Annotated in this window: 42 protein-coding genes, 2 tRNA genes and 2 pseudogenes (1 of these 46 only partly in view); 16 read left to right on the top strand and 30 right to left on the bottom strand. The window is 36.8% G+C overall.

What is annotated here, in order from left to right:
* Together BKP57_RS17685 and BKP57_RS17680 are read right to left on the bottom strand one after the other, a co-directional pair.
* Window positions 1-1,028, bottom strand: partial view of a lipoteichoic acid synthase gene (locus BKP57_RS17685; protein ID WP_050352287.1) — the 5' portion only. Its footprint begins 934 nt before the window's first position; the window shows 1,028 of its 1,962 coding nt (coding positions 1-1,028); the start codon lies at window positions 1,026-1,028; its stop codon lies off the left edge, out of view.
* Window positions 1,029-2,113: 1,085 nt separating this feature from the next.
* Complete coding sequence (locus tag BKP57_RS17680; RefSeq protein WP_072742086.1) at window positions 2,114-3,808, bottom strand: methyl-accepting chemotaxis protein; 1,695 nt, start codon at window positions 3,806-3,808, stop codon at window positions 2,114-2,116.
* 718 nt (window positions 3,809-4,526) lie between these two features.
* Here BKP57_RS17680 and BKP57_RS23240 point away from each other — a divergent pair.
* The 3 genes from BKP57_RS23240 to BKP57_RS17665 all read left to right on the top strand — a co-directional run bounded on the left by BKP57_RS23240 (window position 4,527) and on the right by BKP57_RS17665 (window position 7,513).
* A complete protein-coding gene (locus BKP57_RS23240) occupies window positions 4,527-5,390 on the top strand; it encodes a methyl-accepting chemotaxis protein (protein WP_050352285.1) in 864 nt (287 codons plus the stop codon).
* Window positions 5,391-5,410: 20 nt separating this feature from the next.
* A complete protein-coding gene (locus tag BKP57_RS17670) occupies window positions 5,411-6,868 on the top strand; it encodes an aldehyde dehydrogenase family protein (RefSeq protein WP_050352284.1) in 1,458 nt (485 codons plus the stop codon).
* Between the two features lie 324 nt (window positions 6,869-7,192).
* Window positions 7,193-7,513, top strand: coding sequence for a hypothetical protein (locus tag BKP57_RS17665; protein WP_050352283.1), 321 nt, complete (start codon window positions 7,193-7,195; stop codon window positions 7,511-7,513).
* A 650-nt stretch (window positions 7,514-8,163) separates the two neighbouring features.
* On the opposite strand, the gene BKP57_RS17655 is transcribed toward BKP57_RS17665, so the two are convergent.
* From BKP57_RS17655 to BKP57_RS17635, 5 genes are all read right to left on the bottom strand, one after another.
* Window positions 8,164-9,465, bottom strand: coding sequence for a TIGR02679 family protein (locus tag BKP57_RS17655; protein ID WP_050352281.1), 1,302 nt, complete (start codon window positions 9,463-9,465; stop codon window positions 8,164-8,166).
* 160 nt (window positions 9,466-9,625) lie between these two features.
* Window positions 9,626-13,777 carry a TIGR02680 family protein gene (locus tag BKP57_RS17650; RefSeq protein ID WP_072742085.1) on the bottom strand — a complete coding sequence of 1,384 codons (4,152 nt, stop codon included), beginning with the start codon at window positions 13,775-13,777 and terminating at the stop codon, window positions 9,626-9,628.
* Window positions 13,764-14,939, bottom strand: coding sequence for a TIGR02678 family protein (locus tag BKP57_RS17645; protein WP_050352278.1), 1,176 nt, complete (start codon window positions 14,937-14,939; stop codon window positions 13,764-13,766). The genes BKP57_RS17650 and BKP57_RS17645 overlap by 14 nt, the downstream gene beginning before the upstream one ends.
* The gene (locus BKP57_RS17640) at window positions 14,929-16,428 is read right to left on the bottom strand and encodes a TIGR02677 family protein (protein ID WP_050352277.1); all 1,500 of its coding nucleotides are present in this window, start codon (window positions 16,426-16,428) and stop codon (window positions 14,929-14,931) included. Before BKP57_RS17640 ends, BKP57_RS17645 begins: the two co-directional genes overlap by 11 nt.
* A gap of 645 nt (window positions 16,429-17,073) precedes the next feature.
* Window positions 17,074-17,295, bottom strand: coding sequence for a hypothetical protein (locus BKP57_RS17635; RefSeq protein ID WP_050352276.1), 222 nt, complete (start codon window positions 17,293-17,295; stop codon window positions 17,074-17,076).
* Between the two features lie 275 nt (window positions 17,296-17,570).
* On the opposite strand from BKP57_RS17635, the gene BKP57_RS17630 reads away from it, so the two are divergent.
* Window positions 17,571-18,626, top strand: a complete 1,056-nt coding sequence (locus BKP57_RS17630; protein WP_050352275.1) for a dipeptidase — start codon at window positions 17,571-17,573, stop codon at window positions 18,624-18,626.
* A 998-nt stretch (window positions 18,627-19,624) separates the two neighbouring features.
* On the opposite strand, the gene BKP57_RS17625 is transcribed toward BKP57_RS17630, so the two are convergent.
* The 4 genes from BKP57_RS17625 to nagZ form a co-directional block, all read right to left on the bottom strand.
* A complete protein-coding gene (locus tag BKP57_RS17625; protein ID WP_050352274.1) occupies window positions 19,625-20,449 on the bottom strand; it encodes a carbohydrate ABC transporter permease in 825 nt (274 codons plus the stop codon).
* A gap of 12 nt (window positions 20,450-20,461) precedes the next feature.
* Window positions 20,462-21,328 carry a carbohydrate ABC transporter permease gene (locus tag BKP57_RS17620; protein WP_050352273.1) on the bottom strand — a complete coding sequence of 289 codons (867 nt, stop codon included), beginning with the start codon at window positions 21,326-21,328 and terminating at the stop codon, window positions 20,462-20,464.
* A gap of 80 nt (window positions 21,329-21,408) precedes the next feature.
* Window positions 21,409-22,716: an ABC transporter substrate-binding protein gene (locus BKP57_RS17615; protein WP_072742084.1), complete on the bottom strand. Its 1,308-nt coding sequence runs from the start codon at window positions 22,714-22,716 to the stop codon at window positions 21,409-21,411.
* A gap of 270 nt (window positions 22,717-22,986) precedes the next feature.
* Window positions 22,987-24,534 (bottom strand): beta-N-acetylhexosaminidase, encoded by a 1,548-nt coding sequence (gene nagZ / locus BKP57_RS17610; protein WP_072742083.1) that lies wholly within the window; start codon window positions 24,532-24,534, stop codon window positions 22,987-22,989.
* A gap of 628 nt (window positions 24,535-25,162) precedes the next feature.
* Here nagZ and BKP57_RS21780 point away from each other — a divergent pair.
* A pseudogene (locus BKP57_RS21780) lies at window positions 25,163-25,397 on the top strand (transposase); the annotation flags it as partial.
* A 152-nt stretch (window positions 25,398-25,549) separates the two neighbouring features.
* Here BKP57_RS21780 and BKP57_RS17600 read toward each other — a convergent pair.
* From BKP57_RS17600 to BKP57_RS17585, 4 genes are all read right to left on the bottom strand, one after another.
* Window positions 25,550-26,518 carry an N-acetylglucosamine kinase gene (locus BKP57_RS17600; protein WP_050352270.1) on the bottom strand — a complete coding sequence of 323 codons (969 nt, stop codon included), beginning with the start codon at window positions 26,516-26,518 and terminating at the stop codon, window positions 25,550-25,552.
* Window positions 26,519-26,525: 7 nt separating this feature from the next.
* Window positions 26,526-27,389 (bottom strand): N-acetylmuramic acid 6-phosphate etherase, encoded by an 864-nt coding sequence (gene murQ, locus BKP57_RS17595; RefSeq protein ID WP_050352269.1) that lies wholly within the window; start codon window positions 27,387-27,389, stop codon window positions 26,526-26,528.
* 166 nt (window positions 27,390-27,555) lie between these two features.
* Window positions 27,556-28,638 carry a DUF871 domain-containing protein gene (locus BKP57_RS17590; protein WP_050352268.1) on the bottom strand — a complete coding sequence of 361 codons (1,083 nt, stop codon included), beginning with the start codon at window positions 28,636-28,638 and terminating at the stop codon, window positions 27,556-27,558.
* A 15-nt stretch (window positions 28,639-28,653) separates the two neighbouring features.
* A complete protein-coding gene (locus BKP57_RS17585) occupies window positions 28,654-28,977 on the bottom strand; it encodes a PTS lactose/cellobiose transporter subunit IIA (RefSeq protein ID WP_050352267.1) in 324 nt (107 codons plus the stop codon).
* Between the two features lie 169 nt (window positions 28,978-29,146).
* Between BKP57_RS17585 and BKP57_RS17580 the strand changes: the two genes are divergently transcribed.
* The 4 genes from BKP57_RS17580 (at window position 29,147) to BKP57_RS17565 (ending at window position 32,585) form a co-directional block, all read left to right on the top strand.
* Window positions 29,147-29,452: a PTS sugar transporter subunit IIB gene (locus BKP57_RS17580; protein WP_050352266.1), complete on the top strand. Its 306-nt coding sequence runs from the start codon at window positions 29,147-29,149 to the stop codon at window positions 29,450-29,452.
* A 20-nt stretch (window positions 29,453-29,472) separates the two neighbouring features.
* On the top strand, window positions 29,473-30,738 hold the full coding sequence (locus BKP57_RS17575; protein WP_050352265.1) for a PTS sugar transporter subunit IIC: 1,266 nt from the start codon (window positions 29,473-29,475) through the stop codon (window positions 30,736-30,738).
* Between the two features lie 220 nt (window positions 30,739-30,958).
* Window positions 30,959-31,270, top strand: coding sequence for a hypothetical protein (locus tag BKP57_RS17570; RefSeq protein ID WP_050352264.1), 312 nt, complete (start codon window positions 30,959-30,961; stop codon window positions 31,268-31,270).
* Window positions 31,260-32,585: a 6-phospho-beta-glucosidase gene (locus BKP57_RS17565; RefSeq protein ID WP_050352263.1), complete on the top strand. Its 1,326-nt coding sequence runs from the start codon at window positions 31,260-31,262 to the stop codon at window positions 32,583-32,585. Before BKP57_RS17570 ends, BKP57_RS17565 begins: the two co-directional genes overlap by 11 nt.
* A 64-nt stretch (window positions 32,586-32,649) precedes the next feature.
* Here BKP57_RS17565 and BKP57_RS17560 read toward each other — a convergent pair whose 3' ends face one another.
* From BKP57_RS17560 to BKP57_RS17540, 5 genes are all read right to left on the bottom strand, one after another.
* Window positions 32,650-33,666: a LacI family DNA-binding transcriptional regulator gene (locus BKP57_RS17560; protein WP_050353501.1), complete on the bottom strand. Its 1,017-nt coding sequence runs from the start codon at window positions 33,664-33,666 to the stop codon at window positions 32,650-32,652.
* A gap of 61 nt (window positions 33,667-33,727) precedes the next feature.
* Window positions 33,728-36,076 (bottom strand): glycoside hydrolase family 31 protein, encoded by a 2,349-nt coding sequence (locus tag BKP57_RS17555; RefSeq protein WP_050352262.1) that lies wholly within the window; start codon window positions 36,074-36,076, stop codon window positions 33,728-33,730.
* Window positions 36,077-36,121: 45 nt separating this feature from the next.
* On the bottom strand, window positions 36,122-36,964 hold the full coding sequence (locus tag BKP57_RS17550) for a sugar ABC transporter permease (protein ID WP_050353500.1): 843 nt from the start codon (window positions 36,962-36,964) through the stop codon (window positions 36,122-36,124).
* A gap of 5 nt (window positions 36,965-36,969) precedes the next feature.
* The gene (locus tag BKP57_RS17545; RefSeq protein ID WP_050352261.1) at window positions 36,970-38,268 is read right to left on the bottom strand and encodes a carbohydrate ABC transporter permease; all 1,299 of its coding nucleotides are present in this window, start codon (window positions 38,266-38,268) and stop codon (window positions 36,970-36,972) included.
* A 116-nt stretch (window positions 38,269-38,384) separates the two neighbouring features.
* Entirely contained in the window at window positions 38,385-39,659 is a 1,275-nt protein-coding gene (locus tag BKP57_RS17540; protein WP_050352260.1) for a sugar ABC transporter substrate-binding protein, read from the bottom strand.
* A gap of 273 nt (window positions 39,660-39,932) precedes the next feature.
* Between BKP57_RS17540 and BKP57_RS17535 the strand changes: the two genes are divergently transcribed.
* Window positions 39,933-41,717, top strand: coding sequence for a glycoside hydrolase family 13 protein (locus BKP57_RS17535; protein WP_050352259.1), 1,785 nt, complete (start codon window positions 39,933-39,935; stop codon window positions 41,715-41,717).
* 94 nt (window positions 41,718-41,811) lie between these two features.
* Here the strand turns inward: BKP57_RS17535 and BKP57_RS17530 are convergent, their stop codons facing one another.
* Entirely contained in the window at window positions 41,812-42,306 is a 495-nt protein-coding gene (locus tag BKP57_RS17530) for a DinB family protein (protein WP_050352258.1), read from the bottom strand.
* Window positions 42,307-42,436: 130 nt separating this feature from the next.
* Between BKP57_RS17530 and BKP57_RS17525 the strand changes: the two genes are divergently transcribed.
* Window positions 42,437-42,509, top strand: a tRNA-Thr gene (locus tag BKP57_RS17525).
* Window positions 42,510-43,638: 1,129 nt separating this feature from the next.
* Here the strand turns inward: BKP57_RS17525 and BKP57_RS17520 are convergent.
* Window positions 43,639-44,627, bottom strand: a pseudogene (locus tag BKP57_RS17520) (IS4 family transposase); the annotation flags it as partial.
* Window positions 44,628-45,639: 1,012 nt separating this feature from the next.
* Here BKP57_RS17520 and BKP57_RS17510 point away from each other — a divergent pair.
* Window positions 45,640-46,206, top strand: coding sequence for a Uma2 family endonuclease (locus BKP57_RS17510; RefSeq protein WP_050352257.1), 567 nt, complete (start codon window positions 45,640-45,642; stop codon window positions 46,204-46,206).
* Between the two features lie 801 nt (window positions 46,207-47,007).
* On the opposite strand, the gene BKP57_RS22300 is transcribed toward BKP57_RS17510, so the two are convergent.
* On the bottom strand, window positions 47,008-47,169 hold the full coding sequence (locus BKP57_RS22300) for a hypothetical protein (RefSeq protein WP_156875370.1): 162 nt from the start codon (window positions 47,167-47,169) through the stop codon (window positions 47,008-47,010).
* A gap of 232 nt (window positions 47,170-47,401) precedes the next feature.
* Between BKP57_RS22300 and BKP57_RS17500 the strand changes: the two genes are divergently transcribed.
* Complete coding sequence (locus BKP57_RS17500) at window positions 47,402-47,581, top strand: hypothetical protein (protein WP_050352255.1); 180 nt, start codon at window positions 47,402-47,404, stop codon at window positions 47,579-47,581.
* A gap of 724 nt (window positions 47,582-48,305) precedes the next feature.
* Here the strand turns inward: BKP57_RS17500 and BKP57_RS17495 are convergent.
* On the bottom strand, window positions 48,306-49,625 hold the full coding sequence (locus BKP57_RS17495) for a YeeE/YedE family protein (RefSeq protein ID WP_050352254.1): 1,320 nt from the start codon (window positions 49,623-49,625) through the stop codon (window positions 48,306-48,308).
* Between the two features lie 469 nt (window positions 49,626-50,094).
* Between BKP57_RS17495 and BKP57_RS17490 the strand changes: the two genes are divergently transcribed.
* Window positions 50,095-50,787: a hypothetical protein gene (locus tag BKP57_RS17490; protein ID WP_050352253.1), complete on the top strand. Its 693-nt coding sequence runs from the start codon at window positions 50,095-50,097 to the stop codon at window positions 50,785-50,787.
* 52 nt (window positions 50,788-50,839) lie between these two features.
* Here BKP57_RS17490 and purU read toward each other — a convergent pair whose 3' ends face one another.
* A complete protein-coding gene (gene purU / locus BKP57_RS17485) occupies window positions 50,840-51,739 on the bottom strand; it encodes a formyltetrahydrofolate deformylase (RefSeq protein WP_050352252.1) in 900 nt (299 codons plus the stop codon).
* Window positions 51,740-51,888: 149 nt separating this feature from the next.
* On the opposite strand from purU, the gene BKP57_RS17480 reads away from it, so the two are divergent.
* Window positions 51,889-51,978 (top strand) — tRNA-Ser (locus tag BKP57_RS17480).
* A gap of 123 nt (window positions 51,979-52,101) precedes the next feature.
* Here BKP57_RS17480 and BKP57_RS17475 read toward each other — a convergent pair.
* The 5 genes from BKP57_RS17475 to BKP57_RS17455 form a co-directional block, all read right to left on the bottom strand.
* On the bottom strand, window positions 52,102-52,827 hold the full coding sequence (locus BKP57_RS17475) for a gamma-glutamyl-gamma-aminobutyrate hydrolase family protein (protein WP_072742081.1): 726 nt from the start codon (window positions 52,825-52,827) through the stop codon (window positions 52,102-52,104).
* Window positions 52,828-53,133: 306 nt separating this feature from the next.
* A complete protein-coding gene (phnE, locus tag BKP57_RS17470; protein WP_050352250.1) occupies window positions 53,134-53,901 on the bottom strand; it encodes a phosphonate ABC transporter, permease protein PhnE in 768 nt (255 codons plus the stop codon).
* On the bottom strand, window positions 53,898-54,698 hold the full coding sequence (phnE, locus tag BKP57_RS17465; protein ID WP_050352249.1) for a phosphonate ABC transporter, permease protein PhnE: 801 nt from the start codon (window positions 54,696-54,698) through the stop codon (window positions 53,898-53,900). The genes phnE (BKP57_RS17470) and phnE (BKP57_RS17465) overlap by 4 nt, the downstream gene beginning before the upstream one ends.
* Window positions 54,695-55,471 carry a phosphonate ABC transporter ATP-binding protein gene (gene phnC, locus BKP57_RS17460; protein WP_072742080.1) on the bottom strand — a complete coding sequence of 259 codons (777 nt, stop codon included), beginning with the start codon at window positions 55,469-55,471 and terminating at the stop codon, window positions 54,695-54,697. The genes phnE (BKP57_RS17465) and phnC overlap by 4 nt, the downstream gene beginning before the upstream one ends.
* A gap of 119 nt (window positions 55,472-55,590) precedes the next feature.
* Window positions 55,591-56,523, bottom strand: coding sequence for a phosphate/phosphite/phosphonate ABC transporter substrate-binding protein (locus tag BKP57_RS17455; RefSeq protein ID WP_198035007.1), 933 nt, complete (start codon window positions 56,521-56,523; stop codon window positions 55,591-55,593).
* 321 nt (window positions 56,524-56,844) lie between these two features.
* Here BKP57_RS17455 and BKP57_RS17450 point away from each other — a divergent pair, with 321 nt between their 5' ends.
* Window positions 56,845-57,378 carry a hypothetical protein gene (locus BKP57_RS17450; RefSeq protein WP_072742079.1) on the top strand — a complete coding sequence of 178 codons (534 nt, stop codon included), beginning with the start codon at window positions 56,845-56,847 and terminating at the stop codon, window positions 57,376-57,378.
* Window positions 57,379-57,671: the final 293 nt, after the last annotated feature.

Raw genomic sequence — 57,671 nt, 5'->3', positions numbered from 1 at the left:
GAGCTCGTATAGTTCTGTTCTTGATCAAGGATAGCTGGCAACGCTTGATACGTATTATTGCCTTTCGTTACAAAAGCCGCCCCTTGTGGAAGGCCGTACAAAGATGTGTCAAGTATCAATTCTGCATCTGCTGTTTTTCCTTGCTCTGTTTGATGGAAAAAGTTATTAAAATAAGTGAAGCCTTTTTCCTGATCATTAACTAGAGAATTAAGAAACGGCGTTACTTCTTCCCCGTGGAGCTTGTAATCAATCAAGAAAGATTGAAACGACTCTAAATGAATTTTAATAATATTTTTTCCTTTTCCTTTACCAAAATACTTCTCATTTGGTTTTGCATATTTGGACTTTGTATAATTCTCAACTTTTGTAATATCGCTACTATCAGCTAAAACACGTCTTGTTGATGTTTTAGCACTTTGAACTGCATCATAAATTGTAAAATTAAATGCGCCTAAATATTTTACTAGGTAATTTCTGTCAAATGTCCGTTCTAGTAATTGTGGACGATCAGCCTCTGCTAAACCAAGATTAATAGTGAATGCTAACACACCAGCAGCAATAACTAAAAAAGGTTTACGAAGTTGAATTCGTTGTACGGACCAGTTTTTCCTTATAAAGACAAATAAACCAATCAGGAAAATGATGTCAATCGCATAAAGTAAGTCGCTCCATTTTGCTAAATCTGCGATACTTCCACCAATGCTTCCGAAATTATCTGTTTGAAGCATGGTTGGAATGGTAATAAAATCACTATTAAAGCGATAAAAAACAACGTTAGCATATAAAACAAACGAAAGAATCGTATCAATAATGATTATCCAGATTCCCGCTTTTCTTCCTTTCGCAAACAACGCTAGTCCTAGAAAAATCAACCCAGAGTTTAGCGGATTGAAGAATAATAGAAATTCTTGCATCACCCCACTTACACCCAAGCTAAATTCATATTTATATATTAAATACGTTTTCACCCAAAAAAGTACCAGTGCTACCGCGAAGAATCCTAATTTACTGGATATTAATTTCTTCACTTTTTTCACCTCAAATTATTTAAAATCAAATTTTGCTTTTTTAATTTCATTTAAATTAAATATTAATTTTTCTTAATACGATTGTTAATTATAGCGCATTATCCCCTGTGGGTCAATTATTTTCTAAGAGTGATAGTTGACTAGTTTTATCATGTTTTGTCGAATCATCTATATTATCATTGCTTCAAGTTAAACTTCATAGCTTGAGTTATTCAATTATTCCCATTTTTACCAAGAACAAAGGCGCTGGGGACCCGTTTAGTAACGTAGTGAATGGAACGAATCAACTAAAGATAAAGTGAACCTTCAATCAGCGGGGTTTTCTTCTATCCCCGCTAATTGTTAGTTGAACGAATTGGGGATTTAGTTGCTGCTGCCTCCCACTTCGACTTGTTTAGCTCATCGCTTCCATTCTTGAAGTGGGAGTCTACAACGCCTTTTTACGGGATAAAGGAATCATGCCACTAAAACTGGGGTATGCCGACGTCTGAGCGGCAAGCCCGTTTTAGTCGGCCTTCCTCTTAAAGGCGAACCGATGATGCGCCTTATCGAAGGGCGCATTTCTAAAGTCGCATCGTTGCTGGGCGCTGAAGCCGGACGTGGCTATTCAGTTATTTCGTTATCTCCAAGCACCTAATTTTATATTTTCTTATCTTTTAAAAAAAACCATGGTACTACCCATGGTTTTTATTATAAGAGGTTGTTCAAAACCCAAAATGACGCATCGCTGTTTCTAGTTGGCTTATTTCTCCGTCCCTTTTCCAAGGGAAAATGTGTTTCGAGGAAGCTTCACTAGTGCTCATGTATCTATTCCGTATATGGGGTTCTGCTACTCAAATCGTCCACATCCTGTGACGGGCACAGAAGTCAGTACATCCTGTACAAGCGCGCTACTCGAAACATCACCGTCTCGAACTCAGGCGCACAGGACGTGCTAAGGTCGGCGTTGCAACTGGACAAGGAAGGCTACGCCAGCAATACATCGCCCGCAGAAAAAGTGTTTTTCTGTTTCAAGGACGCCTGAGACCATAGCCGACCTTGATCCTTTTTACCTTCTTTTTGATTAAGCACTATAAGGCACATGTCTATATAGTAAATCGCTGCATTAATGTCTTTAAATTATCTGCCAAATTAGCAAGTCGTTTTGCATTTGACGTTACTTCTTGCATCGAACTGCTCGCTTGCTGCGTTGAAGCGGAGGTTTGCTCGATACCAGCAGCTGATTCTTCCGAAATAGCTGCAATTTCTCCTACCGAGGCATTCATTTCTTTACTGCTATCAGAAACACGCTCAAAATGTGTTTTAACTACTGAAATAGAATCGGTCATCTCAGTAACAGATTGGTAAATTGCTTCAAACGTGTCTTTTGTTTTTGACATTTGCTCAGAACCATTTTCTACCTCTTTGTAACCATCTTGAAGTGAAGTAGTTACTTGATCCGACTCCGTTTGTATATCATTAACCACGCTTTTAATATCATTTAATGAGACAGAGACTTGCTCTGCCAACTTTCTTACCTCGTCAGCAACGACTGCAAACCCCTTACCATGCTCTCCCGCTCTTGCTGCTTCAATAGCAGCATTTAACGCTAATAAATTGGTTTGCTCGGCGACTTCACCAATTACGGTTACTAATTTCGAAATCTCCTGTGTCTTCATATCTAACCCACGGACACGGTCAACAGCATTTTTAACGATCTGGTCTATCTTCATCATTTGATCATTAGTTGTTTCCATAATTTCATGCCCGGATTTTGTTTTAGCTAATACGCCCTTAGAAGATTTCTCTATACTATCACTACTCTGAGTCACTTCTTGAATCGTACTGTTTAAATCATTCATCATACTGGCTAAATTTGCAGCATGATTTGCCTGATTTTCTGCGCCAGACGCAAGCTCTTCCATCGTCGCAGCCACTTGCTCTGTTCCTTGTTGCACCTCATTTGCTGCTTGATTTAATCCTTGTGATTTATCATCAACCACACTAGCCACACTTTTTATCGACATTAACAGTTCCTTCAATTGGTCATTCATTTCATTAGTCGCCATCATCAATTCAGCAACCTCATCTTTCCCTTTTGCTTGTATAGCTTCACTACTCAATTCCCCGTCAGCAATCTTTTTCATTCGATCCTTCAAACGTTGTAGCGGTTTTGCGATTGTATTAGCGGTTATGTATGCAGTAACCATTCCTAATACGACTACAACTACCGTAACGATTAAGCCCATCCATAAAGTAAACTCCCCTATTTGAATGGCATTTTTGCCTTTTTCTGTAATCTTATTTTCGCTCGTTTGAGCTAACTCCTTAAAACCATCAATTAGCTGATTTCCAATTGGCCGGATTTCATTTGCCATGATCACTTTTGCTTTATCACTATTTCCCTTTTCCATTTCATGAAAAAACTTATCCGTAAGCTTTCCCCACTCCTTTTTCTTCTCCATTAAAGACTGAACCTTTTCCGAGTTATCGTGAGCTAAAACAAATTCCTCCAATTCGATTGTTTTTTCAACGGTATTTTCAAAATTCTGTTTATATCTTTCATCATTATATAATAAGTATCCTCGCAAATAGCCTGTTCGTTCAGCCATATTAAGTGCCAGCTGTTCGTGAGCGACTAAGATCTGCATATCTTGTTTTATGATTTCTTTTGTATCTTGATTACTTTTATTAATACTACCTACATTTACAATGCCTAATAATATTACTAATATAATGACAATAGAAAAAGCAAAGATAAGTTTCATTCGAATACTTTTAAATGTAAAAAGTTTGCGCATGCTCCTGCCTCCTTATATGTTATGAAGCCTTTGATGATGTTAACCTATTTATCTTTTCAAGCCATACTTGTAGTAGCTGGCTGCTACAATGCAAAGTTTATTTAAACAAATTGATCGCCGCACCACCCATTATCTAATTCAAAGATACCCCTCATCTATTTTCAGATATCGTAATAATTCCTCCCAACAGCATAAACTTAAATACTCGCAATCATCCAATAAAATGCAACTTTAATCAGTAGAAATTTTCCTCCATCTCCTATAAATGTTAGTACCGTAATGGTATGACCTAAGACCATTTGCCGAATCAGGTACTTAGTAGATGCTTTATTCCCCCAATTAGACTTTTTTGTATCATTTTCAACGCTTGAAATGGAAGATTTATTACATCTTATATTTCTGAGAAGTGTAAGTTTTATCCTCGATATAACCTACTTATCTTTTATCGGTACATACAAGTAAAACATAAAGTGTTTATGTGAGTGATGATGTTGTTTTTTTTATTTTCGAATGAAACAGTCTATTTATAGTATTGCAGAAGCATACTCCAGAAAAATCTTTCATTGAATTACATACAGGCATCTGTTTTTTGTAATTAATAAATGTTGGTCGCTTACCGATATTAGTAATTAGAGAGATAGTTATCCAGTGATTCTTTCTTTCCGAATAACTTGAGTGAACATTACTGCTTTACAACATGACTAGGAGTGTGGATAAAATGAATAAATCAACAGATAGTCAAGTAAATATACACCCAATGCTGCAATCTTTTGTTACAGTTGCCCCTTTTTTACAAGACTTAATGAATGAAGATGTTACAATTGGAATTTATGATACGGAAAAGCTCATCATTAATTTTCCAGCAACAACCTTCTCTTTAAATGTAAAACCCGGGGATCCATTAGTAGAGGGGGACATTGTTACCAATGCAATTCGTCAAAACAAAAATCAAGCAGCTATAGTTCCAGCGGAGTTGTTCGGTGTAAACTTAATTGCCAGGGCTATACCTCTTCACGATGAAATCGGCAACGTTATTGGTGGTGTTGGAATAGGACTTAGCGTGGAAAGAGCAAATCAGCTTTCTGAGATTTCCTCTAATTTATCGACTGTATTTGAGGAGGTAACCAATACAATACAGGATATGGCTGAATCGATTACAGGTTTAGCAAACAATATGTCATTTATATCTGAAAAAGCTACCGAAGTTACGAATCGCGTAGATACGATTGAAGAGGTTTCCAACGTAGTGAAAGGAATTGCTGATCAAAGTAATTTGTTAGGACTGAATGCAGCGATTGAATCAGCTAGAGCGGGAGAGCATGGAAGAGGTTTTTCAGTAGTTGCGGATGAAATTAGAAAGATGGCTGCAAATTCCAAAGATCAGGTTATTGAAATTCAGACCATAACAAATAACGTTAAAGAAGTGATTTCTAATTTAGATAAATACATTCAAGAGGCGAATGGTGAATCAGATAGCCAATCAGCAGCCATTGAGGAGCTATCAGCAACGATTCAAGAAGTGAATGGTAACATTCAAATTTTAGCTCAGCTTGCCAAAGAAAATATCCAGCTAAAAAATTAACTTATTATGGAGGGTTATATATGTCATTTAAGAATTTATCCAGTCAATATATTAATGGAATTTGGAAAGAAGGAACGTCTTCTCGTGTTATGGAGAACAAAAATCCCTACAACGGTGAGCTTATTGCTACATATCAAGCAGCAAGTAAAAAAGATGTAGACAGCGCTTATCAAGCTGCAGCTACTGTACAGAAAAGCTGGGCAAAAACCAATCCTGTTTTAAAACGAGAGGTTTTTGAAAACGCAGTTCAATTTATTAAGGACAATCATGAATCCATCGTTAATATCATTATCGACGAAATCGGTGGCACAAGGTTAAAAGCAGAATTTGAAATTGGTCTTGTCACAAATATGATAAAAGAAGCTTCAACATTTCCATTTCGCATGGATGGAAAGATTTTAACTTCTCCTATTGATGATAAAGAAAATCGGGTTTATCGAATTCCCGTTGGCGTGGTAGGTGTAATCAGTCCGTTTAATTTTCCATTCTTCCTATCCATGAAATCTGTAGCAACTGCACTAGCAGCAGGTAATGGAGTCGTTTTAAAGCCGCATGAGCATACACCGATTACAGGTGGAACCATGATCGCATCTATTTTTGAGAATGCAGGCTTGCCAAAGGGGCTACTTAACGTAATTACAACGGAGATCTCGGAAATCGGCGATCACTTTGTTGCACATCCTATTCCAAGGGCTATTTCCTTTACCGGATCTACAAAGGTAGGCAAGCATATTGGTGCAGTTGCTGGCAAATATTTAAAGGAAGCTCATCTTGAATTAGGAGGAAATAGTGCCCTGATCGTATTAGAGGATGCAGATCTTGATTTGGCGGTGAGTGCTGCGGTATTTAGCCGTTTTACACATCAAGGTCAAATTTGTATGTCGGCCAATAGACTGATTATTCATGAAAAAGTCTATGAAGCATTTGTTGATAAATATGTGGCTAAAGTAGCTACATTAACTTGTGGTGATCCCAAAAATCCCAACACCATTATAGGACCACTTATTAATGAGCAACAAGTAGAAACGACAAAAGCTTTAATTGCTAAAGGCATTCAAGAAGGAGCTAAGCCAATTCTCCAAGGTAAAATAGAAGGAAATGTAGTTGAGCCAGTTGTTTTCACGGATGTAACTCCCGATATGTCCATTGCGCAAGAGGAGTTGTTTGCACCTGTTGTCTCCATTCTTAAAGCAGCTGATGAGCAAGAGATTATTTCATATGCAAATGATACATTATATGGCTTAAGTGGTGCCATTCATACTAGTGACATTGAACGTGGGGCAGAGCTTGCAAAGCAAATGGATACCGGAATGATTCATATTAATGACGGTACGATCAACGATGAACCTCATGTAGCGTTTGGTGGTGTAAAAAGTTCCGGTTTAGGCCGATTAAATGGAGATTGGAGCTTAGATGCCTTTACTACCTTTAAATGGATTAGCATTCAGCATAAAGCTAGAAGCTATCCATACAGTTAATAAAAACAAATGGATGGGGATATATAATTGAATCCTTTAAATTAGGAGGGCTTTTTCATCCCCCACAGGAAATGGAAATGCTTTATATTTAATTAATTACTTTTTTACCAATGTTTGTTAATATTATATAAAGTGAATCTTCCATCAGTAGGGTTTTCATTCATCCCCCACTGATTGTTAGTACCGTAATGATATGACCTAAGGGCTTCTACGAATCAAGCATTTAGGTGCTGTTATCTTGCAGTCCAGATTATCCAACTCCTGAAGAGGCAGTCTTACAGCACCTTATATGCGGGATAAAATAATTGTAAAGGGTGTGTTTGTATGTCTTCTGATACGGATCATTTACGTGTTTGTAACATATATGCTCAAGATTCTTGGCATATGGAATCATTTATAATTGGAAATAGACAAGGTTTGATTGATCTAAGAAATGCAATTGATGAAGCTTTAAAAAATAAAGTAGGAGAGGCAAACCTTTTCCCTTCAGATTTTGAAGGATATACTACTTATATTGCTTTATTAGAAGATGAAAATAAGTTTGCCGACCTTTGTATGCCTTACACCAATGAACCAGGGGTAGGTACAGATGAGAATTCAATACATCCTATTGATATAATTAAAGAATTACAAACAAAGAAATAAAAGGTTCTGACATAACTAAAACAGCTGATTAATAAAACGTTCGTCCATTCTGTATACGCAAATTTTTAGCGTAGTAAAAATATGTAAACTCCTGGGAACAGCGCGTGCTGAAGATCCCGCAGAAAAGCGATTTTTGCTTTCAGGAAGCTGAGGCGCCCCGGAAAGCGAAGGATTTTGACGTAGCCATGGTAAGAATTTTCTAATACAAATAAGCCGAACAATTATAAATTGATCGTTCGGCTTTTGCTATATAGTATTTGCTTATGTCTTAGCCTCTTATAAATAAATTAATATAATATCGTTCGACCTTTTATAGGTTTATTGTTTACTAGATACTAGTGCTCTTAAAGAATGATGAACGCTTATATTTGCAGCTACATGAAAATTCCAAACATGGATCTGTCCTTGCCTCTAAAGGAATTGCCCCATTATCAATAGCAAACACTCTATTTTGCTTTTTGCCTTGCTTATGAAACACTTTTACTAAGCTAGTTACTTTGCCTTTTCTATTTTTAACATTCCATTTAACTTCATAATTATTTTCCGATTTTTTTATCTTCTGTAAATACTTAACAGCAACTTTTTGCCCTTTAAAGCCCAGAGAACTAGATGTCCTCGACAAAACTTTTTCTGCATGTCACTCCTCTTTATTAAGCTCTTAGTAGCTTTTGCTGAATATCATGTAGCATATCCTTTACTAGCGCTTCCTGGTACCCCACCTTTTTGGTTCGCTTTATTTCTTGAGCAAGTGTGAGCAAATCTGGATGTTCAATGCGCTCGAGTTTTTTCAATCGCTCTTCGTCTATTGATTTGACTGGGTTACTCTTTTTATAAGCTCGTATGCTCATTTGCCAAACCCTCACATGTTGAGGATAACGATATAATAATCTTTCAGCCATACCCAAGCCTTCAGGATCAAAGTCACTGGCATAATAAATGGTGCAACCTTCCTTAGCAAGTAAGTCTAGTAATATCCATGCTGCCAGCTTAAATTGCCCATTCGTGCTAACAATTGGAGTGTTTGGTAGCTCATCCAGTAAAGCAGAGCAGACGCCCGAATTCTCCACAACCCAAACATGGCTTCCAATAGCAGGGAAGATTCTATTTATCACAAATAACTCTCGCAATGGAACATTTTGCACTGTATTCATTTTTACAGCTGCGGACCATACTGGATGCAAAACATCTTCCATTGTTTCTGCTAGAAGCCCTGAACACGTAACAAAGTTTAATAGGTCATCCCGGTAAATGTGGTGAACGCGTAAAAGCTCATTGATTGACTCTGTTGTTTGTGGCACCTCATGTTTGGACCATTCTGGATGATAAAAAGCTAACACATCAATAAATAATTTTCCTAAATCTGTATTAATATCAAAGGCATGCGGGTCTGCCGTTATACGTTGGCTAAACATAGGTAAACGCTCTGGCTTAGTCGGCAAATGTTCTCGCGCTTTAGCTAATTTACCTACTAATTGATCAAAATAAGTAACATCCTTTTCAGCTAAACGAACAACCCACCTCATGTCAGAAGGCGTCGATAGTACATATAGGAGCCAATCAAAAAGCAAAGGATAAGACGATGCTAGTTGTTGTAAATGAGATTCTAGTCGATGTTGCGCTATTTCCTTGCGTTGTTTTTTAGAAATGATTTCTTCACCAAAATAATAGTCCAAGAGTTGCTTTAATTCGATTCCATAGTATTTCGTCTCTTGAAGCTGGCTTGCAAATTGGGCAACATGTATCGTGCCCTTCTTCATTAATGTTTCTTTCGTTGTACCATAGAAGCTAGCAATAACCTCTAATTCTCGCTCTGAAAATAGTTGAACCGAAATCGTCCCTCCAATTCGACCAAGCGATTCATACTTTTTACGAAACTGCTTAAACAGCTTATCATATGCTTGTTCACTCTTAAAAAACAAGGTAGCTTCCTTTAAAAGGTCCTCCGTTTCCATTCTGCTTCACACCACTTTCTATGAAGAAATCTATCATCGCATATCCTTAACTATGTTCAACTAGCCAGAAACGATTTACTGGGGAGCTAGCTAATATGATTAATGAAGTAGAGGGAGATGTATGATGTCCCAAATTCTTCTCCTCCCTCTCGTTATATGCCTATACATTCATGGTGTTCGTTTTTTTATTTATCATATCATTTACAACTAATGAGCGCTTATTTCCGTCCCAATGATAGCGAATAACTGTAACGAAATCTTGATTTTTCGGTCGAACGAGCTCATAAATTGCCAGATTTGATATCGTTTCATAATCGCCCCAAAGTACTTGAGAGTTCATCATATAATTAAAACCTAACTCCTCTACTAAACGAAACATCACACTAATATTATCTTCATCCACTCCCGCAAAAGCCTCATCCAAAGTAATGATATAAGGAGCCGTATCTGCAGCTTCTAAATAACGGGAATAACAGGCTGTGAATAATGGAATGTACATCGCCATTGCTTTTTCCCCACCACTGAATTGATAAAAGGCATGGTTAGAAAGCTCTCTTTTCGGTTCACCTGTCCGCTTATAAGATAATACGAACGAAAACCAGTTTCGATAATCGAGCACATCCTTTAACACCTGTAAAAGTGTACTGCCTTCTCCCTTAATCTCAACAAGCTCTTTTGCTCTAGCAATTCTGGAACGAAAATGTTCAATTACTTTTAACATATCCTCTTCTTTTAGCAAACGAGAATCACGACGTAATAAATCGACCAATTCTTTTGTATCGAGCTCTACTTCGGTTTCAGCTGTACGCGGTTTCCATTTGATGGAAAAAGATAAGCCAGATGATGAATCACTTGCTGCCATCAACTTATCCATTTTTTCTGTCCATTGTTGTGCCCTACTAATACGGCTCCTTAATTTTTTGCCCACGGAGTCAAATAAAATTTCCTCATACAATTTACGATCTTGGTCATCCAACAAATGTTGTTGCTGTAAGCAATCATTTTCTATTTTCTCCCGTACGACATAAGGGTCAACACGCTTCCCTTGATAATCAAGCTGAATTAATCGCCGGGTAGCCTTTTCCTTCCAATATTGGATTTTTAGCCGTTGATCGTCTTTCCATTCTTCTTCCATCCATGGATAATGTTCCGCTTGTACCTGTACATCAGACATCCTATATTCCATAAGATTGGAATGTTGTTCATAATATACACTCGTCAATTGTCCTTCAATTGTCGTTAAATTTTTTTCTTTTAACCAATGCTTATACGTTTTTAGAACCCACTTCGCACGATCTTCATTTGTCTCATATGTCTCTGGAAATGATATAAATTGATAATGAATCTCCTGAACAAACGTGTCCTGCCACGCTTCAATCATCTTCTCCAAAAATGACAGCTGCTGCTTTTCTTCCTGAATTTGTTGTGTCAGCATATCACGATTTGCTTCTTTTTTAGGTATATTGACTTGGATTTCAAGGTGTTCTTTTTCCGTCTGCTTTAAAGATTGTTGTACCTCTTGAATTTGCTTACGAATATCTGCAACACCATGCCTGTCTAATTGCCGTTCAATCTCTTTCATATTTCCTTTTACTTTCGCCTTTTTATCAGCTACTACATTTAATTCTCCATTTAACTCATCGACCTCAACTATTATTTGTGCTAATCGCTCACGAGTTTGGATCATACTTTCTTGTTGGAGTAAAAAGGTAGTATGAGCAGTAACTAACGAACTCAACGTCTTTTCGTAACGACGCATTTCTTTTTTCGCTTCTAGATACCCTTCTAGGGAAAAGGTAATATTTAACTCTCTTGTTTTTTCGTCAAGTAATCGTTTTTTCTCTTGATACACCTGATTCGTTGCTTGCATTTCAGCGTCGATTCGTTCTAATTCCTTCTGCAGTTGCTTACCCTCAAATTGCTTTTCTTTCATTTTTGTATAACTTACTTGCAAATCTGCATCATCAGGAAATTGCTTCATAGCTTCTTGTGCAGCAAGGACACTTGCTTCTAGATCACGAATTTTCTTGTTCACCTCATTAATTTGGTGTTGTAAGCCTTCTATATCTTCCTGAAGTTGTGCTATCATTTCCTCACGATATCGTTTGCGGGCATTTTTTCCAATATAGCGAACAGCATCCACGCTAGATGTGTGTCCTTCCACTAAACCTATTCGATATTTTCCATCTTCATTAAAGCTAAAGCTCTCTGTCTGTAGCTCTTCTTCTACTAAAATACTGCGAAGCACATCATCAACCAATTGTTCAGGTAAAGATTGTTCCGGATCTATATCTGGTTTTAAATAATCCGCAAGCGTATGTGCCATCATTTGCGGCTGTGGCGTAATAATCCGGTCATTGGCAAGCGGTATTCCATTTTCCGCCATTAAGCTATCCAATATATTAGCATCGAGCAATATAGCTTCTAGCTGTTTTCGTAGCGCTTCTGGTACATGGTCTTGAAATTCAACAACCTCATAAAAAGGAGCAAATGCATAGCCTTTTTCTTTCAGTTGCATTCGTGCATGTTTCGTTGCTTCTTTCTGATATGGTGGTTCAGGATCACGTTTCGTTTGCCACGATGTTAATTCTGCTTTTTTGTGTTTTAATTCTTCTTGAACAAATGACAAATTTCCTAAATGCGTTGCAATGACCTCATTTTTATTCATTTGGTAAGAAGTACTTTTTTTCACAAACAGTTGGCGGATATCTTCATACGTATTTTCACCATAAAGCTGGTCGATCTCCCGTGCCGTTTTTTGCAATATTTCTTCATCAATTGGTAGAAATGCATTCGTTTCTACCCACTGATAAATTTCAGAAAGCTTTTCCTGTTTATCCTCTTCAAACACATTTCGCCAATCCTTTTCTTCTTGACGGATTGTATCTAATTGTAGCGACGAATCAGCGAGCTTCTTTTGAAAATCGACTAATTGTTGTTGTAGCTGTTCATACGTACGAACCTCGTCGGTGATCGTATCTAACAACTGATAATGTGCTTCCGCTTCCTGACGCCAAACAGTAAAATCAAATTTCTCCATTTGATGCCGTTTAAAATCCTGTTCGTTGATATCATGCTGCATAAAAGAAGCTTCTTCAGCAGCAAGTTGTAAGTCCTCTAATTCATCATCCATCGTCTCTTCCACATCTGTGATTTCAGCTTCTAATGTAGAAATGTTATCTTCTGTTCGTAATTCTAACCGCTTTTTTTCTGAAACTTGATTCTGTTTACGCGTCATATCTGCATCGATTTCTTCCAAGGTCTGTTGCTCATTTGTAAGGTCCTTTTCTAAATTCCAAACTTTATGATGGCGTAGTCGCTCTTGCTTTTTCTCTAGTATGTCTTTCTCTTGTTCTAACGTTCTATTTCGTTCATATAAGTTCAGAATCGCTGCTTCTAGCTTTTCTACTTCTCGCTTTTTTTCTTCCAATACATTCGCTTTTCTCGTATACTGTTGCTTCGTTTCCATATATTCGTGAGCCGCAGCAGTGATCATATACGTATTGTAATCATCGTAACGCCTAATTAACTTGTTTAACGCCTCCTGCTCACGTTCTAATTGCTCAATTTGTTGTTTTGTTTGATCCATATGTTCAATCGTATCCGATAAATGGCGTAAATCTTCATCGGTTAAAGGAGGAAGTGCAGCTTCTAATATTTCATATATGACCGTTGGCTTAAAATCTTTCGATAGTTTTGGACTACGCAATTGAATTAACAGCTTGATTAAATCTTCAAATGCATCAATTTCCTCGAATCCAAAAATATATTTATTTACAAGTTGCATATATTCGGTCTGTGTACGAACGACATGTCCCCCATCACCAATTCGATTCTCTAATTGCACCCGCGAGAGTGGAATTTGCTGCGTTTCTCCAGCGTGCCTTTCTGTTTCGTACAACAGCAAATCTTCATTGATGCGTCGGTTATCCGTAATCATAAAATACCATGTGTTCATTGTTTTATGTCGCCGCGCCTGCATACCAATACCTGTTGTCATATACTGATCCGTATGTTGACGTTTGTATTCAATAAATAAATAACCAGTACGTTCATCTCGATCAACGATATCCTTTTCACCAAGCAAATAGTCTTCCATCTTTCTCGCTTTAGAACCAAATGGATCTAACCGATCAGGAGATTTTTTACCATCTAAAAGAACTGGTAAAATACTTTGCATCGTTACTGATTTTCCAGAGCCATTACTGCCTCGCAATAAAAGTTTCCCGTCTGCAAATTCAAAAAATTCATCATCATAGTACCAAAAATTCAATAACCCCGCACGATGCAACTGCCATTTATTTTTGCTCATGCTGTGACATCCCTTCTTCTACAAATTTCCTTGGGTATTTCCCCACTACACGACCGAGCAATGGGCGAATGATATAGTCTTTCGTAAAATCATCTTGCTGAAGCATCTCCCAACTTTTCAACGTTTCGGTTAATTCCTTTTGTGTTTGTTTTATACTACCTTCCCGATATTGCTTACTCCATCCTGCTCCATATTGTTCATGGAGAGAAGTAATAATTTGTTCAAATGCAACTGCGCTGATGCGTATATTTCCAAATGTATCTGGTTTATAATCTGCTTGATGATCTCTAATGTAAGTTGCAAGATGCAACGCAACATCCATAATAGCTTTCTGATCAGGAAATAACGTAAGCTCCTGTTTTTTCTCTTCTGCTACGAGCAAGGCAACATTTTTAAAAATTTCAAAACGAAATAAAGTATGCTCTTCTAAATCATCCCGCAAACGATTACGATAATTTCGGATATAAGCAAAATCAGGATCATCCTCACCCATTCGTTGAACAGCTGGTGATAACAGTAATTTACGATAGACGCGTTTACGTCGCCCATCTACTGCTTCATGTCTATCCCACTCGCCTTGCATAATATCTTCTTTAGAATGGTAATCCATTAAATCTTTTGGATAAGATCGCATAAAGTATCTTGCATATACCGTTACTTCATACAACACTTCATGCTCTTCATTCAAGGCGAAATGTTCGACTTCTCCTTCCACCACTGACAGAATGGACAGCTTTTCCAGCTGTTTAATAACCCGAACAAGCGATTTACGGTGATGATAATTCGTCCAATCTAGAGGAAGATCACCTGGATAAAGATCTTTAATGTCTTCACATATTTCCGTTAATAAAAATTGTTCATCTACGGTACGGTTTTCTGTAAAGGCTAAAGCACAACAGAAAATCGCATAATCACGAGGCTCTTGAAACTCTTGCATACCCATCCAGCTTTTTGTTTCGACAGGTATTTTTTCCAACTTAATAAAATGCTGATGTACGATTAAGTCAAAGCCAAGCTTGTCGGTTACATAACGCTTAATTACTTTTTCTCTTTCTCTAATAAACTGGTAGGCTTCTGGTTGTTTAGCTCGCAGTATCCAAAAATGTTCAAACAACATCCGCATTGCCGTTTGCGCTTTATCATCGAACTGATTATGCTCCATGGTTGCTCACCTCATCTAAAAACTCAAATGTCACTGCTGGCATTTCCATCGTTCCATCTTCTGCTCGCAATGGAACTCGTCGCTCGGGAGTCAGATGGACTTTTACAACCCTTCCGTGCTCGGTTTTAAAGGTTCGATCTTGTTTAGCCATCGCTTTTCCAATCCAGCTGAGCAACATTTTTCTTACATTTGTTTCAATAATTGGTAGGTTTTCAATCGTGATGGTATTTCCCTCTATATATTTTTCTATCGTGTTTTGTTCAGCAAGCTTTTCTTGTAAATATTGCTTTCGGACAGTTTCTTTCGCTTCCCGCTGATTGATAATTGCACCTGCTTTGGTTTTTTCACGGTAATTACGGATTCGTGGATTCGTTTCATGTTTTATTGGTTGCTCTTGCCAAGTATCTGTATAAATATCCTCTGATGGTATATGGTCACTAAATAAATGACGGGTATGCAATACACCAAAAGCTACAGCAGATAATTCATGAGCTTCGTCAACGTTTTCCATCGAAGCAAACCAGTTTGCTAAATGTAAATAATCTTTTTTACGACTACGGAAATAATGATGTCGCTCTCCTAACCGTTGAACTACGCGAGTAATGCGGCGGATTTGTTCATTGGTTCGTGTTTGCAAGCTGTCCAATTCGCTTTCGCGATAAGCATCTCCTAAAAACCAAACCGTTAATGTTTGCCATTTTCCCTCCATATCCTCCATTAGTGCTGTATCATCCATTACCTCCTCAAATCTCGGAACATGTTGCTGATGAACAATGACCTGCTGGATAAATGGTCGTAGCTTCTCCATATCAATGGAGCGAAGTAATTGTTGAATTTTTTGTGCTGTATGCTGCAAACCAACAATAAAATCTCGCAAATACGATGTGAATTGATCTTTAAATACAAGAAAAGCTTCTGTATGCATCCTTTCTTCTGCCTGTTCACTGTTAATATGGGCAATATAATCAGACGTGTTTTTCGTAATCGATCGAAAGTAAGTAAAAATATCATTCCATAATTGAGAGCAGTCATCGGCTTGAGGCAAAGCAGGTTGTTGAAGTGCCTTTTCCATGTCAACTAATGTTTGATATAACCGTTCAAATTCTTTTTTCTCTAGTGATCCACCAAAAACGTCGCCGCCTTTTTCCATTTCAGATAGCATTCGTTCAAATTCAACGGTGTAAGGTGTACATTGATAACGAAAGCGTTTCTTCTTAAACTCTTCAATCGTATGTGCTCTGCCCATTTCTTGACGAGCCAACAAGTTATTCCATCTAACCAACTGCTCCAAATCCTGATGTAGCTGCTCTTCCGTATAATCTTTAAAATCAGATGATCCTTTAAGGTGCGCCAATATTTCTTCAGGAAATAGAAACTCCCGCATCCGTTCATGCTGTATATAAAAATAACGCAGAATAGCTCGATAACTCCAAGCTTTTTCAGCTGTTAAATAACTTGCTTCAATGACCTTTTTAAAAGTTTGCATCATTAGACATTCTCCTACATAAATTGTCTTTTCTTTTTATTGTAAAGTCTAATGAAATTGAAGTCCAACCGTACAAAACAAAGTGAATCTTCAATCAGTGGGGGTTTTCATTCATCCCCCACTGCTTGTCGTAATGCTATGACCTAAAGACCTCTTACGAAATAGGGCATTTAGGTGCTGCTGTTACCCCCCACTTAGACTTGTTGCTGTACAGATTATCCAACTCCTGAAGTGAGAGTCTTACAGCATCTTATATAACATAGATAACAAGCACGAAGATATGTTCATAAACAAGGTAAAATGTACTAAATGAAAATACGCAGTGGGGAAACATTTAAAATCGGGGCATCTGCTTTCAGCTTCTAAAGCATAAAGAACTCTCATGAGGCTGAGTGGGCAAGTTGATCTGGTTACAGATTACGCCAAAATATTCACTATATACGAATGGAGATAACTTCGTGGCAAGTACAAAAAGCATGCTATTTGCACGCTTCATAGTGTCTTTATCAAGCTCTAAACGAACTTCAGCAGTTTATGAATAGATTTAAGTTCTTAGACTTACGTTTTGGAGAGTGAATCTTCCATCAGATGGAACTTGCTTTCATCCTATGAAAAAGTGGAGCGAAGACCAGCATCCTACATTCGAGATTAAACGGGAGATATGTCGACTTTCCTTATCATTTTAAATTTTCCTTCTAAATAATGCAGACCTTCTTCTAAATCATTTATATCTTCTTTCATAGCATTCGCTCGAATTTCTAAATCTTTACATTGACGATCTACTTGTTGACTACCTGCTCGTATATTATCCAGTTCGTCGATCATATGATTCATCGTATGTAACAGCTCACTCATCTGCTCCAGATTCAAACTAGTTCCCCCCTCTTACCTTATAAGCTCAGAATATCAAGTAAATACAATAAGATAATTTGATGTCACACAAGGTACTTTATTAATTTCAGACTATCAACTGATCAGTAGATCAACAAGTGTATTTCGGAGGATTTACCTCCAGAAGTATAGGTATAAATAAGTATAATTCGACCACTCTCCATAGGGTTAGTTGTTTTTTTAGACTACTTAACTGTTATTCAACATGGTAAAATGGAAAGCAATAAATTATTTAATGGGAAGGGGTTTCAATAATGAAGGATATTCCTATATTTGATGGGCATAACGATACGATATTAAAATTACATCAGTCTCAAGACAGTGACATGGTATTTTTTAATGAAAACGCCTTTGGGCATATTGATTTTCCACGTGCCAAAAAAGGCAAGCTTGGTGGAGGTTTTTTTGCCGCTTTTACACCAAATGAAAACTATCACGTAGAACCCGAAAAACATTTGACGAAAACAGGGTACGATATGCCGCTACCGCCTCCAATTAATCAGCAATATGCATTGAATTATACAAATGCTCTTGCCGCAATTCTATTCAAACTTGAAACAGCCTCTAGCGGAGCGTTAAAAGTAGTGAAAAGCAAAGCAGAATTGACTGATTGTTTAAAACAACAAATATTGGCTGCCATTTTCCATATCGAAGGTGCTGAAGCAATCGACACCGATTTCCATGCGCTTCATGTGTTTTACCAAGCTGGTTTACGTTCACTAGGCATCGTATGGAGCAGACCCAACCAATACGGAGAAGGTGTTCCTTTCCGCTACCCTTCCACTCCGAATATTGGTGGCGGTTTAACCGATGCTGGGAAGCGTTTAGTCAAAGAATGTAATCAGCTGGGAATTATGATAGATACAACACACTTAAATGAAAAAGGATTCTGGGATGTTGTTCACTTAAGTGACGCTCCGATTGTTGCCACACACTCAAACGTTCACGCTATCTGCCCGATTTCACGTAATCTAACAGATGAACAGCTTCAAGCAGTTAAAGATAGTGATGGAGTAGTGGGCATTAATTATGCCATAAATATGCTACGAGCAGATGGGCAGTTTGATACGAACATCCCACTTGATACAATCGTAGAACATATTTCTTATATAGCCGACAATTACGGAGTCGATCACGTCGCACTAGGATCCGATTTTGACGGTACAAGAGTACCCGACAGCCTGAAAGATGTTACAGGCTTACCACGATTGGTAGATCGCTTAAAGGCTGCCGGTTTTACAGAAAAAGAAACGAGGAAAATAGCCTACGAAAATTGGGTGCGTGTGTTGGGGAGAACGTGGAAGGATTAACTAGTACTAAAACCTGTTTTATTGTTATCTAATATTTTTTCTCTATCAATGCTCAGAACAAAGGTGCAAGCGCCCGTTTAGCAACGTAGCGAATGGAACGAATCAACTGAGATAAAGGAATCACGGTGAGGTAACGAACCGATGATGACTTATCGTAGGGCGATTTCGTGAAGTCGCCTAGTTGCTGGGCGCTGAAGCCGGACGTGGCTATTCAGTTATTCCCTTATCCCAAAGCAACAAATCTTATACTTTCCTATAGTGGAACAAAGGTGCAAGCGCCCGTTTAGCAACGTAGCGAATGGAACGAATCAACTAAAGATTTAGGAATCATGCCACTAAAAACAGGGGTATGCCGACGCCTGAGCGGCTAGCCCGTTTTTAGTCGGCCCTCCCCTTAGGGAAGAACCGATGAGGCCTTATCGTAGGGCGCATTTCTAAAGTCGCCTAGTTGCTGGGCGCTGAAGCCGGACGTGGCTATTCAGTTATTCCCTTATCCCAAAGCAACAAATCTTATACTTTCCTATAGTGGAACAAAGGCGCAAGCGCCCGTTTAGCAACGTAGCGAATGGAACGAATCAACTAAAGATTTAGGAATCATGCCACTAAAAACAGGGGTATGCCGACGCCTGAGCGGCTAGCCCGTTTTTAGTCGGCCCTCCCCTTAGGGAAGAACCGATGAGGACTTATCGTAGGGCGCATTTCTAAAGTCGCATAGTTGCTGGGCTCATGCGCGGACGTGGCTAGTCGGTTATTTCGTTATCCACAAGCACCTAATTTTATACTTCTTATCGTTTAATAAAAAACGACTTCAGCGTATTCTAAAGTACTGAAGTCGTTTACTCTTGTAAGATATAGGCAACTAGAGTTTAAAAGAAAAACCATTACACGAGCTTGTGTTTCTAAACAAAGTTTCATTTTCATGATTGAACCCTGCACCAATTTTTCCAATTTAAGAGATAAATCTCTATAATATTTTCTCCCTAGAATTGCGAACGAGTTCACCCCTTAACTGCACCTTTCATTGCTCCACCTATGAAAAAGCGTTGTAATGAAAGGAAAATTACTAAGATAGGGATCATTGATATAATTGCACCAGCAGCAATCAGTCTCCAATCAGATGTAAATGTACCAGAAAGCATATTTAGTCCAAGTGGTAAAGTAAACATATTTTGGTCATTTACAATAATCAATGGCCATAAAAAATCTCCCCAGGCTGATACGAAAGTAAAGATTGTCAATGTTACAATAGACGGTTTTACAAGCGGTATTAATACGCGTAACCATATTTGAAAGCTATTAGCACCGTCCATTCTAGCAGACTCATCTAGTTCAACAGGTAAGGTACTAAAAGCCTGCCTCATCAAAAACACGCCGAACGCTGTCGTAACGTGAGGTAATACCATACCTAAATACGTATTCTGTAACCCTAACTTTAATGAAATAATATACACAGGTATCATTAATAGCTGAAAAGGTATCATCATTGTAGTGATAATTAATATAAATATTGTATTTCTACCTTTGAACCTCATCCTTGCCAATGGATACGCAGCAAGTGAACAAAATAAAACGTTTAATACTACTGTAAGTGTTGCAACAATTACACTGTTCCATAAATATCTCCAAAACGGAAATGTATCCATTACTTTACCAAAGTTAGTTAAAGTAGGATTTTCAGGAAGTAGCTTTGGAGGGTATTGAAAGATATTCTCACTTCCCGATTTTAATGCAGTTGCTAATAGCCATAGAAATGGGCCAATCATAAATAATGTAACCACGCTCAATAAGAGATATAAAAACACTTTTTTTATAAAGCTTTGCATTATGTATCACTCCTATTTGGTATTATCTTTGCCCATAAATTTTAAGTTAATAATAGAAAATACCAAGGTTAATAAAAATAAAATGACTCCTGCTGCACTTGCATACCCCATATTTAACCGATCAAAAGCTTCCGTATATATATAAAACACTAATGTTTCCGAACTATGGAGTGGTCCGCCACCCGTCATCACATAAATTTCTTCAAATACTTTCATCGCTGCAATGGATGACATAATGGAAACAATTAATACAAACGGCATCAACATAGGAATTGTAATTCTAGTTACTTGCTGCCACCAATTTGCACCATCGATTTGTGCTGCTTCATATAAATTAGAAGGTATGGATTGTAAGCCCGCTAAATAAATAATCATATAATAACCTAGCCCCTTCCATACAGTAACAACCATCACAGCAAATAATGCAGTATCCGTGGAAGTGAGCCAAGGTATTGGTTCTGAAATAATCCCTAAAATATCCAACATATAATTTAACAAACCATTTTCTTTATACACCCAATCCCAAGCAATCCCAGCCACTACTAAAGAAGTTACAACTGGGATATAATAAGCGGATCTGAAAAATGCAATTCCTCTTAATTTTTGATTTACTAATACAGCAAGAAAAATTGGAATGATTACTAATGCTGGAACGACGCATATTAAATACAAAAAAGTATTCATTAGTGTTTTCCAAAATAACTCGTCATTAAATAAATTCTTATAATTATCTAATTTTACAAATTCAGGTTCTGTGATCATGTTATAATCTGTAAAACTCATCCATATTGCCTGAAGCATTGGATAAAAAATAAAGGCTCCGAGAATAATACAGCCAGGTAATAGAAATAAGTACGGTGTTATTTTATTTGTGCGCATTAATAGCCCCCCTTTTTATCAACAATCTGGTAACTATTATGTAGAAAAAAGAGAGAGGCATCTCCCTCTTTTTTCATCATCTATTTACTTAAAATTTCATTCCATTCTTGTTCTGCTTTATCTAAAGCCTCTTGAGGGCTTAATTTCCCTAGCATGGATTCTGATATTGCATCATACATAGACTGTCTTAGTTCATCATAATTTTCCATAGGTGGCACTAACAATTCAGCATCTTCTAATTGAGCTGCAGACGTAATTCGAACTAGATCACTTGCTTCTGCGCCCTCAGGAGCCTCCGTGAAATACGGATCTTCTAATGCTTCCAGAGAAGATGGTAAAATTGGTGTTAACTTCGAAAATTCAAGTTGATTTTCAGCATTCGTTAAAAACAAAGCAAATTGAACTGCAGCTTTTTCATGCTTTGTTTGTTTTGGAACCACCACATTTTGAACACTCATAGTTTTTTTGCCTGAATTACCTGTTATTGCTTCTGATGGTACTGTATTTTTATAAATATCTGGAGCATTTTCTTTAATTTGTGATATAAATTGTGATCCTGCAAAAAATGCTACTTGCCCAGCTTGATACATATCGATGGTTTCTCTTTGATCGCCTGTTAATGCTTCTTTAGGTATTAATTCTTCTTTATATAACTCTGTAAAATACTCAAACATTTCCAATCCTTCTTTAGAGTTAAAAGCTGCCTTCGTTCCATCTTCATTCGTTAATTCTGCACCATTTACTACCATATGTTGCAATACTAACGATAAATCAAGTGATGGGAAGTACCCATATTTTCCAGTTTTTTCTTTGATTATTTCAGAAGCTTCCCTCGCTTCTTCAAAGGTTGAAGGTGGGTTTTTAATATCTAAACCTGCTTCTTCAAAAATTTGCTTGTTATTTAAAGTCACTTCTGTAGATAAATACCAAGGAATCGCAAATGTTATATCTTTGATACGATTTGCTTCCCACGCTCCCTTTACATATTTATCTTTATCTTCATCTGCCACTGCTTCTTCCATGTTAACAAGAGCATCTAACTGAGCTAATTGTGAAGCAAATGTTGGGTTTAAGTTAACTACGTCTGGTGCAGAATCAGTACTCACAGCAGATAGAATTTTTTTATCTAAATCTGCAGCCGGAACATCCAACCAATCTATTTTTATATTTGGGTTTTCTTTTTCAAAATCTGCTATAACTCCTTCGATGTAATCAGTAAAAGTCGGTTTTAATTGCATGGTCCAAAATTCTAAAGTTATTTCTTCTTTAGAATCGTCATTCTGCTTATTCCCGTCTTCTTTCGTCTCCTCTTTCCCACAAGCACTTACAATAAGAACGAATGCAATAATAAATAATAACGAAATCAATTTAGCTTTTTTTCTCATCATAATTTAACCCCTTTCAAATTAGTAATAAATGCTTCTACACAAAGGATAAAAACACATCACCTCCTAAATAAAGTTAATCTTCAATCAGCGGGGCTTTCATTCATCCCCCCACGGCTTGTTAGGACCGTAATGGTATGACCTAAAGGCCTCTTACGAAATAGGTCATTTAGATGCTGTTATCTCCCAGTTAGACTTGTTGCAATACAGATTATCCAACTCCTGAAGTGAAGTGAGAGCCTTACAGCATCTTATATGCGGGATAAATTTATATTATTTTATAGTAACAGGGGTTACCCCGGTTGGTTTAGTCTTTCCTGCTACTATATTTAAAGCAGCCTGAATTGCATTTTGGTTAAAGTCGTAAACCGCTAATTTAGTTACCTGTGAAGAAAAATCAGATAATATATAAGGACTTCTTAAAGCAAAAACAATTAGCTTTCTATTTTTTTGTAAAAAAATATTCACCATGCTTTGAATTGAATCCGATACTGCATTAGCATTAAATAATAATAGAATGTATTCACTTTTTATCGCTTCATTTGTCACCTGTTCTAATTCCTTCACTGGGGTAGTATTTTCTACAACATGTTCGCAAAAAATATCATTTTTAATAAACGCTTTAACAGATAACTGCTTCACCTGGTTATCCTCTGCCTTTGTATAACTGTTGTCACTCACCCAAATAACACTAATCTTCTCATTCTCCTTAATCGGTAATATACCAGAGTGATGGACTACACTAATTGCTTTACTGTAAGAGAGCCGAGATAATTCTTCATTGTTTATTTTAATAGTAGTTTTAATATCAGAGTATTTACTTTTTAATCTAAAAATCCTATTTACTGATCGATTAATCTGTTCAATAGTAATAGTTCCCTTTTGTACAGCCTGTTTAATACTTGATATTGCTTCTAGCTGTGCTTCATATGTATGAGAAACCATAATCATATCAGCCCCTGCTTGTAAAGCTTTAACTGCTCCACCGCCCACTCCTACACTTTCTGATATTGCATTCATTTCTAAGCAATCTGTTAATATTACTCCTTCAAAACCTAATTCATTTCTTAGCAACCTATACACAATATTTTTTGATAGGGAAGCTGGAGTTACCGAGTCATCTAGCGAACTATAATGGACATGATTTACCATAATGCTATCCACATTATTCTTTATTACTTCCATAAAAGGTCTTAATTCTATTTGTTTTAATTCCTCTAGTGAGTTAGATACTACTGGTAATTCTATATGAGAATCCGTTGAGGTATTCCCATGACCAGGAAAATGTTTAGCACTAACATAGACCTTCTCTGCCTGATGACCTTTCAAAAATGCAATACCATGCTTTGCAACATGATTACTGTTTTCCCCAAACGAGCGAGTTCCTATAACAGGGTTAGAGGGATTATTATTAACGTCTAAAACCGGCGCTAAATTCATATTAATACCTACTTGTCTTAAAGCATTTGCTGTAGCTAGACTTACTTTCCTAGTAATATTAAGATCATTTACAGCTCCCAATGCCATATTTCCAGGAAGTGGTGTTAAATGCTGTAGTCTGCTCACAACCCCATTCTCTTGATCAGTAGCAATAAGAATTGGGTGATAATGACAACTATCTTGTGCTATGTTTTGAATCGCACTTGTTAAACTTTTTATTTGCCCTTCTGATCTAATATTTCGGGAAAACAGGATAACAGAACCTATTTTCTTTTCAGAAATTAATTCGATAATTTCGCTTGAAAGATGAGTTCCATTAAAACCTACCATTAACAACTGACCAATTTTTTCGTCTAAAGACCATGCAGATAGATTTTTCATAGTAACCTCCAAAATGTTGTAACCCCTTTCACTAAATCTAAGTATATCAAATATTATTTTAATAGCCAACTTATTTTATTGAAATATAATTTCATAACTTGCACTTCATTACAAATTTTCAACAATATTATTATAAGGAATAAAAACTTTTCTTTTTTCAGGGGTAACCTAATTTAATGTATTTATTCAAAACAGAACAAAAGAATAATAGAATGAAATGAATTAACGACTAAATACGGCATGAGGGTTAGCAGGGGTATTTATACAATATAGATATGAATCGTTTATTTGTCAAAAAACGATTCAGCTTTACTTAACTGGTTCAAACAAAAAAGCTTGTAGAAAACCAGGTTCCTCTACAAGCAAAAAAGCCATAGTTTAGCTTTCAATTTTAGTTGTTGAATTTAAAAGAAGCTGACATAACTAAAATGGCTGATTAAAAAAACAAACAATAAAATGAATCTTCAATCAGTGGGGATTTTCATTCATCCCCACCCGGCTTGTTAGTACCGTAATGGTATGACCTAAAGGCCTCTTACGAAATAGAGCACTTAGGTACTGTTATCTCCCAACTTGTTGCTGTACAGATTATCCAACTCTTGAAGTGGGAGATAACACAACTTATATACTGTACCCCATTTGTTCCTTGCGTTGGCAAGTGGAGATTCTTTTTAAAACATGGAAATCGTTATTTTGAGATTGATGAGGTAAGGGCTATGAATACAGAGCGTTTTTATTGTCATTTATACGGAACGCTTATTCATATTCTGCTCTCTACGATGATTGCTTTTCAATGTCGTTACTACCTTTACCAAAAACATCGATTAGAAGGCAGCGAGTACAAATGTATTGACAATGCGAAAATGCCATCATTGAATCAAAAGGACATTCCATTATCACTTTCCTAAAATTTATTTAGCGATTTTTGCTCTAATGGGGTGCAAAGTTCAGCATATCATTAAAATGAATAATCCACCCTTCATTTAACGAAATCTCCTCCTATTACTTTATTGGTTTAATTATTGGTTTCCTTCATTATCTTGATCATATCAGAAGTAATCGGTACACCAAGTTGTTTCATCCCCCCAATTACGGAACCGTAAACTGGTGGGAGTGAAGGTAATATAATTTGAAAATGTTTATACTTTTCCAATTTTCGTTTTACCATTGGTAATACTACATCTTCATTCTTAAAAATCCCGCCACAAAGAACTACTTTCACTGCTTCTTTTTCTGTAAACAATTTCCGATAAAGTGTTACGATGTGATCTACTATTTCATCCGTAGCATTATCCATTACTTGGCTTGCAATACGATCATTAAGCTTATAAGCTCTAAAGACGATTTCCGCTACAATTGCAATCGTTTTCTTTACATCATTTGCAAAATAGATATAGTCAATCAAAGAACGGGCGTTAGTAACTCGAAAATGTTCATAAAGCATGTCCAATAGCATTGTTTTTTCGCCTCTGCCATCTTGAAATTTCAAAGCAGCAGAAATACCTTGTCTCCCTATACTGTATCCACTTCCCTCATCTCCAAGCAAGTGCCCCCAGCCCCCCACTCGATCTTTTTGCTGATCCTTATTTACTCCATAAGCTACAGAACCTGTTCCTGATATATGAACGACACCTGGATCACCAAAGGTACCCGAATATAACGCGTTCAACGCATCGATTTCCAAATACAATTTACTATTCGAAGGAACTAATGGTGACAAAATATTTGCTAACTGCTGTTTCGTCTTCTTACTACCTGATCCAGCAACACCTGCATAAACACATGCCACATTATCAAATGCAACAGGTGACTGTTCTTTTATACGATGGAATATTGAAGTAAACGTTTGTTGCAATTCCCTTTTAGAAACTACATTTGCATTGGAAGGACCTGTTACAAAATTAACCACTGTACTACCTTCTATGTCAACCATTACTACATGTGTTTTTGTTCCCCCACCATCAATTCCAATTATATATTCCATTTCCCCTTTATTTCCTTTCACTTTTTATAGTATCTATCGCTTGACGTAAATGGTTGTTATTATTCTCTAATATATAACAGGCCTCGTCCGATTTCATTTGAAACATACTAGTAAGAATAGCTGCCTTTAAGTTAAAATCGCAATTTTGTAAAGCCCTTCTTGCTTCCTCCTCATCAACGTCCGCAATTTCTTGGGTGATAGAAATAGCTCTATTTCTTAATTTTTGATTCGTTGCTTGAACGTCAACCATATAATTGTCATGCACTTTCCCGTTTTTAATCATGGAAATAGTGGATATCATATTTAATACTAATTTCTGAGCTGTTCCTGCCTTTAAACGAGTAGAGCCTTGAATAATTTCTTCTCCTACAATTAGTTCAATAGGATAATCAACTAATTGGCTGATCTTCGTGTTTTCTTTACACACAATACAAGCAGTAGGAATATTCTGCTTTTTGGCTTGATTAATTCCTCCAATAACATAAGGCGTCTGACCACTTGCAGCAATAGCGATTAAAAAATCTTTTTCTGATAAATGCTGTTTAGCATCATTTTCTCCTGCTTCTACACAATCCTCCACATTTTCTATTGCTTGTCTAATTGCTTTTTCTCCGCCGGCAATTAAAGCAGTAAATAAATCCGGACTAACCCCAAAAGTAGGTGGGCATTCTGAAGCATCTAACACACCTAACCTTCCGCTTGTTCCTGCCCCCATATAAATAATCTTGCCACCATTCTTAATTGTGTCAGTTACCTTTTGAATAACTGGCTCAATTTGATGAAACGCTTTTTCTACAGTTACTGGAACCGACTTATCTTCATTATTCATGCGAACCATAATTTCTTTAACAGACATTTGATCTAAATTCATATAAAAGACCCTCTCTTCGACATTAAACTACATCATTACTTTTTAATAAAACGCTTAAATAAGCAATTTCTAGCAAAACATATTAGACGCAGAACTTAATCAAAATCTTCACCAATGATTATGGATACATCATTTCCATGCGTATATAAAGCTCTGTATTGGTTCGTTAATCTTCAAAACCAAATTTATCCCACGGCTGCAAATGATCAAGAAGTATTAGTTCTTCTTCTAGTATTCGACCAACCACATTAGATTTACCGGAATTCTCCATATCCTTTAATGCAATTTGCAACTCCCCAGCATATTGCTTATATAAGTCACTTTCAATAATAATATCTCCCCGCTTTATATTTGGTGTATGATGTACAGGGAATGAATGTCCTCGATATTTCACCCTGCTTTGAGTCGAACGGATTAAATAATCGGATACATCACCACGATAGAAATGCGGTTCTTCAAAAATGATCTTTTGTTCGAGATCAGAAATACCTTTTTCCGCTTTGATTGAAAAAATAATTTTTTCTCGATGAAGATTACTTAATTTCTTTAACTCCTCTTCTGAAGCATAGGCATTTCCAATTATTACATCATCAATTAAATTCGTCGCCCATAGATGTTTCGCTTGTACTTGGATAGGTAATGTACGATGCATTTCTAAAGTAGGAAGACCTTCCATGATAGGCCAAGGGCCAAAAGTTGCCTCGGAAGAAGACACAAATGCTGCTGTTCTTAAACCATATCGTTTAAACTTTTTACTGCACTGAATGAAAAAATCGTATGCAAGACCTGAATACCTATGTGGATAAAAATTATGGCAGCCAATTAACTTTTCCTTATTAGGACGATAACTCATAATATTGTCTAAATAATTCGTTGCATTACTCATGTTAATTTCAATATTTAAATAGTATGGATTAAACGTCATTTGAGCTTCTTCATTTCCCGTAAAACCGAGATCCAGGCGAATCCCATCGACACCTAATTCATTAAAAAATGATAAATCATTATAAGATATATTCAATTCGGAAAAAACTCGTGGATTAATATCACAAATCACTTCCATACCTAATCCCTTAGCGAAGCGAATGGTTTGTTTAAAATGTTCTATAATTTTTTCGAAATCGCCTTCCATTGATAAAAGACATGTAAAAATACGAGTAAATCCATATTTATGTGCTAATTGAATATAAGCCAGATCATCTTCCATTTTAGAATGGTTTGGGTATATAGAAATCCCCAAATTTCTCATCTAATCACCCCTATATTATATTTTTTCTTCTAATCGCTGAATCCGCTGTAACATTTTAATCATTTGTTCAATTAATGATATTTCACTAATGGATGTCATTAAATGATCTTGGGCATGAACCATTAATAATGACATATTCACTTCTTCACCATTTATTTCTTGTTGAATTAATTTCGTTTGCGTATTATGCGCTTTAGTTAATTGCTCCTGTGATTCCTTTAATGTTTGTTCAGCATCATTAAATGCACCATCATAAGCTAGCTCTAAAGCTTTATAGGCAGTTGCCTTCGCATCCCCACCATGAGAAATGATAGCGAAAATTTCCATTTCTAAATTCATTTGATTGACCTCCTAAGCTGTTTGATTTTATCATATCATACTTGAAATAAAATTTTAAGTTTTTATTTTTTATATTGAATTTATTTTTCAGATGCTATATAATCAAGTTAAGTGAAACCCTTTTCACATTTCAACATTTTATTCACTTATCATTGAGGAGGCTAAAAAAATGAAAGTATTATTTGTATGTTCTGGCGGTATGTCTAGTGCAATTGTCGTTAAAGCGCTAAAAACGGAAGCGAAAAAGCATGGGCAAGAAATAGAAGTTCATGCGATTGGAACAAGTGAAGTTGAACAGGAAATGGAAAAAGATTGGGATGTATGTATGGTTGCTCCACAAATTAAGCATCGCTTTGATCAAGTCAAAGTACACGCTGACGAAGCGGGGATTCCGTGCGGAGCCATTCCACCACAAGCTTACACGCCTTTAGGTGGTCCTTTACTATTCAAAGCTTTAAATGAACTCATCAAATAAAGGGAAGGGAAGCGATTGTTTTGAGTAAATTTGTAGACTTTCTGGAGAATAAACTTTCAGCTCCTATGGCACGTTTATCTGAACAGCGTCATTTACTAGCCATTAGAGATGGGGTTATCTCTGCACTACCTTTTATCATTGTGGGATCTTTCTTTTTGATCTTTGCCTTCCCACCATTACCACAAGATTGGGCAATTACACAATGGGCTACAGAGCACGCTGCTGAAATTTTAATTCCATATCGAATGACAATGTTCATTATGTCATTATACATAGCATTTGGTATTGGATATAATCTTGCTAAATCTTATAAAGTCGATCCATTATCAGGAGCACAAATCGCCGTTGCAGCACTACTATTAACCCTTACACCTACTGCTCTCGATGAACTAGGTTTTGTTCTGCCGATGCAGTACCTTGGTGGACACGGACTATTTGTAACGATTATCGTCTCCATACTAGCTGTAGAAATATTTAGAGTTTGTAAACACAAAAAAATAACGATTAAATTGCCTGAATCAGTACCTTCTTCGGTCTCACGTTCATTTGAAGCACTTATTCCAGTTGCAATAGTTATTATCTTAATGTCAACAATTACTGTTTTAATGGGTGTAAATTTACATCATTTGGTTGATAAATTAGTTGCACCACTAGTTACCGCAGGTGATAGTTTAGTCGGTGTACTAGTACCCGTATTTCTCATTACTTTCTTTTGGTCATTTGGTATACATGGAGTTTCTGTCGTAGGCTCCATTGCAAGACCGCTTTGGGAAGTCTACCTTGTGAACAATTCAGAAGCAGTTGCTGATGGAGCTTCTACCATTCCACATATTGCACCTGAAACTTTTTTTCAATGGTTTATTTGGATTGGAGGTTCAGGAGCTACATTAGGTTTAGTTATTGCTATGTTACTTTTCGCAAGATCTAAATACATGAAAAACTTGGGTAGAGCAACGATTGTTCCTAGCTTATTTAATATAAACGAACCGGTCATTTTTGGGGCACCAATTGTTCTTAACCCGTTGTTAATCATTCCGTTTATTATAACGCCAATTGTTACAGCGACCCTTGCGTATTTTGCAACATCCTTTGGGTTAGTAACCCCTACGTACATTATGCCGCCTTGGACATTACCAGCTCCCATTGGTGCATACTTATCTACAGGTGGAGATTGGCGGGCAGTTGTATTAGTACTTATTAATATAACTATTTCTGTAATCATCTACACGCCTTTCTTAAAACTGTACGATAAGAAAATGATAGCCATGGAACAAGGCGAAGAATAGGAACAAAAATGTAAAGAGCACTTGGACAAGCCTCTCAAGCTTTGGAGTTTCATTATTTCAGGAGAAACATTATTTAGAAAGGCTTTGATCCGAAGCCTAACTACAGCTGTATCTCATTAAAATTATCACAGCCGTATATTTTATAGTTCCTTTACAGCTATAAAAAGAAAAGAGAATAGCAAAGTTCTCTTTTCTTTTTAAATCTAGATGAGGTGAAAATATGATTCAATCAAAAGGAATAATTCCTAGAATTAGTTTTAAAGGGGTATTTGTATTTATGTCTATAACCATTATAGGATTATTGATACTCCCTGCCCTTTTCATGGGAATTGGTATTACTAAAACGGCTAGTTTCTTTATCGCTTGTACAATTTCTTCATCTATCGGCAGTATGCTCGTTTTGACCAAAGTAGACGGTAAGCCCGCTGAAAAAACGTATTTCAACAAAAGAATTGTACTATCGATTATTATAGGGCTGTTATCAAGCGCATTAATCATCTTTGTTTTTGGAGGAGATATTTTTGGATACTAAAGGTATTAAACTTGTCACCATTGGCGGTGGTTCCAGTTATACGCCGGAATTTGTAGAAGGAATTATTAAACGATATGATGAATTACCAGTAAGGGAACTATGGCTTGTCGATATTGAAGCTGGCAAGGAAAAGCTTGACATTGTAGGGAACTTAGCAAGGAGAATGGTTAAAAAAGCAAATTTACCTATGGATGTGCACTTAACTTTAGATAGAGAAGCTGCTTTGCAAAATGCCGATTTTGTCACTACACAGATACGAGTCGGACTTTTAGAATCAAGAATTAAAGATGAAAGAATACCGATTAAACACGGAATGATCGGCCAAGAAACAAATGGAGCCGGCGGTCTATTTAAAGCACTCCGTACAATACCAGTACTAATGGACATTGCTGAAGACATGCAAAGACTTTGTCCTAACGCTTGGTTGATTAATTTCACAAATCCAGCAGGCATGGTGACTGAAGCAATAATCAAGCATAGTAACCATAAAAAGGTAGTTGGTGTTTGTAATGTGCCCATTAATATGAAAATAACCATTGCAAACCTTTTAAATGTGCCTGTAGAAAAAGTTCAGATTAAATTTGCAGGACTAAACCATATGTCTTATGGTATAGATGTATTCGTAGATGGTAAATCAAAATTAACAAAAGTCATTGAATTATTGGCAAATCCTGAAAATCAATTGTCTATGAACAATATAGCACCTATACCTTGGGAGGGAGAATTTATTAAAGCACTACACATGATTCCATCTCCTTATCACCGTTATTATTATAAAACTGGCGAAATATTAACTAAGGAGCAAAAAGAATTCGAACAAGGAAAAACAAGGGCAGAAGTAGTTAAAGAGCTGGAAAATAAATTATTTGAACTGTACAAGGACCCAAATCTAAATATCAAACCACCTCAGCTTGCGGAAAGAGGAGGAGCATACTATAGTAATGTGGCATGTGACCTTATATCCTCGATTTATAATAATAAAGGAGACATTCAGACTCTCAACGTTGTGAATAATGGAGCAATCTCCAGTCTTCCTAACGACACCGTAGTTGAAGTTAACTGTACAGTAACAAATAACGGGCCAATTCCCTTAGCTGTCGGGCGTCTGCCATTCTCTATTAATGGACTTATCCAGCAAATTAAGTCCTTTGAGCTTACCGCAATTGAAGCCGCTATAACAGGTTCTTATGAAAAAGCATTGTTAGCTTTATGCATTAACCCTTTAATAACCGATGATGAAAAAGCAAAAGTAATTCTTGACGAATTACTTGAAGCACATAAAGCCTATTTGCCACAATTCAATTTTAGTTCTTGAATTTAAAAAACATGCGTCAAAAAGAATGTAACTACATTCTTTCAGCGCATGTTTTTATTTTTGGTTATTTTGAAGTTACAGAATCTCTATAAACAATTTGATGAGGAATAATAATCCGTTTTTCAGGCGCAAAATCAGATTGCGTTTTTTCAATTAATGCTTTCGCTGATTGTGCACCAAGCTGGTAAATTTGAATATCAACGGTTGTCAACGCGGGACTTGTTAGCTCGGATAAATACACATTGTTAAAGCTTACTAATGAAATATCATTTGGAACATCATAGCCTAACTCTTCCAAAGTACTTAATACACCTAAACTCATTAAATCATCACTCACCACAATCCCAGTTGGAGGATGTTCTAGTTGCAATAATTGCTCTACCGCTTCTCTTCCTCCAGATTTAAGGAATTCACTATGAATACTATATGCATCACTCACTGGAAGCTTTGCTTCTTTTAAGGCCGCTTCATAACCGTTTTCACGATCCATGGTGACAATGAGATCTCTTGACCCACCGATAAAGGCAATGCGCTCATGACCTTGTTCGATTAAATAATTCGTTATTTCTTTCCCAGCTTTAAAGTTATCATTGTCCACATGGGTGATCTCATTTACATGATCATATGGTTTTCCCACCATAACAAATGGAAATCCTTTTGTCCGCAGAAAATCCGTTATTCGATCATTCATTCGCGAATAAAGTAATATGATTCCATCCACATAACTGCCATAGACCATTCGCTCCACTTCAGCGAACATTTCTTCTTCTGTTCCCCCACTCGATAGCATCATCGAATATTGCAAATCATGTGTGATCGTACCAATCCCACGCAATACTTCAGGGAAAAATGGGTTCTGTAAAGATTTGTCTGCAGATGAAGGCATTACAACGCCAATTGTTTTCGTCGATTTAGCTACTAAGTTTCTTGCGTTTACATTGGGATGGTATCCTAATTCCTTCATTGCTTTTCTAACCTTCTTTTTGGTGTCAAGACTAATTCGCGGGTTGTCTGCGATTACTCTGGAAACAGTAGAAGGTGAAACACCTGTCGCCTTTGCTACGTCTTTAATTGTCACCATTGCCATATCTCACCCTCTACTCTTTTCATTTTCATTATCTCTGTTTGTTCACATTGCTTGATTAAAAGCGTATATGCGTTTGATTCGAGCTTTCTGCTCCATTTATTATAACACGTTGCCCTTCTCCAAGACCAACCACATTAATCTTTATATCTTGATAGTCCGGTTGATACGAACCTTCTTTACATGTAACATCAATGGCTACTTGATCAGATGTGGAAGTAATCTCCATTTCTAGTTTAAGATATTCTCCATTTTCATACGCGAACGTTTCTCCATCATCATCATAATATAAACATGTATATTTTGCATCTGACTGGCTTGCATAGACGGACATTTTTATATCTTTGCCTTGCTTTTCCTTATTTGAAACAAAAGTACCTTGCACAACTGCGGTGCCTTTTTTAATAAAGACTGGCAATTGATCTAGTTCAGCGTGAACAAGATGAACCGTTCCCCCATGATATTCTTCTTCGGTGAAGAAATCAACCCAATCTCCTTCTGGGAAGTAAACGGCACGATCGGTCACTGCTGGCGCTAGGATCGGTGCTACCATGACATTATCCCCAATCATAAATTGGTCATTTAGATTATATGTCTTCTCATCAGCTGGATACTCCATCAGTAACGGACGCATAACCGGAAGACCCTGTTTGCTCGCTTGATAAAATAACGTATATAATTGCGGCATCCATTCGTATCGCATTTTAATGTATTTTCTTATCATAGCTTCATGATTCTCTCCGAACTGCCACGGTTCTTGATATAAGGTTCCGATCGCTGAATGATTACGGAAGTATGGCGTAAATGCTCCAACTTGTGTCCAGCGTACCAAAAGCTCTGGATTCGTATCATGGGCAAATCCACCCACATCAGGACCAGCAAAAGCGATACCAGATAATCCTAAGTTCATTACCATTGGTAAACTCATTTGCAAATGTTCCCAAAAACTACGGTTATCTCCTGTCCACACCGTTGCATACCGTTGTACCCCAGCATAACCAGCACGAGTAAGTAAAAATGGACGCTTGCCATTTAATTGGTCTCTAAGTCCTTCGTACGTTGCTTTACCCATTAATAACCCGTAGACATTATGTAACTCGCGATGTGTTGTCGGCTTGCCATCATTTCGATGCATAACTGTTGTATCCATTGTTTTTGTTTCATTAAATACTGCTGGTTCATTCATATCATTCCATATACCTTCTACACCCATATCGGTGTAAAAAACATGCTTGTCGCCCCACCATTTGCGCACACGTTCTTCGGTAAAGTCAGGAAATGCACTTTCTCCAGGCCAAACTTCACCAATGTAAATGTCACCTTCAAGATATTTACAGAAGTTGTCTTCTCTCACACCCTCTTGATAAATGGTGTACTCAGGGTCTTTTTTAACACCAGGATCAACAATCGGAACAACGCGAATACCCATATCTTTTAGGTCAGCTATTAATTTCTCTGGATCAGAGAAACGATCTTTATCAAAGGTAAACACACGATAACCATTCATATAGTGGATATCTAAATGGACCACATCCACTGGAATATCGCGATCGATAAATTTTTGCGCTAAGGCACGTACCTCTTCTTCTGATTCGTAGCTATAACGAGATTGATGATAGCCCAATGCCCACTTTGCCGGAATTGGCATTCTTCCGGTGAGCGACGTATATTGTTCAAGGACCGCTTTCGGTTCTGGTCCAGCCATCACATAATAATCAACTTGGCCTCCAGCTGCGCTGAATGTATACATATGTTCATAACGCTTCATATCGAAGGTCGTTCGGAACGTATTATCAAAGAAAATACCATGTGCTTTTCCATGACGCAATGTCATAAAGAAGGGAATCGATTGATATAATGGGTCTGTTTCCGGATTATGCGGCGCATAAACATCACTATTCCACATCTCATATTTTTCACCGTTTTTATCCAAAAAGCCGCTTTTTTCTCCAAATCCATAGAAATGATCTTCACTTGTTTTCTCTTTACAAACCATTACTTCACCGTTTTCCCTGAAGACCATTCCGCGTTCTTTTTCCTGAACGAGGACACGTCCTTCTAAATCCTTAACAGCAATTCGAAATGGTTGTTTGCTAATAGTAACTTCCAGCTTCTCTGTTTGTAACATAATCCATTCCGAGGATTCTTGTTCAGTAATTTTTAAGCTTTCCGGCTTGGCAACCACTGTTTGAGATTGGTTTAAATCTGGATTACTTGTAGGATTCATCACAATCCGAACGATGGAAGGATGATAAAAACGAACGACGACATATCCATGATCGCAAGCAAACCAATAACCGTGGGAACTTTTTCGATAATCTAGCAAATTTCCGATATCAATAAACCGAATTGCTTCCGTTTCTGTATTATTGCCTGGATGAATCGCAAAGCTCGTATCTTCAAGCATGGTAATACCTCCTGTTGTCTCATAGTAATAACGAAGATAGACAGCCTACCCTTTTGTAGCCCCCGAAGTTAAACCTGAAATTAAGTAACGTTGCAGTAACAAGAACACGAGCGCAATTGGTACAGCAATAAGGATAGACCCTGCCGCAAATCTAGTGAAATTCGTTGAGAATTGGTCGTTGATAAAATTGTATAATCCAAGTGCTAATGTATATTTTTCTGGACTTGTTAAAACAATTCGCGGTAGCAAGAAATCCATAAACGGCGCCATAAAATTAAATAACGCTACAACTGCTAATATCGGCTTGGCTAACGGTAACATAATCGTCCAAAATATTTTCAAATGACCTGCCCCATCTATTTTCGCAGCTTCATCAAGTTCTTTCGGTATCGTATCAAAGTATCCCTTTACCAACCATGCGTTGAAAGGAATTTGGCCACCAAGGTAAATTAACATTAATCCGTAAAGAGAATCGGTTAAACCGATCGTGTTTAATAAAATGTACAAAGCAACCATTCCCATTAGAGCTGGGAACATTTGTAATAATAAGAACATGTACAATCCATATTTTCTACCAACAAATTTGTATCGTGAAAACGCGTATGCAATTAACGATGTAATGATAACGGACCCTACAGAATTGACAATGGCAACATAAAGGCTGTTTTTATACCAGATGACATAATCACTATTTGGGCTAGTAAACAACCATTTATAATGTTCTAAAGTCGGATTTTTCGGAAACAAATCCGTTACCAGCATATTGGAACCCTCATTTATACTCATCATTAGTGCCCAGAACAATGGGTAACCAATAATAATAAACATAACTAGGAAAAAGATATAGATAAACGTTACTTCAATTCTCGATTTCTTCTTACGTGACATAGCCATTAGTAACGTCCCTCCTCTTTAAATGAAGCTGTCTTCCTAAATTGGAAAAAGGCAAATACAGAGATGATTAATCCCATAATAATCGTGATAGCCGCAGCCATATTATAGTTATTAGATTCAAATGTTAATTTATATACCCAGGATATTAAAATATCTGTTCCGCCAGCATTTTGACCACGAACAGCTGGGTTACCTTCATTAAATAAGTAAATAATATTAAAGTTATTAAAGTTTCCGGCATATTGCATAATCAATAAAGGTGCGGTTGCAAATAGTAAATGCGGCAATGTAATGTGGCGTAATTTTTGCCAACGCGTACCTCCGTCCACATCTGCAGCTTCGTACATATCTCGAGGGACGCTTTGCAGTACCCCTGTAAATAAAGCAAACACAAACGGAAAACCTAACCATGTTTGAATCATAATTAATGCCACTTTCGCCCAAAATGGATCTGACAGCCAAGGAATCATTACATTAAATTGACTTAAAATATCCCGGTTAATCGCTCCAAATGTAGGGTTAAACAGTGCAGAAAATATTAAAATCGAGACAAACGCTGGAACTGCCCAAGGTAAAATTAAAAATGTTCGTATCGCACGTTTAAATTTAATTCTTGGATCATTGACTAATAACGCTAAAAACAATCCTAGTACAATTTGCAACGTTGTAGCTACAACTGTCCACACTATTGTCCATGAAAACACACTTAAAAATGTGTTCTTCCAAATATCTATTTTCGTCAAGTCAACAAAGTTTTGAATTCCTACCCAATTTAATAGATTACGAGGTGGTGCATTATACTGGTTATAGTCAGTAAAAGCTAATGCCAACATGAATAATAATGGCACAACAACGATAAATAATAACATTAATAAACCAGGTAAAATCATAAAATATGGAAAACCATTATCATAAAAATTTCTCATACCCTGAAACAATGTTGGATTAGGACGCTTTAGTTCTCTAGCGATCGCATCAGATCGAGCGTCTTTGATGTTGTAAATATAGATTGCAATTCCAAATCCAAGGACAATCAATGAAATTAAACCTTGTATGAGCAATTGAATGGAATGATGTTCACGTGGGATCGTTCCAAGAGTAAATAGACCCCAAATTCCAATATCAATAAAATTCCAAGTAGTCACTAGAAAAGAAATCGTTACTATTAAAAAGATACATCCTTTTAAAAACCGTCTATTATACATTTGTCCTAAACCAGGAATAATAATAGATAAAATCATTGCTAACGTACGAGGTTGTATTTTTCGGGCTTTGGTGTCATTTTGTTCGGTAGCCATCCCGCTTCTCCTCCTATTACCAATTGCCAAAATTAGCACTGGTTATTTCCTAATGATTGCTTTTTGATTTTAAGATATGGTATAGGGATCGTTTCATCCCTATACCATTCCTTGCTTTATTTTGCGCCCGAAGCGTCTATTTGTTCTTGAATCGTTTTCACTGCTTCATCCAATACTTCCTTCACAGGCTCCCCTTTGGAAATAAAGTTGAGACCATCGTTAAATGGTTCCCATACTTGCTGCATAGCAGGAACACTTGGCATTGGCTCCCCATATTGTGTTTGTTCTGCAAATGCAGAGTAAATCGGATCATCGGCAATGATCGGATCTTCCATAGCGTCTTTACGAGCAGGTAGCTCTCCAGCAATATCGTAATATTTCATTGAACTGTCAAAGTTCGTTAAATACGCCATTAAATCCTGTGCCCATTCCTTATTCTCTGAGTAGTAAGAAAGCATATATGATTTAACGCCTACAAATGATTTCGGAATTTCCCCATTTTCTAAAGCAGGTAATGGTGCAGTAGCTAAGTCATCTCCCAAAGCTTCCGAATAGTCGCGTACCATCCAAGGCCCATTAACAATGGTAGAAACTTTTCCTTCCTGGAACAATCCGTTCATGATATCAGGAGTTAAGTCTTGAGGAATATAACCTTTATCAAACCACTCCGAAACTAATTCCCCGCCTTTTACAGCGCCTTCATTATTTAATCCAATGTCCGTTATATCATATTTACCGTCTTCATTTGCGAATACATAAGCACCGTTCCCTGAAAAGAAAGGGTATACAAAATATAGATTAGCTGCTTCCATCAGAAAGCCAAATTCATCTTTACTAGAGTCCGTATCTTTTTCAGCAATTTCCATAATTTGTTCCATGGTTTCGGGTTTTTCTTTTACACGTGCTTTATTGTAGTACATAGCGTACGTCTCAGCTACAGCAGGATAACCCCAATAGTCACCATCATATTGCACAGCTTGCAAAGCTGTATCTGTATATTCTTTTTCTGCATCTCCCAAATCTACCGGTTCTACTAATCCTCTAAGTACTAAATCACCAATTCTATCATGTGGCTGGAAAATAACGTCTGGTCCATTTCCTGCTGGTCCTTCAACATCTAATTTTTCAACTTGCTCAAGCATGTCTACAGGCACCATTTCTATTTCAATTCCAGTTTCTTCTGTGTAACTAGCCGTCATTTCTTTTAAGGCTTCTTCCTGTTTTTCTTCTGCGTTTACCCATAGCTTTAATGATTTAGGCTTTTCTGGCATCTCACTTGATTCAGCAGTTTCTTTTTCTCCTTTTGATTCTTTAGCGTCATCTGGTCCACAGGCTACTAAAACGCTAGCAAATAAAATCATTGCAAATAAGTAAAATAATCCTTTTTTCACATTAGACCCTCCTAAATGTTGGAATTTATTCAGCAATGCTATGCAATTTAGTGAAATCGTTTGCACCAACATTGTAATTTTATTATACATCATTTCACATAAATTGCAACTACATTTTTTTATGAAAGATACCTTTAATAAAGTAATGGGTAACGGTTTCATTGTAAAGAAGCTTGTGCTAATATTATTTATAACAACCATTATTTTCTATCTTAAGCGTTTGGCAAATATGCATTTTAAGCGCAAACGTTTTAACTAAAGGAGGCATTCATATTGATTAGAGAAGCAATTTATCACAGACCAAAAAATAACTTTGCTTACACGTATGACAAAGAAACATTACACATTGTTTTACAAACGAAGAAAGATGATATGCAAACAGTAGAGCTTGTTTTTGGAGACCCATACGATTGGCAAGCAGATGTATGGCAATCAACAACGAAACCGATGGTAAAAACAGGCTCTACTGCGTTACATGATTTTTGGTTTGTTGAAGTAAAGCCGAAGTATAAACGATTACGTTATGCATTTATTTGTTCAGATGATCAAGAATTATGCGTATATGGTGAAGATGGCATCCATGAAACCCCACCGAAAGAAATAGCGAGCTACTTTTGTTTCCCGTTTATGAATGAAACAGATATATTTTCAGCACCTAAGTGGGTAAAAGATACAACATGGTACCAAATTTTTCCTGAGCGTTTTGCAAATGGGGATGAACAGCTAAATCCTGAAGGGAGCTTAGCATGGGGTTCTGCTGCACCAACTACGACTAATTTTTTTGGTGGTGATTTTCAAGGCGTGATCAACCACTTAGATCACTTAGAAGAATTAGGAGTTAACGGCATTTACTTTACGCCAATATTTAAAGCTTATTCTAATCACAAGTATGACACGATTGACTATATGGAAATTGATCCTCAATTTGGAGATAAAGAAACATTTCGTAAGCTAGTGAAGGAATGTCATCAACGTGGTATTAAAGTGATGCTCGATGCAGTGTTTAATCATAGTGGATACTATTTCCCGCCATTCCAGGACGTTTTGGAAAATCAAGAAGAATCAACATATAACGACTGGTTTCATCTTTGGGATTTCCCAGTCGTTACTGAACCAGCGCCAAACTATGATACATTTGCCTTTGTATCATCTATGCCGAAGCTAAATACAGAAAATCAGGAAGTGAGAGATTATCTATTAAATGTTGCTCGCTATTGGATTGAAGAATTTGATATTGACGGCTGGCGCTTAGATGTAGCTAATGAAGTGGATCATACATTTTGGAGAGACTTCCGCCGTGTGGTGAAACAGGCAAATCCCGATGCTTATATTTTAGGTGAAATTTGGCATGATTCGATGCCATGGCTGCAAGGCGACCAATTTGATGCAGTTATGAATTATCCGTTTACAAATGGAGCAATAAATTTCTTAGCAAAAAATCAAATGCATGCTACAGACTTTGCCAATTCTATTTCGAAAGTACAGCATATGTATCCAAAAAACGTAAGCGAGGTTGCTTTTAACCTCTTAGACAGCCATGATACGCCTAGAATATTAACATTAGCAAATGGAAGCCTAGATCGTGTCAAGCTTCTCTACCTCTTTCAACTTTCCTTTACAGGTTCACCTTGTATATATTATGGTGATGAAATTGGTATGGATGGAGATCAGGACCCTGGCTGCCGTGCTTGTATGGAGTGGGATACAAGTAAACAAAATCGTGATTTGTTCCACTATGTACAAGCACTGATCCATCTACGAAAAACCGTGCCTTTATTCGGTAATGGTGGAACGTTTCGCTTTTTGTACGCTGATAATAACAGCCATACGATTGGTTACGAAAAAAATGATGGCACAAAACGACTTGTTTTTCTATTAAATGGAGGAGAAAAAGAAACTAGCGTTTTAAGTTCATCGATTTTTGAAGCTGGAGAAAAGATCAACGAGTGGACGATTTCTCACAACGAAGATGGGGTATCTATACAACAAGTGGATAAGCTTCAAGAGCAATTGATTATACCAGCCCTGTCTTACCGAATCTATGACATCACAAAGTAGTGACAGAAGCCTTTTGAGTTGATACAGTTCGTCTCAAAAGGCTTTGCTAGATAAATAGTTTTCTAATGTCTGCTTTTTTCTTGTGAATCATTTTTTATTTGCTTTTCTCTAACAAAAATCGATCAATTTGTTGCTTATGATGATTGTCATGCCATGCAAATGCAGCAATATAATTAAACAAGGTATGCGGATAACCCGAATACGGATCCTTTTCTTCACCATTTAATATAAAGGTTGCAAAAAAATCTTGTTCTGTCTTTTCACGAAGAACGGTGACTAGTTCATTCCGAATTTGCAACTTCTCAGCAACTAGCTGTACAGCTTTCACTCCAATCATTGCGTAAGCAGAAGCTTTGCTATTAATCACTTCAAAATCCACAGTTGTCAGATTGGCATCTTGCTTCATTTGAGGAATAGTTTCTTCAAGAACATACCGGTCACAATAAGTCATGTGACTAATAATTTCAGCTATCGACCACTTCCCTTTACGAATGGGCTGAAACAGTTCCTCTTCTGGCACTTCTGTTAACTCTTTGACCCAATCGTTACATGCAGCAAACTCATTAACCAACTCTTCTATACGGTTCATGGTTTCCCCCCTCATTTCCTACTATTAGCCGAATTTACGCAAAAGTCCTTTTTTTAGGATTATTACTTTTATGAAAAAAAGGGTTGATGAAAGTTTTCGATAGGAGTATTATATTTCATGTAACGTTTTTGCTGGTGTAGCACAGTCGGTAGTGCACTTCACTCGTAATGAAGGGGTCGGAGGTTCGAATCCTCTCACCAGCATCAATGGAAAGCAAGTAATAGAATGCTGTTCTTGATAAAATCAGGAGCAGTGTTTTTTTATTGTATTCATTTTTCGCCGTCAATCTACCGACCAAAACGTGCGTTTAATTAATCTCCTCCCTCACAAATAAAATTTGGCTATACTAATTTCATGATGCTGTTACTATGCGGGACTATTCTGTACATTTACGTTGATTTTGGGCAACCATCTAAGTTGATATTATATAATTGTACTATTTGCTTTGCTTTAATAAGCTTAATCCATATATTTAGGGTTATCTTGCTTATCATTCCCGTAGAAAGGGGCGATAAGAATATGAAGTATCAGTTTGAATATATGCAGATCTTTTTAGTTTCTTAAATGAAAATTTACTCTCAACGATGGAAACAGCTGAACTATTAGGAGGTCTAAAGCTAGGGTTGGTCATTTGGTGAAATCTGGAAATCTACAGCCCGCAAAAGAACAACCCAAGATGTTTCTAAAAAGTGTTGCCTCTGGATAAAAAGAGTTAAAAGAACTTAGAGCAAAGTACAGACTGATATGCTCCCCTTACCTACGTGCGTCTTAAACAGAGCTGGCTTTATTTGATTGCTCTTATTGATTGGTATTCTCGCTATGTGATCGGTTGGGAGCTAGATCAAACATTGGAAGGAAATGGATTCCGTTATAGAAGCCGTCCAACGTGCGCTTTCTCAAGGAAAGCCGGTCATCTTAAATAGGGAGATCAGGGCAGTAATTTTACTAGCCCTAATATATTAATCTATTAAAACAGAATCAAGTCAACATTAGTATGGACGGCAAAGGACGTACACTAGACAACATCATTACGGAACGACTTTGGCGCACCATCAAATACGAAGAAATTTATCTCAAAGAACACAACAGCCCAGAGAGGCTAGACAAGAAATTCGAAACTATTTTGCATTTTATAACCAAAAGCGCGAATACACCAATCGCTAAATTACCAGACACCTGAGTCTGTCTATTATTCATAAAAGAATACCCCCCTGATCCATAGGAAATTTGTCGTGAAGCCCCTCCTTGACAACCAAGTTCCTATGAATGAGAATGGTAATGAAAAATTTCTAATTCCCCATGAAGGAGTCCCTCAGCTCCCCCAACTTAAATATTTAAAATTTGTATCTTGTTCAGACAATATACGATCATCGCAAGATACACTTGATTTTGGACTGTTTGTTCACTAAAACCGTAAAATTTTTTGATACTCAAATGTTGCTTCATCCATTTGAAAAAAAGCTCAATTGCCCATCTTGATTTATAAATCTCAGCAATTTCATCAGCGTCTAAGTCAAATCGGTTCGTCAACAAGCTAAGTTCATTTCCTTTTGTATCCAATAATTTCAATCTGCGAAATACATTTTCTGAACGATTTTGTGTGGTTCCAATGACAACCATTTCATCTGACACTACGTTTGAATTTACTTGTAGTGGAAAGGTTTCAAATACTCGTACTACAGCGTTCTTTCGCAGACGAGAAACAAAGAAATAACCCTCATCTGTCATACGATCGAAACGTTCATAATCTAAGTAACCACGATCAAAAACGTACATGCATGCTTTGTCATCAACCAAAACTTAATCGCATTTGTGATGACCGCTTGATCCGGATAAGAAAGGCCTTTTTCCATAAATACGAGTCGTAAATGATGTTTGACACCTGACTTTGTTTTGCGAACCCATTTATGGTTCGTTAAATTAAGTGGTAATGTACTAGAATCAATGATTTTTAATGGTGTTGTTATTCTTCTACGATTTTGGAAATCTGTTTTCTTATGGATATCAGAGACTAAATCCAGAAAAATCGTTTGAAAAAAAGCAGTCGGAACGTGATTCAATCTTCTTCCTAATTGTGAGAAACTGATGGAATCTAACTCTGTAGCCTGTTGTAGTTCATCCGAGAAAACAGCATCGCTAAGCGCTCGTAAGCTTTCCGTTTCATGAAGTTGAGCATACAGAAGCAATGACATAAATGAATCCATATGTAGCTTTTTAGTATAGTGATTTAGTTGATACTTTTTCACCTGTTCATTAAATAATGTTTGATTTATAGGTGATAACCATTGTTTAAATGATGTTTTTCGTGTAGACTTATCCATGGTGTTTGTCCTTTATATTGGATTTGGATAGGTTACTACCGCCAACCATTATAAAGGATTTTTTTATGGAAACAAAGTGTTTAAGAAAATTCTGTATTTTATATCGCATATGAATATTTTAATGCGACACTAGTGAACATTTATATATAAAAGATTAGAATTTTAAAAGACAATTACCTTATTTTCTTATTGAAGGAGCGATGAATAAATCCTATGTTAAAAATTAAAGATGTATATAAAATAATAAAACAATTTTCCTCTCCCTGAAGTAAAATTATAGTAGTTTCAATATTTCATAAAGGTATAATGAACAAAGGCGCAGGGCGCCCGTTTAGCAACGTAGCGAATGGAACGAATCAACGGAGATAAAGGAATCACGGTGAGGTAACGAACCGATGATGACTTATCGTATAGGTTGATTTCGTGAAGTCGCCTAGTTGCTGGGCGCTGAAGCCGGACGTGACTATTCAGTTATTTCGTTATCTCCAAGCACCTAATTTTATACTTTCTTATTCTGTTAAAAAAACTCAAAATAGTTCTTTATCATTAAGTCCTTTTATCCAACCATTAACTTTACATAATGTTCTTTTCATTACTTAAAACACACTCCAGGTAATTTTTTAACCATTTATAAGTAGAACATGTTGTAGCACCTTGTTTATTTTCTGCTAAACTATTAGGAAGAAGCGGCGGGACGGTTTTCATGCTTCTTTGAAGGAAAATCCCCACTGATTGAAGTTTCGCTTTATATCATGATTGATAGTTTCTAATTGGAGATGTATATGGATTGTCATGAGGCAATATGCATGGAGATGAAATGGATAGTAAAACCTATTCTCCTCTAATATATCTAAGTAAGCCTGATAATACGGAGTGTTGTGAAACAATGCTGTTCTCCGATTGCCACGTAAGGTGATATGGTACATGGCCCCCGCCCCCACCCCCAAAAGGTTGGTGTAACTTTTCAAATGACAGATAATACTATACAATTAAAAAAAGGGGTGTGAGTAAAATGAGCTTACCAAACGAAGAACTTGTCTCCTTAAAAAAGTTTTACCAAATGCGGGAGCAAACCGATCAGCTCCTTGAATATATTGATGGCGTCGTTTACATGTCACCCTCACCCTCCACCGTTCATCAGCGGCTATCTATGCGATTAGCCGCGCAATTATACAACCTTTTAGAAAGCGATGATTGTGAGGTTTTCTCGGCACCGTTCGATGTGAAACTAAGTAATGAAAATATTCCTGGAGATAAAGTGGTTATCCCTGATTTGTCTGTCATCTGTGACAAAAGTGGCCTGGATGATCAACAATACACAGGTGCTCCTACCATGATCATTGAAATAATTAACCCATCCAATCAGGCGCATGACCTCATTACCAAATTGAATTTATATATGCAGTATGGGGTCAAAGAGTATTGGATTGTGAACCCCCTGCTGAACACAATCATGGTATATGCCTTGAATGAAAAAGCGAAATACGAACAGAAAGACATTGTCCGGGAAAAAGGTATCGTGACATCAACAGTGCTTCCTAATTTTTCAGTTGATGCTGAGAAGCTTTTTCAGCAATAACAGCGGGACGCGGGGACGGTTCTGTCGTCCCTAAAAAAAGTCAGTCCAAATGTAACATCTGGACTGACTTTTTTTAGCATGAGCAGTAATTTTCTTGTGACAAGTTCTATCTCATCAAGCTCTACGTATGTAAAATATAACTTCTTTTGTAGCTTATTAGGAATAAATTTCTCACCATCTTTAACGATGGCACCGGTTACATTAATTTCTTTGTTAAATGTTCTATGCCGAGTTTTTGAGTGGTTTACATCTAAGCGATAGTTTTGAATGATTCTATATACAATACGTTTGAAAGTTTTACTAATAAATTTTTCCGAAGAAAACGTTAAGTCATCTATAAAGCATGTAAAACGAATACCTTCTGGTTCAACATATTTATGGAATTCATAAAAATGATTTAAGTAGGAAAGTACACTTAACAACGGGACTAGTAGAATAACCCTAAGGTAAATGTCTAATTTTATTATTGGAAGAAAGTGATTCAGTTGTAAATTGAGTAATTATCTTGGATATATCTATCGCCATTTTAATTTTTTTCTAAAGAAACCGTAAACAAAATAATCCTAAGTAGACGGATAGAAGTCTTTAATATCTAAAATCACAAAAAGTGTTTATTGTTTATGAATTGCCCCCTGTCAAGTAGACAGAGGGCAGTTCAGACCATATGATAAATAGCTCTTTTATGTGGCTATTCTTTTTTTAAAAAATTATTCCACCTCCCGCTAAACTTGTTTCGATTATAGTTACAGGAAGTGGTTTTGTTGTGAAAGAAAAAATTTAATAAAAAATTTTCCATTAATACTAGCTGGACTTATTTTTATCAAACAAATGTAAAATAAATAATCCCCCACCGATCGCAATAGGACCCACAGTTACTAAATAAACCCAATTCTTTTCAAACTCAAATTTATTAGCTAAGTATAATACCAAAAATACGTAAACAATTGTAGTCAATAGTTTCAATGATGTCAGCTCCTAAAACGCAATATCCATCCAACTATTATTAGGGTACTTATCTCTTTTGTCAAGTTGCTCGAAATGCTAGAAACTTTGCTCAAACGATAAATTATGTACGGAGTAGTCTGGCGAAGTTGTTATGTGGAAAATTTTCTTTAGTCTTTAGTGATATACTAATATTATTAACTAAATTATAGCCCATCGAATAACAATCACTAGTTGAGAAATGAGGGAACAAATGTCATATACAAATGTACCTATGCTTTTTGCTATAGCTTTAGTTATTTTTGGTGTTTGGAAGATATATTCTGAAAATAAAGAAGAAGGAAACAGCAAAAAGGTGTTCTTTAGAAGATTAGGATTGGTCTTATTAGGTACTTATATTCTAATAGCTGGTACGCTGTTCTTATTTTTTTAAACTTTAGATTTACTAGTGAGGGTTTTCACTCATCCCCTACTGATGATTAGTACCACAATGGTATGACCTAAAGACATCTTACGAAATTGGGCATTTAGGTGCTGTTACCTCCCACTTAGACTTGTTGCAGTCTAGATTATCTAACTACTGTAGTGGGAGTCTGACAGCACCTTACTTTATATACGGGATAAAGGAGTAGGCTTTTTTGATTCATACACGTCTTTTTTATCCCCATGACATAATGCCATCTAAAAGACTCTATCTGATCTAACTTGAATGCCCCTTGTAGCTACTTCGTTTAACAAAGCTCTCAATGGACCCACCAGCAGCAAATTGGCTAGGTGATTTTTTTACGGTTACTTTTTTGACCTACTTTAAAGGATTTTGTAGGCTTACTGGATGATCTAGACTTATCCTACGTCAGGTTTGCATATACCTTAATGCTTGAGGAGATATTTTCCTCGGTTGCATATTTTTTGACGGGATTTAAATATACCTTGCTGTCAGCTTTAATTGATAAGTTTAAACTTTTCCTATTAGGTGAAAGAATTCCCATTAATCTTTTAACAATACGCGATCGCTTTTGACTTGTCGCACTGCCTAGCCTTTAAATTGTGATGGAATTGTCTCTCCCTAGCATATTTAGATGTCATGCATACTACGGCACCATAATAACTACTATGACTTTAGCAAGCTAAATTTCTCCTAAGTATTTTGTTAACGTTTATCTTCTATGTCTATTTGGAGGAATAATATTAAGCCTTCCTTCAAATAGTTTCAACCCAACTATACCACCAAGGATAAGAGCAACCGTAAACCCCCAGCCTGCTAATGAAAAATTACATATGGCTGAAAATAAAGCACCGATATTACAACCACCAGCGCATCTTGCTCCAAATCCCATAATCAATCCACCGCCAGCATAGATGAAGGCATCCTTCACGGAGTACTTAAAGTTAAATTTGAACTTACCAGCTAAAAGCAAGGCAATTAAAGAGCCAAATATAATACCAATGTTCCTTATTGTACCATTGTGATTCAACAAACCATTATTTACATCCTCTAGAATACTTGTGAATGCTGGCGAATTAAACTCAAAACCTAAGTTTTGCAAGAATGCGACATCCCATCTAGAAAAAGCAGATGTAACACCCCAGCTTGAACCTGTCGTATTAACAATAAAAATGAACATTACTGCTAATAAAATAGCGCCCGTTAAAAAGCTCCAACGTTCAATGAAAAATTTATGATAAGTTTCATAACTAAAAAATTTATAATTCCTTTTTGCCTCTATGGCTTTTTCGTCATGAGCAAACAATTCTTCCTCATAAAAACCTTCTTTTTTTCTAAAAGCTTCATATTTGTTAACTAATATATAAAGTAAAAGAAGCGCGAAAAGTGATACAAGTAGAGCACCGATAAAACCAAAAGTATGAGGTAAATACATCGTTGTACTGAATTTCCCTAAAGCAGAATCATGTATTTTATATCTTACCAATTCTCCAGGGGCTGTCCCGAGTACAAAAAATGGTAACACAATCATAGCGCGGGTAGCACCTTCGCCAATATCTGTCAATGTTCCAGAAGCACAAGCGCCTGCCATTATCATCCCAATACCAAAGATAAAACCTCCAGCAATCGTTGCGATACTAAGTGTATTAACCGATTTAGAACCAGGTATAATTGTATCTCCAGCTTCAGCCATAAATGCTGGTACGGCACCATTTGCTGCAGCATACCAGTGTATTCCTATCATACCAATCATTGTAATCGCAAACATAATTATTAGTGCTCTTGATAAACCTCCAAACCCAGTTACATAAATTTTTTTCACTCCACCAGCAAAGCCAAAAGTAGAGCGTGTCAAAATATAGCCTAATGCCACTCCAGTTAATAAATACAACGTTAATTTTTGACTTGAATGAGCAAGAAATGACCCGAAGTATCCAACAAGAGCAATTACTATTAAGCCGATAATAGATTGAATCAGTAATGTGTTCGTTTTGAACTTCGGTTGATGAATGGTGGTTTGATTAGTTTTCATGAGATAATTCCCTCCAAAATTTGTGAAACACTTCACATATATGTTAATTAACTTTCCAATATTAGTCAATGTAAACTTTTCGTATTAAAATAATTTAAATATTGCTTTTTTATTTAACAAAGCAAAAATGGCAGAATCCTTGCAAATTATCGTGTTGGCTTCATCAATTACATTGACATAAAAATATACTCTAGAAAGTATAATATCCAGACAGGCTTAAAATTGTTGTTACTGAATGTAATCTCAAGCTTATATTAAGGTTATAACCAATCGTATAGGAATGAATCATTGAATGATATTCCTTTGTATAACTTAGATATATAACATATTATTTGGCGCGCTTTTACACAGTTACAAGCAACTAATACACCATCATATTTCTTCAACCACGTGAGCAACCTAAGTATCAAAATAAATCATACATTTCCTTCCTGTTTTATGATAATATTACCTGGAAGGAGGAATACATATGGCCTTTATTAGTACGTTATTAGGCACTATTGCATCATTGGGAATCACGGTTGGTATCGTATTATTAATTATGGGTGCTATCAAAAAGAAAAAATATAAAGGCGGAATGATAACGCTCGTTTCGCTTGTTTTATTTATCATAGCAGCTATCATTACACCAGACGATTTAAAAGAAAAATATGCAAATCAAGAACAGGATAAAGCAGAGAAACAACATGATGTGGATAAGCAATTAAATGACGATGATGACGATGACGACGACGATGATAAAAGAAAAAAGAAGAGCAATGAACTTTCTAGCCAACAGAAAAAAACAATCAAGTCACTACAAAACTTCCCAGCTTTTACGAAAGAATACAAAAAACTTAACGATAGTACACAAAAGAAAACTTGGGATAAACACTTATCAGGCAAAAAGGTAACTTGGAAAGGTTATGTGATGGAAGCAAAAGGAAAAAAGGTCTACGTCTGGGGAGGAGACAAATATAAAGACCAGAAATGGTCTCAGGTTAAAAAGAGCAAGAAAAATGAGGCATACCAAGTATTTCTTGCTGATTTTGGGAAAAATACTCCGAAGAAAACATTAAAGGCTGGGGACAAAGTAACCATTCAAGGAACGCTTATGTCAAGTGGTGACGCAAAACAAAATCTGCATTGGAAACTTTATACTGCCAAATTGATGTCAAAATAGCCTGCTTTCTACAAGCAGGCTATTTTCATAGGACGATAGTTATATTTACATATCAAAACACGATTGTTTTATTTTCATGTACAATAATTCGATCCTCAAGGTGCCATTTGACAGCCCTGGATAATACTACTCGTTCAATTGCTTGACCAATCTTTTTCATTTTAGCGCTATTATCTCTGTGGTCCACTCTGCCGATATCTTGTTCAATAATCGGACCTTCATCCAGATCATTGGTCACATAGTGAGAGGTCGCTCCAATCATTTTTACACCACGTTTATAAGCCCGCTCATAAGGCTTCGCCCCAACAAAGGCTGGTAAAAAGGAGTGGTGGATATTAATGATTTGATGCTCGTAATTCTTAACAAAATCACTGGTTAATATTTGCATATAACGCGCCAACACGATGACATCCACCTGATGCTCATTCAATAATTGAAGTTGCTTTTCCTCTACTTGCTTGCGAATATCTTTATTTGCTGGGATATAATAAAAGGGTATTCCAAGCGACTCCACTGTTTCTCGAGCCGTTTCATGATTACTTATAACAAGAGCGATATGTGCCATAAGGTCCCCACTTTGATATTCCCATAACAATTCCATCAGACAATGCGGCTCATTGGAAACAAAAATCGCCATATTCTTTAACTGGCTAACGTATAATAACTGCCATTCCATTGCAAATTTCTCACCAATTGATTGAAATGCTTCCTCTAACACTTCTGCTTTTTCCAGTAATTGTGGACAATAAAATTCTACGCGCATAAAAAACTGTCCGCCATCCGGATCGAGGGTATATTGATCCGAAGTAATAATGTTTGCATCATGTCTGTACAAAAAATCGGAAACAGCAGCGACAATGCCTGGCTGATCTGGACACTTAATTAACAATCTTGCTTTATTTTTATTTTCCGCTTGGTACTGTTGGATACTTTTCTTCATGTAGTGATTCATTGCTGATACCTCAATCATTTATTTTTGTATAATACTTTATGTTATTTTGTGCAAACAGTCAATCCTTCATCTATTTTTTAAGATTTTCATGCAAAAAACTTGTCATAGCAATTAATTTCTCTTACAATATTTATTGTTCTTATTTATAGGGAGAAGTACCCAAGTCTGGCTGAAGGGGACGCACTCGAAATGCGTTAGGGCGTGCAAGCGCCGCGTGGGTTCGAATCCCACCTTCTCCGTTTTATGCTTAAAAAAACAAGCGAAGAGCGTTATTTGGTTCAAATTATAAACGTCACATGAAATGAAAATAAGAAGGTTGCAGATAATCCTTTTACGGCAAGGCAACCCTTCTTTTATTTAGGCTATGTGTTGTTTTCGTTTTCACTACACGCTTGCACGAACGCATTGTAAATTCTTTTGGAGACTGTATCTCCAGCTGTTGCCAAATCTTCAGGATGCCATTGCACCCCTAATATAAATGGAGCCTGTTTACTTTCAATTGCTTCTACAACGCCATCACTTGCTATCCCAGAAATTTGTATATCTTTCCCGGGATTTCGGTTAGCCTGATGGTGCCTGCTGTTTACTTTTATTCTCTCTGTTTCTACAATTTCTCTTAATAATGTCTCCTCTTTTACATGTACAAAATGAGAGGCGTGACTAGCAGGGGCATGTTGTTTATGCTGTAATAATTCCCCATCTATTTGCGCATAAATATCCTGGTACATATCACCACCTAGTGCAACGTTTAAAATTTGACACCCTCTACAAACACCTAAGATAGGTTTTTGTTGCGTTTGCATTTCCTCTATGATGGCAACTTCATATTGATCACGAATCGGATTGATTTCACCTAACTTCGGGTGTGGTTCTTCATGAAATAAGGTTGGGTCAATACTATTTCCTCCAGTTAAATACAAACCATCAATCATGTTTCCAATTTGCCGAATTTGATCTTCTGATACTACAAAAGGCAGAATGATTGGAATTCCTCCAGCCCCTTTGATTGCAGCAATATTAGCAGCGCTGACAAAATGCATATTCGTTTCATTTTGTATTGATGGGGTTATTCCGATAACGGGATTCAATGATACACACTCCTTATAACGAATTTTCAATCTTGTTTTTCACTTTCATTTAGTATACGGCTGTTTTAGGGGAATTGCTATCCTTAAAATGGTTCAAGGAAGTTGTCTCTTCCGTTTTTTGAAATAAGATTACTGATTTAACATTTTGACCTATAGGTAAAAGCTTTTTCCCGCCAAAAGTGTATTAAGGTTTGCCTTTACGTATCAATTATTATTTATGTTAATGGCTTAGTTTCACATATTTTATTTATTTAGATACCAAGAAGCAGCCTTCACCTTAATATAAAGACTGCTTCTTACCTATGTTTAAATAAATCTTGCTCTTATTTTCCCTGATATCAGATCAATAAACGTAACCATTAGAATAATTCCTAATAAAATAATGCCTACTCTCTCCCAATCTCTTACACTCAAAGCGAAAATTAGCGGTGTGCCGATCCCGCCAGCACCGATTACGCCCAGAACTGCCGCCGCTCGTACATTCACTTCAAATCGATACAGAATAAACGAGAAAAAGTTGGGCAGCACCTGGGGGACAATGGCAAAAATAAAAGTCTTTACGGGGTTTGCACCTGATGCAATCAATGCTTCTTTTGCACTTAAGTCAACGTTATCGACACTTTCAGAAATGAGTTTTCCAAGCATACCTACCGCACCAATGCCTAATGCCAAAACACCAGCAAAAGCCCCTGGTCCAACCGCTTTAATAAATAGTAAAGCAAGCACAATATCTGGAAACACGCGAATAAAGCTTAGCATAAATTTACTTATCCCAACAGCTAATTTAGACTTGACAATGTTTTTCGAAGCCAAAAAAGCAAACGGGATACAAAGAACCCCTGCAATAAACGTTCCTAGTAAAGCGATAGCTAATGTATCCAACAACCCACGAAGTAAATCTTCGCCATCAGGATCATACACATAATCCCAATCTGGTTGAAACAGCCCAGAAAAAATAGCTGATACAACTTCCACCGACGTATCCTTCCATTCTAATTTTGGCAATCCTGAAAAAGCCCATATGTAGATAGCAGAAACGATAACAATAATCATGATAAGACGTATTCGCTTCATGTTAATTTCTCCCTTATTCTTGTAGACAAGTAATCGATAATCAATACAACTACTAACGTATAGATAATGATGGAAGCTGTTTTTCCGTAATCAAGAAAGCCAAGCGTTTGTTCATAATATAATCCAATCCCCCCTGCTCCCACCAGACCAAGCACCGCTGCTGCACGAATGTTAATTTCAAACGTATATAAAAAGAAAGACATAAACGATGCCATCACTTGTGGAATTACCCCATAAAAAATCCATTTGAGCTTGTTTGCACCAACTGCAGTCATTGCTTCGAGCGGACCTGGATCAATCGCTTCCACTGATTCGTAGAAAAGCTTAGCGATAATACCAATGGAAAATAACATTAACGCACAGATTCCTGGAATAGGTCCAATCCCGAAAACGGCCACGAACAAAGCTGCTAATAATAACTCGGGTATTGTACGAATTAAATTTAAAACAAATCTGGCAGGAACTGTCACCCATACAGAGCGAAAAACATTTCGTGCCGCTAAAATAGATAATGGGAAAGCAAGCAACCCTCCAAGCGTTGTTCCAACTACCGCCATGCGGATTGTTTCTAAAATTGGCTTAGTAATAACTGAAAAGTACTCCCAATTTGGAGGCACCAATTGTACCATGAGATCCCACATATTGGGCAGCCCTCGAACTAACTCCGCAAGAGAAAACTCAATTTGCCAACCGCCCCAAAGAAGGAGTACTACTAGAAGCAGTGCTGTGGAAATGGGCTTTAACTTGGATGGAGGAGCAAGCATTGCCATCGACTGTTTCATTTGTGATTCCCTCATTTTGCGACTCCTATCTGTTTTGTTGTTTGTTCATGGTTTTGGTTTCCATATATAGATGCAAATACTTCATCTGTTGCTTCGGCTGCTTTACCATCAAATACGACTTTCCCTTTATTTAAACCAATAATTCGACTGGCATACGCTTTAGCCAAATCTACGGAATGCAAATTGACCACCATCGTAATATGTAATTCTTGGTTAATTCGCAGTAAGTCATCCATCACTTGTTTCGTTGTAATAGGATCTAAGGAGGCTACTGGCTCATCAGCTAAGATAACTTTGGCTTCTTGCGCTAATGCACGAGCTATGGACACCCTTTGCTGTTGACCACCTGATAATTGATCAGCTCGAATATATGCTTTTTCCGCTATGTTCACCCGTTTAAGAGCATCCATAGCGAGTGCTTTATCCTGTTTAGAAAATAATCCAAGCAACATTTTTAATGTTGAATGGTAACCAACCCGGCCAGAGAGTACATTCCTCATTACACTTGAACGACGTACAAGATTAAAGTTTTGAAAAATCATTCCGATATCTCTCCGAATTCGATACAGTTCGTTTCCTCTTGCTTTGGTTATCGAATTCCCATTGATCATAATTTCGCCTTCGCTAATTTCATGCAGACGATTGATGGAACGAAGAAAAGTGGATTTTCCCGCTCCTGATAATCCGGCAATGACGACAAATTCGCCATCATCAATTTGTAAATCAATCCTATCTAATCCCCGCGCTCCATTGGGATATACTTTAGACACATTTCTTAATTCTATCAAGGTTTTCCCTACTTTCTTCTCGAAGTAAAAGGAGACTGTTCGCAATTGGCGAGCAGCCTTCTTTTTTAACCAAGCTATTTTTAGCTTAATCGTATCAATTAATGATTATCCTAAAACCATTATTTTTCTACTTCCTTACTTACCTTTTCTTCATATTCTCTAACAATATCAAAGTTGCTATCTTTGGATTCTACGTACCCTTCGTGGGAATAAATTTCTTGAATAATTTTCTTACCTTCCTCATCTTTCCCAATGGCAATAAAGGCGTCCGTGATTGCTTTTTTCGTTTCATCGTCAATATCAGGACGAATGGCTACAGTATCATTAGGAATTGGTTCTGTAAATTCGATGATTCGTGTTTCTTCAAATACATCTTCATAGTCTCCTGCTACTATGTTTCGTGCATCTTGAAACGTTACAGCTGCATCTATATCTCCATTCAACAAAGAAATCAATGCTTGATCGTGCCCTTTTAAAGTTACTGGTTCAACATCATTTAATGGATGAATGCCTGCTTCTAATAATGTAGCTGCCGGCCAAACAAAGCCTGCAGATGAAGTTACATTTTGATAACCAATTTTCTTTCCTTTTAAATCTTCAACAGATTCAATATCGGAATCTTTATTAACAATAAAGATAGACTTATAAGAATCAACGAGTTCTTCGGTTGGAGAACCATCATCATTTACACCATAGCGCTGCGCCTGTAACATCACATCTGCCGATCCTTTTTCTTTAGCTAGTACATATGCTGTTGGTGGTAAAAATCCGATATCAACTTGTTTTGAATCCATTGCTTCAATGATAGTGTTGTAGTCGGTCGATACACTTACTTCAACAGGAATATCTAATTCATCACTAAGCAACTTTTCCAAAGGCTTTGCTTTGGCCTCTAACGTATCTGCATTTTGCGAAGGTACAAATTGTACAGACAGCTCTTCCAATTTTTCCTCGCCTTTTTCTGCATTCGCGTTATCACTTTCATCTCCACAAGCAGATAATAGCCCCATGGATAATACTAAAGATAGTCCTATAAATTTTGCTTTTTTCAAGCTTATTACCCCCTCATTTGTATAGAAATTAGAATGCCTTTTCCAATACACTAAGCATATTTTGTTCAAATCATTTCATTGACTTGTTTTATGTACCTCCGTGTACGTATAATTTGGTGAAATTGGTTAGCGTTGCAGAAATATTCTTTATGTGGCATGATGCCTCTGACCAAGCACTCTTATTATTAATTGTACAAAATAATTATTTTGCTACTGTTAATTAGCTGTAAAATAAATGTAATTTTATCTAAACTAGTAAATCCATGCGAGTGAAACTTTGTGGAACTTTATCCGTAATATTTAGAACAAGGGGGGAAAAGAATGCGTACCTATTATTTAAAAGATGTCATCTATTTTTCAAGTAAAAAAGCAATCCCGGTAACAACGGACATAAATGAAATTGGATATATACGGAAAACCATTTCAGATATACTCGAAAAAGATAGTGTGTTTTCATATATAAGTGCTGATGAACAGGATTATTTTGTGTTAGGGATGAAGCAAAATGGCTGGAAACGACTGGTATTAGCAGAGTATCAACTATGTACAGAATCCATTCAATATGATTTTAAAGATAAATTGGGAAGCAACATCCTTTATTTCTGTGTTGTGGGGAATATGGATGGTCAAGATATTTTAATTGAAGAAAACTGGTCTGGAGATTTAGAGATAAAGGTAAACAAACTTAGAGTGGCTAAGATTAAAATCGGAACATTTAGCCTGAAGACAACCTTTCAATTTGAAGATACAGTTGAAGAAAATAGCCCCATATTTGCGCTTACTATTTTGATGTATTTTATGTTTAAAATATATCAAGAAGAAGCTGAATGGGTGGAGGGGCTACTTGATATATAACATGTAAAAGAAGAGAGTTCTACAAGTGAGTAAATGGATTTGTTAAAGTTAAATTAATCAATTGCATCAATAATACATTTTCGCTTTCAAAACTAATAGTACTAAATGAAAGAGGTGAGCTGCGTTGTCATTTGAATAAAACGTCCAATCGATTAATTCTCTCCGCTATTTAGTATGGGAGCAGAAGGTAGTTTAGGAAGTTCTACGTGGATTGGCGGCATGATACCATTTCTATGCGTGAGCCAATATCCCTTTCATATTGGCGTCTTGGCTCGTAAATCATATCCGCCGAG

The organism is Virgibacillus sp. 6R, from assembly GCF_001895305.1.
GTDB classification, from domain to species: domain Bacteria; phylum Bacillota; class Bacilli; order Bacillales; family Amphibacillaceae; genus Virgibacillus; species Virgibacillus pantothenticus.
This window is presented reverse-complemented; position numbering and strand designations above follow the sequence as displayed.

What these genes read in the sequence shown, in the direction of transcription:
- BKP57_RS17680 (WP_072742086.1), bottom strand. Translation starts at nt 3,808, where the DNA reads ATGCGCAAACTTTTTACATTTAAAAGTATTCGAATGAAACTTATCTTT.
- BKP57_RS23240 (WP_050352285.1), top strand. Translation starts at nt 4,527, where the DNA reads ATGAATAAATCAACAGATAGTCAAGTAAATATACACCCAATGCTGCAA.
- BKP57_RS17670 (WP_050352284.1), top strand. Translation starts at nt 5,411, where the DNA reads ATGTCATTTAAGAATTTATCCAGTCAATATATTAATGGAATTTGGAAA.
- BKP57_RS17665 (WP_050352283.1), top strand. Translation starts at nt 7,193, where the DNA reads ATGTCTTCTGATACGGATCATTTACGTGTTTGTAACATATATGCTCAA.
- BKP57_RS17655 (WP_050352281.1), bottom strand. Translation starts at nt 9,465, where the DNA reads ATGGAAACGGAGGACCTTTTAAAGGAAGCTACCTTGTTTTTTAAGAGT.
- BKP57_RS17650 (WP_072742085.1), bottom strand. Translation starts at nt 13,777, where the DNA reads ATGAGCAAAAATAAATGGCAGTTGCATCGTGCGGGGTTATTGAATTTT.
- BKP57_RS17645 (WP_050352278.1), bottom strand. Translation starts at nt 14,939, where the DNA reads ATGGAGCATAATCAGTTCGATGATAAAGCGCAAACGGCAATGCGGATG.
- BKP57_RS17640 (WP_050352277.1), bottom strand. Translation starts at nt 16,428, where the DNA reads ATGATGCAAACTTTTAAAAAGGTCATTGAAGCAAGTTATTTAACAGCT.
- BKP57_RS17630 (WP_050352275.1), top strand. Translation starts at nt 17,571, where the DNA reads ATGAAGGATATTCCTATATTTGATGGGCATAACGATACGATATTAAAA.
- BKP57_RS17625 (WP_050352274.1), bottom strand. Translation starts at nt 20,449, where the DNA reads ATGCAAAGCTTTATAAAAAAAGTGTTTTTATATCTCTTATTGAGCGTG.
- BKP57_RS17620 (WP_050352273.1), bottom strand. Translation starts at nt 21,328, where the DNA reads ATGCGCACAAATAAAATAACACCGTACTTATTTCTATTACCTGGCTGT.
- BKP57_RS17615 (WP_072742084.1), bottom strand. Translation starts at nt 22,716, where the DNA reads ATGATGAGAAAAAAAGCTAAATTGATTTCGTTATTATTTATTATTGCA.
- nagZ (WP_072742083.1), bottom strand. Translation starts at nt 24,534, where the DNA reads ATGAAAAATCTATCTGCATGGTCTTTAGACGAAAAAATTGGTCAGTTG.
- BKP57_RS17600 (WP_050352270.1), bottom strand. Translation starts at nt 26,518, where the DNA reads ATGGAATATATAATTGGAATTGATGGTGGGGGAACAAAAACACATGTA.
- murQ (WP_050352269.1), bottom strand. Translation starts at nt 27,389, where the DNA reads ATGAATTTAGATCAAATGTCTGTTAAAGAAATTATGGTTCGCATGAAT.
- BKP57_RS17590 (WP_050352268.1), bottom strand. Translation starts at nt 28,638, where the DNA reads ATGAGAAATTTGGGGATTTCTATATACCCAAACCATTCTAAAATGGAA.
- BKP57_RS17585 (WP_050352267.1), bottom strand. Translation starts at nt 28,977, where the DNA reads ATGAATTTAGAAATGGAAATTTTCGCTATCATTTCTCATGGTGGGGAT.
- BKP57_RS17580 (WP_050352266.1), top strand. Translation starts at nt 29,147, where the DNA reads ATGAAAGTATTATTTGTATGTTCTGGCGGTATGTCTAGTGCAATTGTC.
- BKP57_RS17570 (WP_050352264.1), top strand. Translation starts at nt 30,959, where the DNA reads ATGATTCAATCAAAAGGAATAATTCCTAGAATTAGTTTTAAAGGGGTA.
- BKP57_RS17560 (WP_050353501.1), bottom strand. Translation starts at nt 33,666, where the DNA reads ATGGTGACAATTAAAGACGTAGCAAAGGCGACAGGTGTTTCACCTTCT.
- BKP57_RS17555 (WP_050352262.1), bottom strand. Translation starts at nt 36,076, where the DNA reads ATGCTTGAAGATACGAGCTTTGCGATTCATCCAGGCAATAATACAGAA.
- BKP57_RS17550 (WP_050353500.1), bottom strand. Translation starts at nt 36,964, where the DNA reads ATGTCACGTAAGAAGAAATCGAGAATTGAAGTAACGTTTATCTATATC.
- BKP57_RS17545 (WP_050352261.1), bottom strand. Translation starts at nt 38,268, where the DNA reads ATGGCTACCGAACAAAATGACACCAAAGCCCGAAAAATACAACCTCGT.
- BKP57_RS17530 (WP_050352258.1), bottom strand. Translation starts at nt 42,306, where the DNA reads ATGAACCGTATAGAAGAGTTGGTTAATGAGTTTGCTGCATGTAACGAT.
- BKP57_RS17510 (WP_050352257.1), top strand. Translation starts at nt 45,640, where the DNA reads ATGAGCTTACCAAACGAAGAACTTGTCTCCTTAAAAAAGTTTTACCAA.
- BKP57_RS17500 (WP_050352255.1), top strand. Translation starts at nt 47,402, where the DNA reads ATGTCATATACAAATGTACCTATGCTTTTTGCTATAGCTTTAGTTATT.
- BKP57_RS17495 (WP_050352254.1), bottom strand. Translation starts at nt 49,625, where the DNA reads ATGAAAACTAATCAAACCACCATTCATCAACCGAAGTTCAAAACGAAC.
- BKP57_RS17490 (WP_050352253.1), top strand. Translation starts at nt 50,095, where the DNA reads ATGGCCTTTATTAGTACGTTATTAGGCACTATTGCATCATTGGGAATC.
- purU (WP_050352252.1), bottom strand. Translation starts at nt 51,739, where the DNA reads ATGAATCACTACATGAAGAAAAGTATCCAACAGTACCAAGCGGAAAAT.
- phnE (WP_050352250.1), bottom strand. Translation starts at nt 53,901, where the DNA reads ATGAAGCGAATACGTCTTATCATGATTATTGTTATCGTTTCTGCTATC.
- phnE (WP_050352249.1), bottom strand. Translation starts at nt 54,698, where the DNA reads ATGAGGGAATCACAAATGAAACAGTCGATGGCAATGCTTGCTCCTCCA.
- BKP57_RS17450 (WP_072742079.1), top strand. Translation starts at nt 56,845, where the DNA reads ATGCGTACCTATTATTTAAAAGATGTCATCTATTTTTCAAGTAAAAAA.